We start from the raw sequence: 42,922 nt of genomic DNA on the forward strand, positions 1-42,922 counted from the left end.
CGCCCTCATATCAGGCGCATCCTCTACATGGCGTGCCTTTCCATCATAAGGGCCAAGAGCCAGCCACTGGCACGCTTCTACCAGAAACTCAGAGCCGCTGGAAAACCCTTCAAGGTTGCAATTGTGGCCATCATGCGAAAACTCATCGTCATCATCAACGCCATCATCAAAACCGACACACCATGGAGATTAGAACACCAAATCTGATCAACACCCAAACACAGTTGCTCACCATGAGGGACTTGGGTGGATGCAACGATAATTGCTAAGGTCATAGCCAAGGCTGCAGAACCGGACCCTCCGCAACCCACCTCTCTCCGTCATCCTCGGGCTTGACCCGAGGACCCATAATTTAAAATGCGCTGTGGATCCGGTCTCATTTGATCCCCCTTGGCCGTGGGTCCTCGGGTCAAGCCCGAGGATGACGGGGAGGGGTGGTTGCAAGGAGGCTGGTTCTGCAGCCTTGGCTATGACCTTAGCGACTACCGCCGCTTCCCCCTTGCCACAGGCTTCAAATTACAAATCTCTGTGCGCTCGCGAATTGTCCGGCCCTGATAGACTGAGCCCTTTTTAAAAATGCGGCAGCCATACCAGGGTGGCCGTTTATGCGTGGTCTCGATCTCGACACGCTTATAGGTGCGATGGGAAAAGTCATGGCCGAAAATGCGGACATTCTTGCCCAGACGCACCTCCGCCATGGCGGAGCTGGAAATCAACAGGCCGATGCCAAGTACACAAACAAAAACGCGCGCCAAAGGGCGCGCGCTTGAAACAGGTTTTGTGAGCGGCAAAGCCATGCGTCTTAGACGAACTGGCTGAGGCCCGGGATCGAGTTGACGACTTCGTCAACCGTTTCACTGCCAACCTTTTCACGGGCAAAGGCAATGGTTTCCTTGGAAATACCGGAGATTTCGCTCATGCCGAGGCCAGCGCCCATCAGCTTGGAGCCGAGGCCCATAACACCGGGCATCAGGCCGGATAGGAAGCCGCCGCCATCTTTTGCGTCGGCAATGGCTGCATCTGCACCCGGAATGCCGCTGATCAGCTCGGAGGCCTTGGCAGGGCCTTCCTTTTCAAGGAATGCCAGAATCAGGCCAACGGCCTTGCGTGCCGTCTCTGGATCGGTGCCAACATTGGCGGAAATGCGCGCGATAAGTTCGTCCATGAGCCTAATCTCCCGTCTATCATGAATTACGTTTACGTAATATGCGGATATTCTCGACCTTGCAAGCCACTGCGTCAATCTGGATCAATTGGACTGATCCGGATCGGGTGGCGAATGCCCGGTTGTCGCATGGGAAGATGACATGAAAACGTCAATGATTCCGGCGTCTGTTTCAATCATATTCACAACGCGACGAGTAAACCATTGTCCCTCCGGCATCGGGCCTTTATATCGGAAGGACGAGACATCGCATTGAAGAGGATCAACCCACATGGCAGCTGACGACAGAATCTTCCTTGGTGCGAGCCGCAAACCCGATGACAGCTATCAACAGGCCGAAGCCCTGCTATTGAAATACGGCAACCGGCATGGGCTGATCACCGGCGCAACGGGCACAGGCAAGACCGTGACGCTGCAGGTGTTGGCTGAAGGTTTTTCGCGCGCTGGTGTTCCGGTTTTCTGCGCTGATATCAAGGGCGATCTGTCGGGTATCGGTGCCAAGGGCGAGGCGAAGGATTTCCTCGTCAAGCGCGCCGCCGATGTGAAGCTTGATCCCTATGATCTTGATGCCTCGCCGGTTATTTTCTGGGATATTTTCGGCGAGCAGGGCCATCCGATCCGCGCCACCATTTCGGAAATGGGCCCGCTGCTGCTCTCGCGCCTGATGAACCTCACCGACGCACAGGAAGGCATCATGAATATTGCCTTCAAGATCGCCGATGAAGAGGGGCTGCTGCTGCTCGACATGAAGGATCTGCAATCCTTGCTGGTCAACATTGCCGAGCGCGCCGAGGAAATTTCCGCGCGCTACGGCAATGTGACAAAGCCATCAGTTGGTGCGATCCAGCGTTCACTGCTGGTGCTTGAACAGCAGGGCGGCACGAAATTTTTCGGCGAACCGGCCCTCAAGATTGCCGATATCATGCGCACCAATACCAATGGCCGCGGTGTGGTCAGCGTATTGGCAGCCGACAAGCTGATGATGAATCCACGGCTTTATTCAACATTCCTGCTTTGGCTTCTGTCCGAGCTTTTCGAGGAACTGCCTGAAATCGGCGATCCGGAAAAGCCGCGCCTCGTGTTCTTCTTTGACGAAGCGCATCTTCTGTTTAATGAAGCGCCTAAAGCTCTGCTCGATCGTGTCGAGCAGGTCGTTCGCCTGATCCGCTCCAAGGGCGTCGGCGTCTATTTCATCTCGCAGAATCCGCTCGATGTGCCGGAAACGGTGCTGGCGCAGCTTGGCAACCGCCTTCAGCATGCGCTGCGCGCCTATACGCCGCGTGAGCAGAATGCAGTGAAGACGGCTGCTGATACATTCCGCCCCAACCCGGATTTCAATACTTTCGCGGCCATTACCAATCTGGCGACGGGTGAAGCGCTGGTTTCGACACTGGCGGACAAGGGTGTGCCATCCGTCGTGCAGCGTACATTGATCCGCCCGCCATCGGGACGCATCGGACCGCTGACACCGGATGAGCGGCAAAAGCTCATCACCGGCAGTCCGGTTGCTGGCCAGTATGACACAATGGTCGACCGCGAGTCCGCCTATGAAATCCTGCAGAAGAAGGCGGCCCAAACTCAGACCGAGGCAGAAGCAGCAAAAGAGCAGGAAGCAGATAGCACCAGCGGCTGGAGCTTGCCGGATATTCTGGGCGGTGGCAGCAGCAAGCCGGGCCCGCGTGGTGGTCAGCCCCGTACCCGCCAGACCGTAGCGGAAGCAGCGATGAAATCCGTCGTCCGTTCCGTGGGAAGTTCGCTTGGCCGCGCGCTGGTGCGCGGCATTCTGGGAAGCCTCAGCCGCCGCTAACAGGCACAGGAATCAGCCATAGAAAAGCCGGTGCAATGGGAACATTGCCCGGCTTTTGCTTTCTCGCAGGCCTGTGCCCAAAATATGCCCGCATCCGATTGTGTTCTCGATCATTCGCAACCATTGCGCGTGGGTTGCGTTCAGCGAACGGCATATCAACATTTCGGACAAGGCAAAATGAGTACAGCAATACGATCCCATACCCTTGTGCGAAACCTCTCTCAATTCATTGCCATTGTTCTGGCTGGTCTGCTCGCTGCAACTGGTGCGGCCTTTGCCAAAGACAGCGAAGAGATGATCGGCGGCGTCAATGTCCATGTCTGGCAGCCGGACCAGCCGATGACGGCGCGTCAGCCGGTGATTTTCTTCTCCCATGGGTTTCATGGTTGCTCGACCCAATCGAAATTCCTGATGCGGGCTTTTGCTGAAGCTGGTTACATCGTCTTTGCGCCGAACCACCGCGATGCGACGTGCAACAATGGCCATCAGAATATTTGGGACAAGCCACAGGTTTCCCTGCGCAAGCCGGAGCGTTGGAAAGACACCACATTCCGCAACCGCGCCGATGATTTCAAGAAGGTCATATCAGCCCTGAAAAGCGACCGGCAATGGAACAGCAGGATCAACTGGAACGAGATGGGTCTCGTTGGCCACTCGCTTGGCGGCTACACAGTTCTGGGCATGAGCGGTGCCCGGCCAAGCTGGCGCATTCCCGGTGTCAAGGCAACGCTTGCCCTGTCGCCCTATGTCGGCCCCTATCTTGATAAAGACTCCCTGCAGCATCTGGAAGCGCCGGTTATGTATCAGGGTGGAACGCGCGATATCTTTGTAACACCCAAGGTGCGAAGGCCGGGCGGCGGGTATGATCTGTCAAAAGGGCCGAAATATTATGTCGAGTTCACTGGCGCTGGTCATCTGACATGGACGGACCTCGGTCTGTTCACACGCAAGCGGATTATCGAGACCAGTCTCGCGTTCATGGATCGCTATGTCAGAGGCAAGCCCAGCGGCGTGCCCTTGAAGGAGATTGCCGATCTGCCGGGCGTCTCTGATTTCCGTTATGATATCAAGTGAGTCGGGCAGAACGGCGAGGGCAGTATGGCCTCACAAATTGTTTATCGGCTGTTGAACGGCCAAAACAGCTTGCACATGGCGTTTCTGTTGCGGCAGCGCAACACTCGGCTCATCGCCTTGTTTATGCCCTATTGCCAACGGTTCGCTGCCACAATTTATGTGCGTTTAAGGGCGGTAAACCCGATCCACGTTATCTCGCAACCCATCTCCCACCGCTAAATTGGTTCAATGATGCAAAACACGATTTCCCGCCGCGGTTTCCTGACTGCATTGACCGCAACAGCGGCCGTCGGCCTTGCCGGATGTGCCGCAATCCCGGATATGCCGGTTATTCAGGTCGATGATAATGGCCAGCCGCTTTCGCCGCAGGCTGATGTTGATCCTGCATTTGGCTCCTACGATGCCATGTATGCGGCGCGTGAGGATGACGGCTATCAGCTGCCAGCCATTCCGATCAAAAGAATGAACAAGCGCTATCTGCGTCAGATCGTTCAGGACCCGACCGGCGAACAGCCCGGCACCATCGTCGTCGATACCAGCAACAAGTTTCTTTATCTGGTGCGCGAAGGTGGTCAGGCGATCCGCTACGGCGTCGGCATTGGCCGTGAGGGCTTTGCCTGGTCCGGCCGTGCGGTCATCCAGTGGAAGCGCCATTGGCCGACATGGACACCACCGGATGAGATGGTCGCCCGTCAGCCTGAACTGGTGCAGTACAGCGCCCGCAATGGCGGCATGCAGCCCGGCTTGACCAACCCGCTTGGCGCCCGCGCGCTCTACATCTTCCAGAACGGTCAGGATACGCTGTATCGTCTGCATGGATCGCCGGAATGGTGGTCCATCGGCAAGGCAGTCTCTTCGGGCTGCGTGCGTCTGATCAATCAGGACATTATTGATCTCTATGATCGCGTGCCAAACAAGACCCCAATTCTGGTCATGTAGGTTTTAGGCGCTGCACTCATAAAAGGCCGGAGACGTCACGTCTTCGGCCTTTTTGTTTGCCAGTGCTTTGTGAGGATAAGAAGGGCAGGCCCCGCGAACGGGGCCTGCCAGCCAACCGCGCGAGCGGGGGTGAGGGATAACTGACGCGGCGGCTTGCACAGCTTTTAACGCCGGAACTGACACCCGTATCAAAGCTGCACACCAATTTGTGATCCGCTATGTTCCCATACGCAATTCAACGAAAGTATAGGATGCGTGGTTTCAACCCTCAAAAAKCACCGATTAGGCGTTGTGTTTGTCGTAAATTGCTTCCATTCGTGCCAGAAGCATTGACCTTGCGGTTGAATAACCCTTCGATAGGGCAACAGACACACATCAGCGGAATCACTTTCATGGCAGTCAATACAGCAGCGCAATCAATCACCTGGACCTATGTCGACGGCGACTGGCATGAGGGAAACATTCCCCTGATAGGCCCGCGCAGCCATGCCATGTGGCTTGGATCGTCGGTTTTTGACGGCGGGCGCTGGTTTGAAGGTGTTTCACCGGACCTTGACCGCCATTGCGCCCGCGTCAACGCGTCGGCGACAGCTCTTGGGCTCAACCCGACCATGGGTGCCGATGAAATTGCCGGTCTCGCCCGCGATGGCCTGAAGAAATTCGACGGCAAGACCGCCGTCTATATCCGCCCAATGTATTGGGCCGAGCATGGTGGCTATATGGGCGTGCCTGCTGATCCGGAATCAACGCGCTTTTGCCTCAGCCTCTATGAATCGCCCATGCAGGAGCCGACTGGTTTCTCTCTGACTGTCTCGCCATTCCGCCGTCCGAGCTTCGAGACGATGCCGACCAATGCCAAGGCGGGCTGTCTTTATCCGAACAATGGCCGCGCTATTCTCGAAGCCAGATCGCGCGGTTTCGACAATACGCTGGTTCTCGATATGCTTGGTAATGTGGCTGAGACCGGTAGCTCCAATATTTTCATGGTCAAGGACGGGCATATTTTCACCCCGGCGCCCAATGGCACATTCCTCTCGGGCATTACCCGCGCCCGCACCATCGATGTGCTGGCTGATTATGGCTTCCGCACAACACAAGCGACATTGACGGTTCAGGATTTCCTGACCGCTGACGAGATTTTCTCCACCGGGAACCATTCCAAGGTTGTGCCCGTTACCCGTATTGAAGGTCGCGACCTTCAGCCGGGTCCGATCGCCAAGAAGGCGCGGGAGCTGTATTGGGAGTTCGCCCACTCCACGCCGAAAATTTAACGCTGAAAACGGGTTAAACTGAAATATTGATCCGTTCCGCATTGCCCCCGAGGAAATACGGACCTATGTAACGAACGCAGGTTTTGTCAGGATTGGCCACCACCCCGCAATGGGGAACATCCGGTGCCAATTCCGATCACAGATTGAATCGAAGAGGAGACTTCCATGGCTTTCGAACTGCCCGCACTGCCGTATGATTACGACGCACTCGCCCCCTTTATGTCGCGCGAGACGCTGGAATATCATCATGACAAGCACCACAAGGCTTATGTTGACAACGGCAACAAACTGGCTGCCGAAGCCGGTCTTGAAAATCTCTCGCTCGAAGAGATCGTCAAGCAGTCCTATGGCAAGAATGCCGGCCTGTTCAACAATGCCGGCCAGCATTACAACCATCTGCATTTCTGGCATTGGCTGAAAAAGAACGGCGGCGGCAAGAAGCTTCCGGGCGCTCTCGAAAAGGCCGTTGACTCGGATCTGGGCGGTTACGACAAGTTCCGCACCGATTTCATCGCTGCTGGCACCACACAGTTCGGCTCCGGCTGGGCGTGGCTTTCCGTCAAGGACGGCAAGCTTGAAATCTCCAAGACACCAAACGGCGAAAACCCGCTGGTTCATGGCGCAACGCCGATCCTCGGCGTCGATGTCTGGGAACATTCCTATTACATCGATTATCGTAATGCCCGTCCAAAGTACCTTGAAGCTTTCGTCGACAGTCTCATCAACTGGGATTACGTCCTCGAACTCTACGAAAAAGCCAAATAAGCTTTTTCGGGAGAAGCCAGACAGGCTTTTTTCGGACTGAGATTGATAAAGGGGCCTCGTCATGGACGGGGCCCTTTTTCATTCAGCGGGTGCACATTTGGTCTTGAGAAACATCCACTGCAAGCCGCGCATTCATTTGAAAACGGACCCGGACAGCCCGTGGCACCGACGGGTTCCAACCCAATCAGCACGTCAATTTTTGATATGCGATAACCCTCTGGCGGGGAGGGTAGTTTTCCAAACGTCAATTGATCAGCCGGAATATCGATCAGCAGATCCTGCGCCTCGATATAAAAATGGTGGTGATCGCTGATATTGATATCGAAATAGCTCTGTTCGCCATCAAGATTGACCTTTGAGAGCAATCCGGCATCGGCGAACTGGTTGAGCGTGTTGTAGACGGTCGCGAGCGAAAGCCGCACGCCGGATTTGATCGTCTGCCGGTGAAGCTGTTCCGCCGTTGTGTGGCCCTGATGGCCCCGAAACAGAATCTCGCCCAGCGCAATGCGCTGCTTTGTCGGCCGCAGACCCGCCGCTTTGATGCGGTCCCTTACTACTGCGGAGAAACCGGATTGCCGGTCACGTTCAGTCAGCAGGCGGCGTCGAACCTTATCTGGAATGAAGAGCATCTGGTCATCCGGTCTTTGTCATGGCTCATGAAGAATACCGGGAACAAATGAATCGTCAAGCTTTATTGCAAATGATTTGCATTAGCGTTTAGGTGGCGAGACAATATTTTATGCTGCAAGGGCATAGACCTTGTTAAATCAAGATGGAGTAGGGCGTGGGCCTAGTGCCCAACCACAACCGTATCGTCAGGCCCAAGCAGACGCCCGTCATCAGACCGCAATTCGAGTCGCCGCACGGGTCTGCCCGTTTCACGGTCAACCAGTCGGACCTGCGCCTTGTAACTGTCGGTGTAATATTCCTCACCCCATTGCCGCAGGGCGACAAGCAGCGGGAACAGTCCCCGGCCTTTTTCGGTCAGCACATATTCACTATAGGCGCTGCCATCCGCACAGGGCTCTATCGTGAAAATGTCGTGTGCAACCAGATTGCGCAGGCGTGTCGACAAAATATTCTTGGCCAGACCAAGACTTTTCTGGAATTCCCCGAAGCGGCGCGATCCCTCAAACGCGTCGCGAATTATCAGTAGTGACCACCAATCCCCAATTGCATCCAGTGGCCTTGCCACTGGGCATGGATCATCCTTGTGGCTCGTTCGCTTGACCATAGTTGTCCCCCTTTATAGTCGTCGCAGAGCAGCGCTCATCAGTGAGCATTCCGCGAAGTGTGGTTGCATAATAAAACTAGACTCGTTAAGAGGCAATAGGTTTTAATTTGCAACCACATTCGCAGGGAACACGATGAAGCTTGAACAGGACGATAATCTGCTCATTGCCGCCGGACAAGCGGTTTTGCGGGGTGAAATTGCCGAAAATGGGCCAATAAGCGCATCAAACGCTGCAGAGTTCTCCCGGCCCCTTGCGCTCTTGTTCGCGATAGCCTGCGGGCTGGCAGTGGCGAATGTTTATTTCGCTCCACCCTTGCTCGATGCCATTGCCGATAGCTTCGGCATGAGCCACGCCACGTCAGGCTTGATTGTCTCAATCTCGCAAGTTGGCTATGGAATTGGCCTGCTGCTGATTGTGCCGTTGGGGGACCTTATCGACCGTCGCCGTTTGATTGCGGGCCAATCCGTCCTGTCCGCTCTGGCACTGTTGGCGGTCTGCTTTGCCCCGACATCCTTTGCGCTGCTCGTGGCGATGGCTTCGATTGGACTGCTCGCCGTTGTGACGCAAGCACTGGTCGCCTATGCCGCCGGTCTGGCAAAGCCGCATGAGCGCGGGCAAGTAGTGGGGATCATCACCAGCGGTATTGTCCTCGGTATTCTGCTCGCCCGCACTATTGCCGGAACCATGGCCGATTTGGCGGGCTGGCGCTCGGTCTATGCGGTGTCCGCCGTGCTCACGCTGGTTATCGCTGGGCTGCTCTTCTATTTTCTGCCGCGCAATGAAGCCAAGCGCGCAAAAATTGCCTATCCGCAACTGATCAAATCGGTGTTCTTGCTGATTGTTGAAGAACCGGTTTTGCGTATCCGCGCCATCATCGCCATGTTCATCTTTGCTGATATCACCATGCTGTTGACGCCGTTGGTGCTGCCATTGGGCGCGCCGCCCTTTTCGTTGTCACACACCCAGATCGGCCTGTTCGGTCTTGCCGGGGCTGCTGGTGCGCTCGCCGCTTCAAGGGCAGGCGGATGGGCCGATCGCGGCCATGCGCAGCGCACCACAGGCATTGCACTGACAATCATGCTTTTGTCATGGGTGCCGATTGCGTTCATGCAATCGTCGCTCTGGTTTCTTATCATCGGTGTTGTGACAATTGATTTCGCCTTGCAGGCGGTGCATGTCTCCAACCAGAGCCTGATTTACCGGGTGCGCCCGGAAGCCCAAAGCCGCCTGACGGCTGGCTATATGATCTTCTATTCCATCGGCAGCGCCGCCGGATCGTTCGGTTCAACATTGATCTATGCCTATGCGGGCTGGGCAGGTGTCAGTCTGGCAGGTGCGGGCATCAGTCTGCTGGCGCTGGTTTTCTGGGCCGCAACCCGCCATCTGACACCTTCAGGCGCGGCGCTCCATCACGGATGATCAAACCATCTGCGGCACGCGGGCATTCATTGCGTCGGCGATAATCTCAAAATCCTGCACGTCGATGGCAAGAACACCAAAGCGGAACTGATAGCCCCAATTCTGCCTGCCCCTGGTGAAACTCAGCCGGTCGAGCAGGGGGCGGATTTCCGCCTCCGTTGCATCGAACCAGTCAATGTTGCGGCGCCAGGGCACAAAACCACCGCCCATGTGGTGGCGATAGGCGTCGTCTTCCCGCACCGCGCCGATGGCGGTGAATGATTGCAACCCGTCCTTGGCGCCAAATACTTCGGTCGGCGAATAGTAGATCACCTTATCCTCGGGTTTGATCCGCATGAGCGGACCTTCCTTGCCATGACAGACCTGCATGAAACCCTCCTGCAGACCACGACGCACATGCTCGGCTGAAGCCACTGCGATCCAGTGCGCGCTCATTGCTGCGCTCCCTGTGTCGAAGCGGCAAACATCCGCAGGCGATGACCATCCGGATCAAGCGCGACAAAGGTGTAGCCGAAATCCATCAGCACCGGGGCTTGTGCAATCGTCAGGCCGCGTGCCGCCCAGTCGTGATGTGCGGTTTCCACCTCATCATCTGTACCCACGCTGAAAACGAGTTCGGTGCTGGAACCGGTGATGGTGACTGGAGGCTGGACCTTGTCGCGCGCCCACAACCCAAGCAGCAGGCCGGAATCAAGGGCGAACATGGCAAAGCTTTCTGTTTCTTCCAGCGGTTCGCGCTTGAGCAGTTCCGCATAGAAAGCGCGGCTGACAGGGGCGTTGGCAACGTAAAGTATCATGAGATTGGGGTTGGCCATGGTGTGTCTCCTTCAGGTTGTGATGGAGCAACCATAGATCGGCATACTGCCAGTTTCTGGCAGTAGTGATTAACTTGGCTGGGCGATACCCTGCTTGTCGCGCCATTCCTTCAGAAGAACCTGACGGCGGCGTGGATAGCGGATGTCGGTGGGTTCAAGCCGCGACAGGCGGTCGGTGCGAAAGTGCCTGAAATCCTGCCGCAATTCGCACCAGGCAACGATAACACGCACCTTCTCGAAAAAACCCAGCGCAAACGGCCAGATCAGGCGGCTCGATTGACTGCCATTGCTATCGCGATAGGTAATATCGAGCTTGCGTTCGCTGCGGATGGCCTTGCGCACGCTGGCAAGATCGATCCCGTCGGTTGTCGAGCTTTCGCTCGGCCCAACGAGCAGTGTGGAAGCATCGACACTTTCACGCAGATCGTCAGGCAAGACAGCTGCAATCTTGTTAAGCGCGTCGCGCGCGGCGGTGGAAAGGCGGTTATCAGGCTGTTTGGCTACCCAGCGTGACCCGAGCACCAAAGCCTCTATTTCCTCCTCGCTAAACATCAGCGGCGGCAGCATGAAGCCAGGTCGCATAATATAGCCAAGTCCCGGTTCGCCCTCGATATGGGCGCCTTGCGCCTGCAAAGTCGCTATATCACGATAGAGCGTGCGTATGCTGATGCCGGTTTCTTCCGCCAGCACCTTGCCACTGACGGGACGGCGATAACGGCGCATGGTCTGGATGAGATCAAGAAGGCGCTCTGATCGGGACAAGTCTGGCTCACATGTGAGAGTGGTTTGTCAGATCATGCCATAATTTGGCAGTGGGTGTGAATTCAAATTCTGGAAAGCACCAATATTGCATTCCGTTCTTCCATATCTTAAATTTGGCGGATGGGCTGCGGAAGTGATCACTGCGCCAAGCGTAAATCTGCCGCAGACAAATAGAGGGCGGGCCGAAAGGCGCCGCCTTCGTCTATTTTAGTCGGTATAAATCTGCATATTTAAAGCCAAGACACTATACGATTTTGGTAGTAGCTACCCTACACCTTTTGCGCTTCCAGATAGGGAGCATAGAGGCTGCCATCGGTTGCCGAGCGGCGGAAATCCAGCACCTGTTTGCAGAAGGCATCAAGTTCCGGATCATCAGTGAGGGCATTCAGGATGAGCCCTGTTTCATCAGCTGTCGCCCTGCCGCCATGGTGACCGGTGCGTTCGATCCAGAAGCTCGGAAAATTCTGGCGCGGGCGGCAGGAATTCGATGAACTGACGGCGTATTGATGGAGCCAGGCATAACCCTGAATCAAGGGCTGTATCGTATGGGCTTCGATCCGGTCCCGCGCCACATTATCCGTATAGCAGGAATGAAAGATCATCTCAGCCTTTCCCGCATGCTCCTGCCACAGCTCTGGGAAAGCCCAGTCAAGGCAGATAAGGAAACCGCAGCGCACGCCTTTGATATCGACGGTCAGCGGCTTGTCACCCGGTGCAAAGGCGCGCAGATCATTGATCGAACAGCGCCGCTTGTCATAGCGCCCGGCAATGGCGCCCTTGTCATCAAAGACAAACACGGAATTGGTGGGGCGGGTATGCGCATCGTCCCAATGGACGGAGCCGGTAACGATCCAGACGTGATGGGCGCGGGCGGCTTCGGCAATCCTGTCCATGGCAGCGTTCAGGGTTGCCCATTCAAAATCATCCCATGACGGCCACGTCGCCGCGCCATAGCCGGAGAGGGCGCATTCGGGAAAATGTGCCACGTCGGCACCAGAAGAAGCAGCGCGGCCAATCAGATCAAGCATATGGCTCAGATTGGCATTGATATCGTAGGATACGGGAAACTGGCAGGTCGCAACCGTCAGCCGAGCGGCCTTGCCCCGGGCCGAGGGCGGGACGTCCCAGACGTGGTCAGCGCGTTTTTTCTTCACGGGCGTTTCCTTCGACTCAGCAGCACAATGAAGTTTACCCGAATGCCCGGCATTGAAGAACTGTCGCGTTGCCCCGGCAAATGGACATTTTTGGCTGTTTCAACAGTTAAGTAATTGCTGTACTATCACTTGCAAGGCCGGAGGTTGTCGTGTTACTTAAGCAATCACTTAATGAAATGGCTATTCAGGAGGAAGTCATGGCCGAGCGTTCTGTCAAACATGCAACCATCGTCGTGGAGCGGACCTATGAGGCCACGCCAGAACGCGTCTTTGCCGCCTGGTCCAGCGTTGAGGCTTTGCTGCGCTGGAACGCTATGGATGAGGGCTGGTATATGGCCTATGATCAGTTCGATTTTCGCGTCGGTGGTGGTGAAATCTGCCGGTTCGGCCGGACTGGCGGCGAAACCTATATCAATACCAGCACCTATCAGGACATTGTACCGAACAGGCGGATCATATCCTCTGGCACGATGAAGCGTGAGACGACATCGATTTCCAGCGGCGTTGTAACGGTTGAGCTTACGCCTGATGACAAGGGCTGCCATCTTGTTCTGACGGAGCAGGCGGCATTTCTCGATGATGAGGATAAGCCTGAATACCGTCAGGCAGGCTGGAGTTCCATGCTCGACAATCTCGGCAAGGTCTTGAAAAACGAGACCGCTTCGGCCTGATTATTGTTCGGAAACGATCCATTCGGAAAATGCCAGCATGGCTGGCGTCGGTTGACGCGATTGCAGCCGCGTCAGCCAGTAGCTGCCAAGCGAGATCGAAGTCTGAAATGGCTGTTCAATGGCACCTGCAGTGAGGAGCCGCGAGAACATCATGGGCGGTGCCAGCGCCACGCCGATGCCCTGCAAGGCAGCTTCCATCATCGCCAGAGACGAGTCGAAGACAATAGCCCTGTTCAGTTGCGGTGCCGCAGGCGCGTCAGCCGCCGCAAACCATGTGTTCCACTCGTCAGTTCGATAGCTGCGCAGAAGCGTGTGATTGGCAAGGTCAGCAGGCTCTTGCAGTGTTTGCGCCAATGCCGGGACGCATAGCGGCGAAAGCGGAGCTTCGAACAGACGGGTCGCATCGGTGCCATGCCACGCGCCGCTGCCAAACCGGATGGCAAAGTCCAACCCTTCCGCCGCCATATCAACGCGGTTGTTGTTGGTCGACAGGCGGATATCGACGAACGGAAATTGCCGCTGAAAATCCGGCAATCGTGGCAGCAGCCAGCCCACGGCAAATGTTCCGACCGCACCCAGAAACAACAGTTCGCGCACATGGCCGCCTTCGATCCGTTCAAGCGTATCCGCCATATGATCGAAGGATCCGGTGACGACAGGCAGAAGCGCTTCGCCTTCAGCGGTGATTTTCAGACCGCGCGGCAGGCGTTGAAACAATGGTACGCCCAGACGCATTTCCAGGCTTTTGACCTGTTGGCTCACCGCAGCCTGTGTCACGCATAACTCAATGGCAGCGCGGGTGAAACTTAAATGTCTTGCGGATGCTTCGAAGGCTCGCAAGCCGTTCAGCGGGAGAAAGGGGCGAACCATGGATGGCCTAGTTTTTCTTATGTCTGCCCCGAGATATCATGTTTTGACAGGCCCATACAGTGGAATAAATAGAGACCGCTCAGCAAAATTGATGCGTCAAGCGGCAGGCAGCTTATGCCTCGCTGTTCGCGCGACCAGCAAAAGGAAGCCCGATAATGATCTCCAAAGTAACCAGCTTACTGGCATGCGCCCTGCTTGTCACAGGCGCATCAATGGCTGCCAGCCATGCTGCCGAGGAACAGGAAACCGAGATCAAGGATTTGGTCGATACGGCGGTGCGTCCGATCATGGAAAAATACGGTGTTCCGGGGATGGCTGTTGGCGTCGTCGTTGAGGGAAACTCATATCTGTTCAACTACGGTATAGCTTCCCGCCAGACCAAAATGCCTGTTACCGGGGATACGATCTTCGAGATCGGATCGATCAGCAAAACATTCGTTGCAACACAGGCGAGTTGGGCGCAGGTCAATGGCCAGATTTCCCTGTCCGACAAGACGAGCAAATATCTGCCGTCCATGCAGGGGACAGAGTTCGGCGATGTCAGCCTGATGCATCTTGCCACCCATACCGCCGGGGGCTTCCCGCTGCAGGTGCCTGATGAGGTCACGAACGATGATCAGTTGATGACCTATCTGCAAAAGTGGAAGCCCGCCTACAAGGCCGGGACAGCCCGGACCTATGCCAATCCGAGCATCGGGATGCTGGGGTTCATCACCGCCAAAGCCATGAACAAGGATTTCGGCGCGTTAATGCAAGGGGAATTGTTCCCGGCTCTCGGGCTGAAAAGCACCTATGTTGAAGTACCGGCAACCAAAATGGCTGACTATGCCCAAGGGTACACGGCGAAGGATGATCCGGTGCGGGTGAAACCAGCCGTGCTTTCCGCCGAGGCTTATGGGGTGAAAACCACCGCCACCGATCTGATCCGTGTGCTTCAGGCAAACATGAAAATGGTCAAGCTGGATGGAAAGCTGCAGCAGGCAATCACCGACACGCATACGGGCTATTTCAAGGTCGGTGCGATGACACAGGACCTGATATGGGAGCAATATGCCTATCCGGTTGCTCTTAAGATGCTCCAGCAGAGCAATTCAGCTGACATGCTCAAGCAGTTACCGGTCAAGCAATTGACGCCGCCGCTGGCGCCGCGCGACGACGTGTGGATAAACAAGACAGGTTCGACCAGCGGGTTCGGCGGCTATGTGGCGTTCATCCCGAAAAAGCAAGCCGGTATCGTCATTCTGGCCAACAAGAACTATCCCAACGAGGAGCGGGTTCGCATCGCGCATCAGGTATTGACGGGGCTTGAATGAACCATAGCGCGAAACGAACCGGCCATGCGAATGCAGCTTTCACGCATTCGCACGGCCGGTTTTTATATGTGATCGGCCTTTCCCCGTATGCCTTTGCGCCGCCATATTGATTATTCATCTCTGGTTCATGGGATTAGACTTAAGTCTATTACCTAGGGACTATAAACGTCGAAATGCATGTCCACTCAGGCGCATTTCACTGGAGGCACTATGAAAAAGTTGATTTCAGCTCTTTTTGCCGTGGTGATGTCGATTGGAGCCCTCGGAGCAGCCGGACCGGTTTCCGCCGCGCCGATGACTGTCGAGAAGCCGATCACCACATCAGGGACAGTTGCTGCAAATGGCGATGTACTGAAAGTTCAGTATTACCGCGACTATGATCGCCGTTATGACCGTCGCTGGGACCGCCGTTATGATCGTCGCTGGGATCGCAGATGGGACCGGCGTTATGATCGCCGGTGGGACCGTCGTTGGGATCGGCCGCATTATCGTTATGAACGCCGTTGGGATCGCCCGCGTTGGCATCATCGCTATGATCGCAGATGGCGCCGTATTTAACGAACCGACCAGAAAAACCCCGGCCTAAAGCCGGGGTTTTTCGTATCTGCGCCAATGCTTGTCATACGAAAATGTGATCGTATGACGCGGGTGCAATCGGAGATGTTTACTCTAGAGTGCCCATGGAAACCCTTGAAGCCACATATATTTGAAGCCACGAGAGTTGGAGACATTCATGAAGAGAGTGATTGCTTTTGCTGCGGCGCCTTTGCTGGCCCTTGCGGTGTTTTCGTCTGTCGCCGGTGCCGATCCGATTGCTGACCGGCAGGCACTGATGAAAGATCAGGGCAAGGCGGTTGGCAGTCTCGCGCCTATTGCCAAAGGTGACAAGCCGTTTGACGCCGCCGCCGTGCTGGCCGCCCTTACCAAGCTGAATGAGGATGCGCAGAAGATCGATCCGGTGGCACTGTTTCCCGCTGGCTCGGAAGCCGGTGGTGACACCACCGCTTCACCGAAAATCTGGGAAGACAATGCTGGTTTTGTCGCTGCGGTGAACAAGTACAAGGCTGATGCTGCCGCAGCAGCCGGTGCCAAGCCGCAGGATCTTGCCAGCTTCAAGCTTGCCTTTGCACAGGTGTCGCAGAATTGCGGAGCCTGCCATCAGACATTCCGCATCAAGAAGAACTGATTGCGTAAACTGGGGGATACACATTGATCCGCAAGCTTCTGCTGCTCATCATTGTGGTCGTGATAACCGGAGGCGCTGTTTTCTGGCTCCTGTCTGCACCATCGCGGGTTGATCCGGCAAGGCTCGCGGCTGTGGCTCCCGGCGATGCCAAGCGCGGTGAAAGCGTTTTTTGGGCCGGGGGCTGTGCCTCCTGCCATGCGGCACCCGGTGCCAGCGGCGATGCAAGGCTGGTGCTGACTGGTGGCCATGAACTGGTCACGCCATTTGGCACGTTCGTTACCCCCAACATTTCCCCTTCGGATAAAGGCATTGGCAAATGGTCGTTTGAAGATCTTGCCAATGCCATGCTTGCCGGTGTCTCGCCGGACGGGCGGCATTATTACCCGGCCTTTCCCTACACTTCCTATGCACGCATGCAGGTGCAGGACATTGCCGATCTTTACGCCTATCTGAAAACCCTGCCGCCATCGGATAATGTAGCGGCGGATCACCGTTTGAGTTTCCCCTTCACGGTTCGCCGGGGATTGGGATTATGGAAGCGGCTTTATCTGTCGGCGGCCCCGGTTTTGACCATTGCCGGTGCGACGGATGCGATCAAACGTGGTCAGTATCTGGTGGAAGGTCCGGGTCATTGCGGTGAATGCCATACACCGCGCAATGCCATTGGCGGGCTCGACAAGACGCGCTGGCTTGCGGGTGCAAAGGCGCCCGAGGGCAAGGGCGTTGTTCCCAATATTACGGGCGGTGAGGGCGGTATCGACAACTGGTCGGAAAAAGACATCGCCTATGCGCTGGAAAGCGGCTTTACGCCGGATTTTGATTCGCTGGGCGGTTCCATGACCGACGTCGTGCTCAATATGGCGCATCTGGACGCCGCTGACCGCGACGCGATTGCAGCCTATCTCAAGGCGATTCCTGCCCATCCCAATGGTTTTCCAAAACCCTGAGACGACGTCAGTTCGATCCATTCCGGGTCAAATCATTTCACTTTGCTTGGGTTGTCGGGGAATGATTTTCCCGGTGTGATTGATTGTTCAATATTTATGACGTCGATCCTATCAGTCGTTTGCTTCATCCTTTGATCAATAGTGATACGAAAAGGATGGCATCGATGTTGACCCGCAGACAGACTCTCGCCCTGCTTGGCACTGGTGCCGTAACAGTGCTCATACCGTTGACGAGCCGTGCAAACGCCGAGCCGTTGAAAACCCTGCGCATTGGCTGGCAGAAGGGCGGCGTTCTCGCGCTGGCCAAGGGGACAGGTGCACTGGAAAAACGCTTTGAAGCGCGCGGCATAACTGTCAGTTGGGCGGAGTTCTCGTCCGGACCTCCGCTGCTGGAAGCCCTTGGCGCGGGTGCTGTTGATTTCGGGCCGACCGGCGATGTGCCGCCACTCTTCGCGCAGGCCGCCGGCGGTAATCTGGTTTATGCGGGCACCTATAAGGGTTCGCCTGATGGATCAGCCATTCTCGTGCAGAAGGATTCGCCGATCCAAAGCATTGCGGACCTGAAGGGCAAACGGGTCGCCTTCAAGCGGGGATCGAGTGCCCATAATTTCACGGTGAAGGCTTTGCGCACTGCGGGCCTGTCGGTCAATGACATCAGGGCGTCGGACCTTTCACCATCCGATGCCGCCGCCGCCTTCGCGTCTGGCCAGGTCGATGCATGGTCGATCTGGGACCCATATCTTGCCATTGCCGAAAAGCGCCCGGAAACGCGGGTTCTGGCCACGGGTCGGGGCATTGCTGACAGTTGGTCCTATTTCCTCAGCAATGGTGATTTCACCGCCGCCCATGGCGATATCTTGACCGAAGTGCTGGACGAATTGGCAAAGGTAGGCCGGACCGCGCAGGACAATCTCGACCAGACGGTGGCTGCCCTGTCGAAAATTACCGGTGTGCCAGAGGATATTCAGAGGATCACACTGACGCGCGAAGGCCTGCGGCTTGGCGATGTAACGCGCGTGACGCCTGAGGCGATTGCCTATCAGCAGGCACTGGCTGATGAGTTCTATGAGCTGAAAATCATTCCGAAGAAACTTGATATCAGCAGCATCGTCTGGAAGGGCCAGCCTTCCTGAGTGGTCTCAGACATCGCTGCGAAGATTGACTTGGATACGGTTGAGGAACGCCACGAATTGCGCCTCTTCATCAGGCGTAAAATTCGTCATGGCGAGAATATTGCCCTCGTTGAGAGCCGCATAGGCCTGCGGCAGGCGCTCGACGGCAAGCGCTGTTAATTCGATGATCTGGCTCCGCCTGTTGCCGGGATCGACCTTGCGCCGGATAAGCCCGTCACGCTCCATCCGCCCCAGCAACTGTGCCATGGAAGGCTGCTCCACCCGCAAAAGCCGGGCGAGATCGGCCTGCGTTGCCGCATCCCCGTTTTTCACCGCCACCATAATGGGAAGATAGGCTGTTCCAAGCCCGAGCGGCCGCAGCCGTTCCTCGCCCCGGCGTATCAGTTCCCGCGCCACCTGTTTGATCAGGAAGGATGGGGCTTGTCTTGTATCCGGCTCGGACATGTCGATTCTCCTTGAATAGGACCCTATGTTATATTAAATAGGACCCTATGCAATCTATCAAAGAGAATATGGAAATGTCAAAGAATTCAAATATAGCCATCATCGGCGGTGGTCCCGGCGGTCTGCTGCTCGCCCGTATGCTGCATATGAAGGGCGTTGCCTTCACGGTTTTCGAGAGCGATGAATCGCCTGTGCATCGCGGGCAGGGCGGTATGCTCGACCTGCATGCGGAAACCGGACAATACGCGATGAAACGTGCCGGGCTTTTCACGGAGTTCCAGAGTTTTGCCCGTTATGAAGATCAGGGCATACGGCTCTACGACAAGCACGGGGCACTGGTATTCAAGGACGACTCGGCTGATGGCGACAGGCCCGAAATTGATCGCAGCCAGCTTCGCACCCTGCTGTTGCGCTCGTTTCCGCAGGAGGCGATCTGTTGGGGATACCGGTTGAGTGAGGCTTTGCCGCTTGCTGATGGCACTGTCGAGCTTTGCTTCACCAATGGTGTCGTCAGGCAGTTTGATTTTGTCGTCGGTGCAGACGGCGCATGGTCAAAGGTTCGCCCGCTCATATCAACGGCAAAACCTCAGCATACCGGTCTCAGCTATTTCGAGTTGTCGATTGCTGATGTCGACCGGCGTTATCCTGACGTGGCTGCCCTTGTTGGCCGGGGCACATCCATTGCCAAGGGCGATGGCAAGTCGATTTTTGCCCAGCGCAATTCCAACGCGCTTATCCGTGTCTATGCGGCCTTGCCGCGCGGCGATGAGCCGGACGTTGCCGAGACAAAGGAGAGCATTCTCGCGCATTTCGCGGACTGGGATGCGGGCCTGCTCCAGCTGTTTCATGCGGCCGACGAGGATGTACGGCCATGGCCCGTTTATACGCTGCCTGCCGGGCACCACTGGGAGCACCGTGCCGGCATCACGCTTATCGGTGATGCGGCGCATCTCATGCCACCGGCTGGCGAAGGCGCCAACCTTGCGCTGCGCGATGCTGCTGATCTCGCCGATGCCTTGACGCAGGGTGGCGACCGGAGCCGGGCGGTTCAGGCCTATGAGGCTGTGATGTTTGCACGCGCAAAAACAGCCGCCGACGATGCGATGCACATCCTCGCCGCGGGCTCGTCAGAGGACGGTTTGGAAGTGTTCAGAAAGCTGATGAGCGGCGAGGTTTAATTCGTTCCGTCAGCGTTTGTCGCATCCGATCAATACGAAGTTTCCATCAATATATTTGCTGCGCATGGTGTAGAGCCAGCCGCGGCACTCCTCCATGGAACGGAAGCAGCGATAGGCAGAAACGCCCACGTAATCGCCGCCCATGGAGATGATCGGATTGTCTGTTGTACCGGAATAACGCCCGACAATAACACCAGAGCCGCGCGGCGGCGTATTGCAACGCTCGCCAGCATATTCGCTGACATTCTTGCGAACTGCGGCCTGTACTTCAGTCATGTCCATGAGGGAGATTACCGGCTGGGCGGCGAATGCAAGACCGAGCATCAGGGTAAGTGCGCTTCGTTTCATCATGAAAACCTCCTGCAGTGAACCAGTCTAACCTTGCTTCCCCACGAGCGCCTCATGCCTTTATAGCGGAAACAGCGATGTCTGTAACTGCGAGTCGACACAACATCAAACACATCTGCGCTACTGCCATCCGCTGGTTTTCGCGGATGGCTTGGTTGCATCCTCGTGGACGACTAAACCTCCGCCTTGCCGACCAGCTTGAGGGCGTAGGCATAGACATAGGCGACTTCTTCCAGCCGTGAGAACCGGCCAGACGCACCGGCATGCCCTGCATCCATGTTGATGCGGAAGAGCACGGGATTGTCATCGGTCTTCAGCTCCCGCAATTTCGCCACCCATTTTGCCGGTTCCCAGTAAGTCACGCGTGGATCGGTCAGCCCCGCCACTGCGAGAACAGGCGGATAGGCCTGCGCATGGACGTTGTCATAGGGCGAGTAGGAAGCCATATAGGCGTAATCGGTCGGCGAGGTGATCGGATTGCCCCATTCGGTCCATTCCGGCGGGGTGAGCGGCAAAGTATCGTCAAGCATCGTGTTGATGACATCAACGAACGGTACTTCGGCAATGATGCCGCCAAAGGCTTCCGGTGCCATGTTGGCGACGGCGCCCATCAACATGCCACCAGCCGAACCGCCCTGCGCGATGATGCGCTCATGGCTGGTGAAGCCCTCCGCAACCAGATGGCGGGCCGAGGCGATGAAATCCGTGAACGTGTTCTTCTTGTGCAGGCGTTTGCCATTGTCGTACCAGGCATAGCCCTTGTCCTTGCCCCCGCGAATATGGGCAATGGCGTAAATGAAACCCCGATCGGCCAGCGACAGGCAACTGGTGCTGAAGCTTGAGGGAATGGTCATGCCGTAGGAGCCATAGCCATAGAGCAGGCAGGGCGCCGAGCCATCCAGTTTCGTATCACGGTGATAGACGATGGAAACCGGTACGGTTTCGCCATCGGACGCAGGAGCCAGCAAACGCCGGGTGATGTAATCATCCGGGTTGTGGCCGGAAGGCACTTCCTGCGTCTTGAGCAATGTACGCTCGCGTGTGCGCATATTGTAATCATAGAGCTGCGAGGGCGTGGTCATTGATGAATAGGAAAAGCGGATAACCTCGCTGTCATATTCAGGACTGCCCTGCAGGCCGAGCGAGAAAGCCTCTTCGTCAAAGGCAATGGCATGTTCTTCACCCGAATGGCGATTGCGGATGATGATACGGGGCAGGCTGTTCTCACGCTCCAGCCAAACCAGATGGTCCTTGTAAGCACCATGGCCGAGAAGCAGGCGGCCCGCTTTGTGGGCGACCACTTCAGTCCAGTTTTCCGGCTCCGGCGTCGTGACCGGCGTGCTCATGATCTTGAAATCCTTGGCACCATCGGCATTGGTCAGGATGTAGAAAACATCGCCGCCTTCGGTCAGGCTGTATTCTACGCCTGTCTGGCGTGCAGCAACAAGTTTTGGTTCCGAAGCGGCATTTCTGGCATCAAGCAGCCAGACCTCGGAAGTCTCGTGATCATGGCAATCGATGAAGATAAAATCGTCGAGCGAACTGCCGCCGACGCCCAGGAAGAACCCCGCATCCTTCTCCTCATGGATCAGGCGGTCGGTGCTCTCAGGCTGGCCAAGTTCATGATAGAAAAGACGTGAAGGGCGATGATTGGCATCCACCCTTGTATAGTAAAAGCCGTTGGAGTGGGCATTCCATACACCGCCACCGGATGTGTCGCTGACGAGATCATCCGCATCAGCAAGCGTTGTCAGATCGCGCACTTTGAGCGTGTAGAATTCAGAACCCTTATCGTCAAAACCCCAGATCATTTTTGAATGGTCAGGGGAATGGTCGGCGGAGCCGAGACTGAAATAGGCCTTGCCATCGCCTTCCAGATCACCGTCCAGCAGCATGGTCTGCTCATCGCCATCGCGCGGTGTACGGAAAAAACGTGGATGCTGTCCGCCCGTCTTGTAGGAAGTGCCATAGGCATAAGGTCCATCTTTTGATGGAACAGAGGAATCATCCTCCTTGATGCGGCCTTTCATTTCGTCAAAAAGCTTGGCCTGCAATGCCTTGGTATCGGCCATCAATGCCGATTGATAGGCGTTCTCCGCTTCCAGATGACTGCGGATCGCAGGATCGAGCGTTGATGGGTCCTTGAAAACCTCCTGCCAGTTCTCAGCACGCATCCACGCATAGTCATCCACGCGGGTAATACCGTGGCGCGTATCGGAAACCGGATGCTTGGCGGATTGGGGAGCGGGAAGGGTGATGAAACGGGATGTGTTGGTCATAAAATGCTTTCAGGTGCAGTGGATAGGATGGGCAGGATCGGCTGACGCGGATCATGCCAGCATATCGGACTCTTGCCAAAGCATACGATGACCACATCTGCAAAGGATTCGTCAATCCTGCTTAAGAAGCAGAGTGGCGGCACAGAACTACAACCATTACGTGCAATACCGTGGCCTTGCCTTTTTCTATTCCAGATTGTTTTACCAGTGGAGAGAACATCTTCATAAATAAAATGTTGCACATAACTTCTTGCAACAATACTGCCGTTATTTAAGCGAATGCACTGATATGGGCCGGTCGAAGGGCGGTTTCGGCTGATTTGGAGAGGGCGTTTTGCCGGATCAACGTGGCTTTGTGGTTTTTTTGTTCATCTTGTGCGTAAATTGTCTATTTGGTCAAAAACAGAACTCTAACAATATTGTCATGAGTTATTCTATCGTAGGTTTCGCAACCGCACTCAGCAATATCCGTTATTATAGAATGCTTGTGAAATGAGGATTGGTTCCTCATTTTCGCCATTTTTGGTCTTAGTGGTGTTGTGTGGATGTTCACGTGTGAACATTTATGTTATCACATGTTTAATCGGATTTTGGCTTTCTTGCCTTAATCACCGTGAAGACCCAAGTAAATTCTATATCAAGGAAAAATTACAAATATTTCTTTTTTTGGTGAAGTATTGATTTGACAATTTGTGCTCTATCCTGAATACAGTGTGGCCATCAGTGTCAGGATTTCTGATATTTGCAGATTTATACTGCTTGCTTTCCCGAGTAATACCCAGTTTTCAAATTAGATGAAGGATTTGGACTTTGATGACAACATTCGACAATTCAAACACAGCTGCTGGTGATGTTCTTCTGGAGCTGACCGCTGAATTGGTTGCTGCTTATGTAAGCAATAATTCGGTGCCATCTGGCGATCTCCCAGCGCTTATTGCTGATGTCCACGCTGCTCTTGGTCGGGTCGGTAGTGGTGCAGAAGCAGTCGTCGCGATTCAGGAAAAGCCGAAACCTGCAATCAACCCAAAGAAATCCGTAGCGGACGATTACATCGTATGCCTCGAAGACGGCAAGAAATTCAAGTCTTTGAAGCGTCACCTGATGACCCATTATGGCCTTACCCCTGAACAGTATCGCGAAAAGTGGGATCTGGATGCATCCTATCCAATGGTTGCACCAAACTACGCCGCTGCTCGTTCGCGTCTGGCCAAGAACATGGGCCTCGGCCGCAAGCGTAAGAAGGCTGCTTAATAAGCGGCTCACGAATAATTTGCAAAGACGGCGCCTCTGGGCGCCGTTTTTGTTTGTGCCTCAATCCGCACGGATGGTGACCGGGATAGACTTCTGCAATGTATCCAATGCCTGTTTGAGGCCGATATGACGGTTAAGATCATAGCTCCAGTGCCCTTTGCCGCCCTTGATCCTTTCTCTCTCGATCAGTCGCTTTAACCGCCTGCAATAGTTCAACCTGTCTGCAGGGCCGAGAGCGATCATGGTGTCGAGGTTCTCGCCGCAGAGAATTTGCAATGCGAGGCGTTGCCGCGCCGTCTCCCGCTCGGCTTCTCTGGTAGCCAGAAAAGTCTCCCGTTCTTTTATCCAGTCGATATGGGCCATGGTTCCATCCTTGATGTGGGATGGGGCATTATGGGGCGTTGGAATGAATGTAGGACAAAAGTCCTAGAAAATACTGCATTAAAAAGAAAAATGATTTGTAAAACAATAATTTAACGCTTTTGCGCAGCAAAACTTATCCACGGTCTTGATGGGAATATTATAAGAAGATATTCCTATAAATGAAGTGGAGCGAGAATGTCCGAGAATTTCCCTCATTTGATCAGCTCTGTCACCGAAGCGCGGGCGATGATCGATATTCTTCGTCAGCGTCGCTCAAGGCAACGGGTAATCAAGCCATTCATTCCCGATGATAACGAGCCGCTGGATGAGCGTCTCTTTCAGGTCTGCGACAGTGTTATCGATATTCTTTCAGGCTTTTTCAATGTCAGTGGCCGCGATCTTCGCTCACACTCCCGGTGCGAGCGTTCGGTGGCGCGAGTCCGGCAAATCGGCATGTATGTGGCTCATGTGACGTTGTCGCTGAGCATGTCAGAGGTCGGGCGCGCTTTTGGGCGTGACCGCAGCACGGTCAATCATGCCTGTCATCTCATTGAGGATATGCGTGACGAGCCGGAGTTTGACCGCATCATCAACACCATCGAGAATATTCTGAGGGCCGCCTTCCTGCGCAGTGGCATGGTGCGCCGATGAGTGTTGTCAGGAACGGTCTATTGATGCGCAGACTATTGTGTTTCCTCCGCAAGGCACCGGCGGAGGTCGTTGCATCAGGCAATGCAAAGCGCACGCTTGAGAGCGCAGCAGGCGGCGCAATTTCCGTTGAGCGGTCGACGATTGATCATGCTGTTCGTGAAGAATTGGCCCATTCACGCGGCGGCAAGCTCGTAATCACCGACACGGGCAGGGCGTTCCTGCGCCGCTTGGACGGTGGAGCAGATGCCTATGCCGCCCAGCATCGCAGCGAGGCAGTCATTGTGCTTGATGACGGCAATGGTTCAGCGCATGTACGCCGTAACGAAGCGGAATCTCCCCTTGGCCTGTTGCACAAGCGCAAGGATTCATCCGGCAAGCCTTTGATCAGCGACGCAGCATTTAAGGCTGGCGAGCGGCTGCGCAGCGATTACACGTTGGGCAATCTGATGCCGTCACTGGGCGTCAACTGGAATATTGCCGGTTCAGGCGCCAGCCATCGCAGTGGCAATGGGGTGCTTGAAATCACCGATGCAGCGCTGGCAGCGCGGCTACGGGTGGAGCGGGCGCTGGAAGCCGTTGGGCCTGAATTGTCGGGCGTGTTGATTGATGTCTGCTGCTTTCTGAAAGGGCTGGAGGTTATCGAGCGCGAAAGGCAATGGCCTGTCCGCTCGGCGAAGCTCATCCTGAAGACGGCGCTGGCTGCACTGGACCGGCATTACTATCCGCCATCGCCATCACGGCGATCCCAGCGCATTATTCACTGGGGAACCGAGGATTATCGCCCGATACTCTAATGCTGCGTGGCTTGGGCTGACCCGAGGGCGGCCTGCGCTTCGCTGCGGATACGGCCAATCATGGAGCGTAATCCGTTGGAGCGCTGGGGTGTCAGGTTCTCGTTCAATCCCAGTTTCTTCAAGATGGCTTCCGGATCAACAGCCAGGATTTCCGATGCCTTCTTGCCGGAATAGAGTACCATCATAATTGCCACGAGACCGCGCACGATATGCGCATCGGAATCACCGACAAACTCGATCACCGGGTCCGTGCCTTCGCTCAATGTGCTTTTCAGCCAGACTTGACTGACACAGCCATTGACCTTGTGCGCCGCATCGCGGGCGGTGTCTGGATAAGGTTTCAGTTCGCGGCCAAGATCAATGACATAGCGGTAGCGGTCTTCCCAATCGTCAAGAAAGTCGAAATCCGCGATAATGTCGTCAATTGTCTGTGCCATAAAACAAGTCTCTGCTGTGATTAGGCACATATAGTGACGGGAAGCCTCCACGTCACCGTTTTTCCTGTCGCAGGGCTTACTTCTTTACAATGGTGCCGGTGGTCTTGTTGTCGACAGCACCCGAATGTTCGCGTTGACGAATGGCGACGTCGAGAATTTCGCGCAGGGCCATCTCGCGCAGTTTTGCTTTGATCAGATCACTCTGGCTCGTCGAAGCTGCGGTAGGTTTGGCTTCGGCATCTTCATGCGCCGCTGCAACCGCCGCGTCAGCATTGTTTGTCTTGTTGCCGAGCTGTGTGTCGAGATACTGATAGCCGACTTTGGCAACCTCGCCGGCACGAACGCCTGCATTGTTGAGCGCGGCCTTGCCCGTTTCGCAGGCATCGGGATTGCGTGTGCAGAACTGGCTGAGATCGCTGATCGTGGCGCGCGCAGCAAAGAAAGCCTCAAGCGGGCCGGGCTGGGTGGTTCCTTGCGCATTGTCTTTTGGCCCGCCGGGAATGAACAGCGAGATCAGCATCATCCAGAAGCAGAACTTGATCGCAAACCTGATCAGGAAGAACATTTCAAAATCCTCTGTCGATACCCAACTTGCTTTCGACATTGCCACACAGAAGGCAAAAACCCGTTGCGACGCGGTTTTGCATTTGAGTGATCATAGAAACCAAGGATTAAGAAATCTTGGCGACCAAAATGCCGCTTTCCCGATTCGACGGGCAAATGGGCGGCAACCCGAAACCCTTCATTTACCATGCATTGAAAAGCCCCCTCACATTTGCCCGAAACCGGTTGTGAGAGGCATCTGGTGCCCCGGTTTTATCCTTTCCTTAAAGCCTCGTCTGCGAAGGTTAACGGCGACATTGAAATGACCGTCAAGCATTTGGCCCCGGCCGGATCTTGCGGATAGCAGGAAAAAACTGGTGCCGATTCATTCCGTCACACTGCCCAAGATTGCTGATGCCTTCAGGCGCCATTGCAAGCACTGGGTGAGCACATCTGTTGCCGGCGCCGCCGAACGCGACAGGGACGCCCGCATGGCCGGTGCATTTCTGCTTATGCCTGTGCTGCTGGCGGTTGCTCTTCTCACCAGCCATACATTGTTTAGTGAAGCCGGTGGCATGCTGAGCCTTGGCGTCGGGGTTTTTGCCCTGCCGATGATTTTCTGCGGCGCGCTTTCGCTTGTCCGTAACAGCACAATACTGGGTCTGGCTGCACTTGCATCCTATGGCGCGGCGATCGGCCTGATCAGTGTCACCGGACCGTCAGCCAATCTTCTGCTCTGGATCATGGCTGCAGCGATGCCGCTTGAAGCCTGGTTTGTCTATCGCTCGCAGAAATCCCTTGTTACGTCGACAGCTATCGCCGCCACCGTGCTTGCGATTCTCTTCAGTGTGTCGATGTGGATGGGCGGCAATGTCACCCTGACGGCGGTTTCGCTGCTGGCTTCGCTTGGTTATGGCGCTTCATTGCTCGTGCGTGCTGCCAGCGCGCTGGTTGCGCGTGCCCATGCAGCCCGCCGCGATGATCGGGTGGCCGATCTTGAAAATGCCATTGAAGGTGTGGTGATCGGCCTTGGCCGCGACGGTATGATCAATTCGCTGTCCTGCAAGGCGCAGGAACATTTCGGCATGGCCCGCAGCCTGCTGATCGGCACCACGCTGCTCGACCGTGTGCATATATCTGATCGCGTGCATTTCCTTTCCTTCCTGTCGGATTTGCGCGGCGGTGTGGTCGGAGCTTCCACGGAAGTAAAGTTGCGCTGTGTGGCTGCGAGCGCAGCACATACGGTTCGCTTTGCCACCTACCGTCTGTCTGCCGTACCGCACAGTCAGGGTGATGGTTTCGTGGTCGTTGCCTCGGACATTTCAGGTGCCGTTGCTGACCGCTTCGCCCTGGATTCTGCCCGCACGCAGGTGGAAACAGCCGAGATCACCAAGGGCCGCTTCCTTGCTTCCGTCAGCCACGAATTGCGCACGCCGCTGAATTCCATCATCGGCTTCTCCGACGTGCTGCTGCAGGAGATTTGCGGCAAGCTGCCGGATGCCCGCCAGCGCGAATATGTTGAACTGGTACACCAATCAGGCACGCATCTGCTTTCCGTGGTCAATGCTATCCTCGACGTGTCGAAGATCGAGGCCGGAACCTATCCGATCATGGCCGAAAGCTTTGCCTTCAAGGATGCCGTGACCATGGTGCATGACATGATGGCGCATCAGGCCTCGCAGAAGAATGTCACCCTGTGTGATCGTGTGGGCAGGCATATCGGCGCCGTCGTTGCAGATCAGCGTGCCATTCAGCAGGTGCTGATCAATCTGGTGTCCAATGCGGTCAAGTTCACCGAAAGCGGCGGTGTGGTCACCATTGATGCGGGTATCCATGATGACATGCTGGCCTTTTCCGTTAGCGATACCGGTATTGGCATTGCCGAAGCGGATTTGCAGACGCTGGGCCAGCCATTCCGTCAGGTGCAGAACGACTATACCCGCAAGCACGAAGGCACCGGCCTTGGTCTTGCAACCGTCAAGGGCCTGATCGGCCTGCATGGCGGCCAGATGGATATTCGCAGCCGTCCCGGACAGGGCACGGTGGTCAATGTTCTCATTCCACTCGCCGGTCCGCGCATCGAGCCGGTTCCGTTTGAACCGGTCAATATTGTTGAGTTCAGAGCGGACAGCGACAGTGAGGGAGGTTCCCATGCGGAAGCCCGTAAATCGGCCTGACAGCAAAAAGCGCCGCGCCCCCAAACGCGGCCGTATGGCCGCTATTGCCATTGGGATCGGTGGGCTGATCGCCCGCAATCCGACTATCACAGGTGGTGCAACGGCCTTTCTGGTAACGCTCGGCTTCATATCAGCCAATGCGCTGTGGTATCAGCCGCAGGGTCATGACGGCGTGTTCTTCCGCACCCGCCCGGAACTGGTGTTCAAGCCGATCAAGCATGACGGCACCGTATTCGGTACGCCGCAAAAGCAGAGTTCGGTTGACGCGCCCATACGAAAAGTCAATTCGGTGCCCGTACCGCAGGCCAATCCTGATCCTGTAGCTGCGGCTATCAATGGAGACCCTGTTTTGGCACCCGGCGGTGATCCGGAAGTGGCGAAGATGCAACAGAAATTGCTGGCGCTCGGCTTCTATAGCGGTGCGGTGGATGGTTTGGCTGGCAAGGGAACCCGCGCCGCGATCGAGGCCTACCGCAAGGCGTCGGCAGAAATGGGTATTGAGACCCAGCCCGCTGTCGGCAATGCCAGCGACACCACCGCCAGCATCGCCATACCGGCGGCCAAACCTGATCATGGTCAGGAGAAAGCAACCGTTCAGACCATATCAGCCAAGTCCGACGACAAGATGCCAACAGGTGCGGGCGAGCAAACCACAGGCAGCAATCTTGCTCCGGCGGAGATCGTTCGTATTCAGGCTGGCCTGCGCGCCTTCGGCAACGACAAGGTTGAGATCAGCGGCAAGGTTGGCGCCAATACGAAGAGCGCGATCAAGGAGTTCCAGACCCTGTTCAAGCTGCCGGTTACGGGCCAGCCTGATGCGAAACTATTTGCCAAAATGCAGGAAATCGGCCTGATCAATTGATCGGGGTGGTTACTGGAGAAGTGCAATGCGTCTGACATCGGAGTTTTGGGTTTCCGCACTGGTGCGCCGTATCAATGGCACTGGTGCTTTTGCCGCGCTCAGCAATAAGGGTGCGAGCGAAGCTGGCGCGATCTTCATCAAATTCCGCAATTCTGATGGCACCTACGACCTGTTCGGTCCGGCCCCGCAAATGGTCTATGACGAGGCAAAGCCGGATGAGCGGCAGTTTACTCCGCTGAAATCATCCACTGCCGAAAGCGATGTCGACGCCGATCTGGAAAAGCAGAAGCGCTGGGATCGGGATTTGTGGATTGTCGAGATCGAAGATTATCGCGGCGAGCGTGGTGAACTTTTTCCGCTCGCCAAGGACTGATTGCCGTCAGGATACTTTGCGCGTTGACGACCCGGTGCCGCCACGTTCGAAATCCGCCGCCATTTCCCGCAATTTCTGCCGCAGCTTTTGCGAGTTTTCCTCGGTCTTCCAGCGATTGATGGTCGCCTGCGCCTTGTCCTGATCGATCTGCCGGTAGGACTGGACGAAGAGGCGCAGCGAGTGCAGATCCTTGTGCACAAGGCCGAACAGACCTGTCAGCACCAGATGTGCCGCTTCCGCCGATAGGCCGAGCGAGGCAAGCGCAATCGTCAGCTCTGCGTTCAGGCTATGGCCGATGATGCGCTCGGCGGTTTCATTGTCGAGATCAAGCGCCTTGGCGAATTCACCACGGAAGAAGTGTGTTTGGTCGAGAAGTGCAGCATCAATCAAATGGTCTGCCAGCGCCTGATCCGTGGAAAGCCCGGCATCCGTATCGCGCATCAGGGCGCGCAGTGCCTCACGGGTTTCGCGCAGGCGCGGCGATTCTGTTTCCACACGGTCCAAAGGTTCTTCCTCATGGCTGACGGGCAATCCGGTCTGCAGCGCCAGGGCGCGGTCAATGGCCGGGTCGTGAAAATGACGCAGGGTTTGCAGAAGCGCAGCGTCCTCAATCTGCCGCCGCGCGATGGCGCGGGCATGGCCGATGCCTTTTTGCTGGATAAGGCCGATGAGATCAGCCGGTTTCAAAACCGGCGAGCGCAGCAGCAATGGCGCGCAAATATCCACATCATCCGCGGCAAGCGCGAGAATCAGACGTTTCGGTGCATGGGGCATTTCGGAAAGGGCAGCGGCCGCATGACGGCGCACACGCGGCGAGGCGAGGGCGAGAAGCGGAACGGCAAGATCCTCAAGCTGACGGGCATCGCTCTTTGCCGGCCTTGCGACGCAGCAGAAGGCGGTGATGGACGCGGTCAGGAGATCGTCAGCCTTGCTGCCGCCATTGCGGTCTTCAAGTGCCCGAAACTCAGGATACTTCACGAACACACTCCACTCGAACACTCAAGGACGCTATCAAACCATGGCTAAAATTAGCCACGAAGCGTTAGCAACCCGTTAACCATCGGGGTGTCTAATGAAATTATGCGCGAAATAAACGCGCGCGAGCTGATCGGGATCGATCAGCACCCCAAAGGGGTGGCGGGGCAGCTGCGTTATCAGCGCCCTGACCAGATGGCAGCAGGCATGAAGCGTTGCGTATCAAGGAGATCAACAGAGCAGACGGATGGATGAAATGGGTTTTGTCATCAGTTTTCCAAGCAGCGCCATGCGCCAGCGCGTGGCAACCAAATCCGAACCGCGGACGACACCCGCGCAGATCATGATTTTTCCGGGCGTGCGCTATGAGCGCGTTGCGAAAGACAATCGCACCCGTGACAAGGACAAGCCGGGCAGCCGGTTTTTTGATCCGACACCACAACCAAGCTAAGTCAGCTTCGCCCGCACGATAGAGTTCGTGGGGCGAAATTCCGACCAGATTTGCTTGCGCTATCTCGCCCGGTGATGACAGATCCCGGTCATTCGATCACGTTTGAAAAGCCTCGTGAGCCATAAGAGCGCGCAGCCCTTGCGCCAATCCTTATACAAAACATTGTCCCAATAATATTTCTAACTATCTGTAATTGAACGGGAATTCCGCGCAACACTCTTGCCGTAACCACGCCAGCAGGTTGTACTAGGTAGATTCACCGATTGCGCGTCCACGGCAATTATCGTCTCATACAACTATAGTAGTACGCATAAACACCAATTGCCCTGTCGCCGTCTTTTTTGAACCGCAACGAATATTAGGGACGATATTTCAATGTATTTTCACGCCAAAACTGCGGGTGTATCCGCACGTCACAACCTTACTGCAACCTTACGCAATCAGCTGTTGAAAAGCGTCTGCGCCGCATTGATCGTAACCGCGGGTTTCAGCGCGGCAAAGGCGCAGGTGATCCCGTCATCGGACGCGGCACATCCCGGCAACGATGCGGGGCGGCAATCAATGGAAGCCGCTGAGGATAGGGGGCTCATCGGGTCTCAACGTTCTGCTGACACGGATGGCCCGTTGGCCGCCGAGGAAATGAGAATGTTTGAGAATGTCAGGTTCGGCGGAGGGCTCAAAATGTTGGACGTCCCTGGTGGCACCGTCAACGTTGATGGTTATGGCCATGTGCTCGTCCACAGTGCGGGTATGCTCGGTGAACTGACGCCGAATAATGGAGCTGCCTGGGTCGACGCCGAGACCGGCAATGTTGCGGTTGGGAGAGGCGCAATTTTGACCGTCGGCGAACATGGCGTAACGCATGATCTGGTCGTGGATGGCGGCTATGCCTTCATTCATGGATTAAGCGGCAATACGATTGTCAACACTGGCGGGAGTTTGCATGTCAGGGAAGAGGGCCGGATCGGGGTTCTCGCCATGAATGGCGGCAACGCATTTGTGGATGGAAAAGCCGGGAATGCCTTGATCGGTGGCGGGTGGTTGAATGTTGGTACCAAAGGTTCAGTTGAAAATGTGCTGATGGACAACGGAGGCGCATTCATTAATGGCGTCAGCCGCGATATTCAGGTCAATAACGGCGCGCAATTGAGTGTTCGTTCCGGCGGTGTGAGCCGCGATGTTCTTGTCAATGGTGGCACGGCCTTCATTGAGGGAAACAGCCGGGACGTTGCAGTCGGCCCCGGCGGTTCGCTTCTAGGCAATGGCACGGTGCGCGATCTGAGAGCGCTGGCCGGTGGCACCGTTGCTCCGGGAAATCCGGTCGGCACGCTGCATGTGTTGGGTGATGCAACCTTCGACAGGGGCAGTATTTTCGATGTCGAAATTGCGCCGGACAAAAGCCGTTCGGATCGTTTGACCGTTGCCGGCGATGTCACGCTTTCGGGCGGCCGCGTAAACCTGCGGTTTGCAGGTCAGGACGCGCCCATGAGTGCACAGCAGATGCATGATTTGTTTCTCGGCCACTATACGATTCTAACATCGGACAAGCGCATCAGCGGCGCTTTTGAAGCCATCACCCCGCAATATAATTATATCTCTCCCTCCCTGACCTATGCCGCCGATGGCAGTGCCGTGGCTGTTGGCTTTGATTTGATTGATCCGGGCACCGGCAAGCCTTTGCAAGGGACGACGGATGAGCAGCCGCAACCCGGCGGCCACCCGGATGGCGGTGCAAAGCCTGAGACAGACCAGTCGAAAATGCAGCGCATCGAGGCAAAGGTGAAGAATATTGTTCTCGCGGATGCAACCTCCCCCAACCAGAAGAGTGTAGGCGAAGCCATAAAGCAGCTTGATCTTGGCGATCCGCTGCTGGGCGCCGTGCTCTTCTCCAGCAGAGTTGAGGTTTTGAATTACGATGCGCCTTCGGGCGAAATTTACGCCTCGGCGCGCAACGTTCTGGCCGAAGATGGCCGCTTTATCCGCGATGCGGCCAATAGCCGGATCAGGGCAGCATTCACCGATGCCACAGGCTATAATGTTGCGCTGACGGAACGCACGGCCAAAGGCCCGGCGGTTGGGTTCAATTCAGCTGTTCCCACCACGGATTTGTGGGGCCATGCCTATGGTTCATGGGGCCATGCGCAGAGCGATGGCAATGCCGCCGCCTTTAGCCGCAACACCGGTGGCATTGTCACCGGCGTGGACGGCAGGATTGCGGAAAAATGGCGGCTGGGCGTGCTTGCTGCCTATGGCAACACATCGCTGCATGGAGCCCAGTCTTCCGCCTCCGCCGATAGCTATCAGCTGGGTGTCTATGGCGGCACGAAGATGGATGCGCTGACCTTGAGCTTCGGCGCCGGTCTTGCCCATCACACCATCGATACGAACCGCAAAGTCCGCTTTGGCCATACTGCTGAAACCGACAGCGCATCCTACGCCGCCAATTCGGTGCAGGTGTTTGGCGAGGCGGCCTATCGCATTGATACGCCTTACGTGACGTTCGAACCCTTTGCCGACGCAGCCTATACCCACCTCAAAACTGACGGGTTCAAGGAAACCGGCGGCATTGCGGCCCTGTCAGGCGCATCGGCCACCACGGATCTGACCACGACCACCCTTGGGCTGCGAACCTCCTACAGCTTCGCTTTAAGCGAAAAGACCATGCTGACTGCCCGCGGCATGGCCGGGTGGAACCATGCCTTTGGCGATGTAACACCTGACGCGTCCATGGCGTTTGCCCATGGCAGGGCCTTCTCGATCAAGGGTCTGCCCGTGGCGCGGGATACGGCGCTCGTCGAAGCTGGCCTCGACTTTGATATCGGCAGTGCCACCACTATCGGCGTCAGCTATACCGGCCAGTTTTCCAACCGCAGCCATGACAATGCCCTCAAGGCCGATCTGACTATCCGGTTTTAGGACCGATGCAGAAATACCGCCCGCCGGGGGAAACTCCGGTGGGTATGCTTCAAACAGTCGGGCATTTTTCGCGTTGCGGAATTTATTGCTGCAAGCCGGGATAGGCCCAAAGCCCCGAGACGCGCATCAGATCGCGATAGATTACCAGCCGTTCATCCGCTGAAACCTTTGCCGCGTCCTCCAGTGTCGGTGCATCAAGCGCCACGACAGGCGTAACATTGGCGCCAATATCATATTGCTTCAGCGCATCTTCGAGCAGCGTGCGGGCACGGCGCATATGGCTGGAACTCGTCACCAGAATAACGCTGTCCGCCGTATGACGCTTCAGGAGATTGGCGACGTTGAGCACATTGCCGACCGTATCCTTGGATTTGTCCTCAATGAGGATGCGATCGCGGTCAACACCCTTTTCCACCAGCCATTTGGTCATAAGATCACCCTCGGTGACACCGGCCTGCGGCTGGCCGCCGGTGACCATGATGCGCGCCGTAGGGTTCGCCTGCGCGGCTTTCAGCGTTACATCCAATCGGTCGAGCAGCGGCTTTTCCATTGTGCCGTCCTTGGCCAGCGCATAGCCAAGCGCCACGATCATAACCTTGCCCTTGAGTGCCGGAATATCGGCATTGGGTTTTTCCGCAATGATCTGTTCGGCGCGCACAAAACGCTGGCGGTAGGCTTCTGCCTTGTCACGGTCGAGCCCTGAAAGCGCCTGATGGGCAAGGGTCGAGCCCGTCTCGTCATTGCCAATACGGGCGAGTGCCTCGATCCAAGCCTGCGCATCGAAGGAGGTCGGGTCCTTTGCCAGAATGTCTTCATAGGTGGCGCGGGCTTCGGTGACTTTCTTTTGCAGGATTTGCGAAGAGGCCACGGCAAAACGGAAATTCATCTGTTCGGGCGCAAGTTTCGAGGCTTCGGCAAAGGATTGCTCCACCACATCATAGCGGCCATGCAGGGTGATACCCTTGAAAATCTCCGCTTCCGCCTTTTTGACGTCGCCGCCACTCCAGTAATACTGCATGCCAGTATCGACCAAAGTCTTGATACGCTCGGCATTTTGCGGGTCAAAGGCGAGGGCAGGCAGCGAAACCCCAAGGGCGAGAAGGGCGGCAGTTCCGGCAATGATCAGGCGTTTCATGGGAGCTTTCTTTGCGGCGTTGGATGTTTTTTCTAAGGATAGGTTAACCGGCGAAATGGTTTTTGCAATCGGCGAAAATCGGATGTTTTTTGAAATTGTGCTGTTCTGTTCATCCTCTAGCACCCCTATATGAAATCCGTACTACAATCCCCCCGGAGTCCTCCCCATGTACGTTGTCTCGCTGAATTACGTCGCCCCGCTTGAAGAGCTTGATGCGGTTATCGATGGGCATATCGCCTTTCTCGACCATCACTATGCATCCGGGACATTTCTGGCGTCGGGCCGCAAAGTGCCGCGCACCGGCGGTGTGATCCTCGCCAGAAGCGAGAGCGAAGAAGCCTTGCGCACAATTCTGGCCGAAGATCCGTTCTGGCAGAAGAAACTGGCGACCTATGATATCCAGCAATTTGTGGCGACCAAGGCGCAAAAGGGGCTGGAAGCGCTGCTCGACTGATCAGAGCAGCGGCGAACAGTTGGCGCTTTTGAGAAAAGCGTCAACCTGCGCTTTCCACGACTGATCAGGCACAAAGCCGCGCACCACAACAAAGCCCTCATCCATATCCGCTTCGATCAGCACCGAATTGGCCGCTGAAACGGGCTTGGTCTTGTTAAGCTCGATCATCTGCAAGGGCCGTGCGACCACAAGATCGAGCTGATCTGCAATGGCGGTGCGGTCGTTGATCGAATAAATATTCTCGCCCTGCCGGTTATAGACCGAAATCGACCAGTAAGGCGCCGTGCCAAGACCGGTAATGTGGGCTGGAAGGTCTGTGATATCGAAGCGGCAGGCCACCGCCTCAAACAGCGGATCAAGCGCCAGCGGCACTGTTTCCTGTGTGGCTTGCCGTACCACCGGGTGAAACGCCCAGTCCTCGCCATAATCAGAGATGCGCGACCACGCATTCCGATCGGAATAATAGGGCACGAGCAGCACCACGGCGACATGGACAAGACCGGCGCCAATCAGACCAAACAGCAGGGCGCGGAGGAATTTACCCATCGCAGCTCACCTTTTTGACCGTGGGGAAGGTCATATCGACCAGACCGGAATTGCTGCCGACGGGGGTGTCGTAAAGCGTCATAACCAGCACCATGCGGCCATCGCCTGTGGTGGCAAGCCAATTGCCTGTTTGTGCCTTCGGCGAGACATTGACGACGAACTTGCCGCTTTCGCTGCGGAAAATCTGGCGCGAATGCAGAGCTGGCAGCCGGTCCGCACCCGGGTCAAGCGGTATAAGCGCCAGATCAGCAGGATAGAGCGTCCAGAAGCGGGAATTGGGGCTGTTGCCGTCAATAGTGTAGGTGCATCGGCGGTTGAGAGCTTGGCCTTGATCATCACGATAGGCATAAAAGGCAAGACCTTCCGCACTGCCCAGCGGAAACGCCCCCTCGCGCGCTGCCCGCGCCTTGGCGTAGGGGTCAGACTGCGGGGTGCCCGCATCGGGATAGCCGGTCCATTGGCCAACGGTCAGCGTGCCGAAGCCGTCGAAGCGGTTGACGGCATACCACGCGCTCAGCGTTCCGCCGCCAACGGCGATCACAAGGGCAATGAGGACGAGGAGCACATTTCGAAGCATAGCGTCAGGACTACACGGGAGCGCTGGTCATAAGCAAGCACTGCGCGATCAAAGCGCAGAGACTTTCGCTGGCAGAACGGGCAGTTTCAGTTCCGGTGCTTCCTTCAGGGCCTGACCAATCTCACGTAAGGAGGTAACGGTCGCATTGGACAAAACGCGCGGACGCTCTTGCGCCTTGAGGGCATCAATATCGTCACCCGTTGCCGGTTTGGCTGCTGCAACCTTCTCCTGTTTCGGCATGGTGGGATCAATGCCCGGAATGGCCTTCAGATCGATATTCTGATGGGCATAATTCATGAAGCGCTGCCATGTCATGGCGGGCAGGATGCCGCCGGTCAATTCCTTGGTCGGGGTGAAATTATCATTCCCGAACCAGACGGCGGCGGTGTAATTGCCGGTAAAACCGACAAACCATGCATCGCGATAGCTCTGCGTGGTGCCGGTCTTGCCCGCCACGCGCGTCATTGGCAGGGCCGCGCGCCGTCCGGTGCCCCATTCGGGCACCTGCGACAGCATGATGTTCATATTGAATGCAGCCTTTTCCGTAAGGGCGCGATGCGGCTTATCCCCGTCGGCCTTCCAATCCCAGAGAACCTTGCCGTTCTGGTCGCTCATCTGCGTGACGGCATGGCGTATACCGGCAATGCCGCCGGTGGCAAAGACATTATAGCCCGTTGCCTGATCCATGACGGTCATGCCTGATGTGCCGAGCACCATGGTCTTGTGCGAACTGATCACCGATTCCACGCCCATGGCCTTGGCCAGCGCTACGATAGGCGCGGTTGTCAGATAGTCCTTGGCGAGGCGTACAGGAACCGTGTTGATCGATTTGACCAGCGCGGTCGTCAGGTCGATCTGACCGAGATATTGACGGGAATAGTTCTGCGGCGACCAGTTGCCCCACGAAACAGCACCGCCCGAGATCATCGTCTTGGGTGTCATGCCCTTTTCCATGGCAGCAGCATAGACATAGGGTTTGAACGAGGAACCCGCCTGACGCAGCGCTGCGGTGGCGCGGTTGAACTGGCTTTCGCCATAGTCGCGGCCACCGACGATTGCCCGTACGGCACCATTGTTTTCGAGCACTACGACGGCAGCCTGCGTGACTTTATATTCCTTGCCGAACTGGCGCAGATGATATTCAGCCGATTCTTCGGCGGCTTTCTGGATGCCCGTATCAAGCGTCGTGCGCACCACCAAAGTGTGGGAGGGCAGTTTCTGGCCAACGCGGCGCACCTCGTCAAACGCCCAGTCGAGGAAATAATCAGGGCTTTCGGACCGGCCGCGATCCACAACCGTTGCGGGATTTCGCCGGGCACCAACAACCTGACCTTCAGTCATCAAACCGCCCTGCACGAGATTGCTGAGCACAACATTGGCGCGCGCACGGGCAGCAGGCAGATTGACATGCGGTGCATATTTGGCCGGAGCCTTGAACAGGCCTGCGAGCATGGCGGCCTCAGCCAGATTGACATCCTTGATGCTCTTGCCGAAATAGAATTCGGAGGCTGCCGCAATGCCGAATGTACCGCCCCCCATATAGGCGCGGTCGAGATAGGTCTGCAGGATTTCCTTTTTAGAAAGATTGGATTCCAGCCACAGCGCCAGAAAGGCTTCCTTGATCTTGCGATCAAGGCTGCGCTCATTGGTCAGGAACAGGTTTTTCGCCAGCTGCTGCGTGATGGTGGAACCACCCTGAACCACGGAATTGGCACGCAGATTTTCCGTCATGGCGCGGGAAAGGCCAAGAAAATCAATACCAAAATGGTCGAAGAAGCGGCGATCTTCCGTCGCAAGAACAGCCTTGATCACATGGTCAGGCAATTCATCGATGGGAACGGCGCTACGATGCAGAATACCCCGTTGGCCGATCTCGTTGCCGTAGCGATCAAGAAAGGTAACGGCAAAATCGTCGCGCGTGCGCCAGTTCTTTTCGGTATCATGGAAGGCAGGAATGGCAAGCGTCAGCATCACGACGGAACCGGCGGTGCCCCAGGTAAAACCTTCACTGAGCACCTCCACAACCGCGCGCCGCCAGCCTGATACGTGGAAGCGGCGGAAGAAAATGGTTGTATCTTCCCAGAATTCGGCAAGGCGGAAACGCAACTCGTAGAGTGACGAATCAATCCACGCATCAAGTCCGAGCAGGGGCGAGACCTTGAATCGCTTGGGTTTGTTCTTGGCCAGAGTGTCTTTGGCCCGAGGCTCGTTCATCATGCCAATCTCTTGTCTGCCTGTCGTCAGCCAACGTCTTCTCGCGAAGATATGGTGTAGCCGATTACGCTTAACAGCTTCTTATGATGGCCGTTATAAGGCTTGGGCAGTCCGTTTCATCCCTTCCTATCTTGAGGAAAAATCTAACTCTTTTTATTGGCATGCCACAAGGGGTAGGGGGATTCGCACCAAGATTTGATGGGTTTTGGGCTTTTAAAAATTCCGCCGAAAATTCCACTTGCAATTGTTTTGCGGCGATGGATTGCTGTGTTTTTGGGTTGGGAGAAAACAAGCATGTCTATTGAACATTGGCTGGCATTCGTCGCGGCATCGGCAATCCTTCTGGCGATTCCCGGACCAACCATTCTGCTTGTTATTTCCTATGCGCTTGGCCATGGCCGTCGCTTTGCCGCTGCAACCGTTGCGGGTGTGGCGCTGGGTGATTTTACCGCTATGACCGCCTCGATGCTCGGCCTTGGTGCGCTGCTTGCGGCCTCTGCTGCCATCTTCACTGTGCTCAAATGGATCGGTGCAGCCTATTTGATTTATCTCGGTATCAAACTCTGGCGCGCTCCAGTTGCCGATACCGCTGCGAGTGATACTCCCGAGACGAATGAAAGTGCGCTGCGTATTTTTCTGCATACCTATGTGGTGACGGCGCTGAACCCGAAAAGCATCATTTTCTTCGTGGCCTTCCTGCCGCAGTTTCTCGACACAACACGTCCGGTTTTTACCCAGATGGTGATCTTTGAAACGACATTCCTTGTGCTTGCGACACTCAACGCTGGCACCTACGCGCTGATGGCATCCATGGCGCGCCAGACTATCCGCAAGCCAAAAGTCCAACGCATCGTCAATCGCACCGGTGGATCGTTGATGATTGGGGCGGGCCTGCTGGCACTAGGCTGGAAGAAAGCCGCCTGACTATTCAAAGGTTTAAAAGAAAATAATCATATTTAGGAAAATAGTCCTTGACTGCGTAACGGAACTCCTGTAGGTTCTGGTTATCGTCAGAAATGTGTCCGGAGAATTCCACCGGCGAACGAACTGACCTTCCCAAGGATTATCCATGACAATGATGACGCGCGGCGAGCAATCGCTCTGTCGACGGCATTCCTATGATCTCTGTCGGCATTACGGAATTTCAACGGATGAAATGGCGCCGGTATTTGGGGTCAGCACAGCGGAATTTGAGCTGCTTGTCATCGATGACGGGCGGACGCTGCAATATCTCGAATGTCAAAATAGTGAACTTACCCTTATTCGCGATCTCATGGAGCTTCTGCGCAAGGAGCTGGGTCAGTTGCAACTAGGCGATGAAACGGCGTCGGCCAAGACGCGGCTGGATGCCTTGGCGCAACTGGCACGGACCATGGACCGGCTCAGTGAAATGCAGCAGAAGCGGACCGAACAGCAACGCTCCATCGTGATGTTGGGTCCGGATGAACTGCGTGAAGTGCTGGTTCGCATTGATGGAAGAATCCATGAACTTGCCCTATGCCGAGCTGATCAACTGGTGCGCCAACAATCTCAGCCCCATGCAGATACAGGCTTTGACCAATGAATGGATATTTCAGGGACGGGCCAGTCAACAGCCGCCATATCATGACTGGCGCACGTGGCTGATCCTTGGYGGGCGCGGTTCCGGCAAAACCCGCGCCGGAGCCGAGTGGGTCAACAGCATTGTGCATGGATTTCCGCCATTCAAATCGCCAGCCGCGCTCAACATCGCACTGGTTGGTGAAACCCTTGCGGATGTGCGCGAAGTTATGATTGACGGGCCGTCCGGCATCATGGCGGTGTCGCGGACTGAACGCCCGCGCTTTGAGGCAACGCGCCGACGGCTCATCTGGGCCAATGGCGCGACGGCGGCGATGTTTTCATCCGAAGATCCGGATAGTTTGCGCGGACCGCAATTTGGCGCGGCCTGGTGTGACGAGTTGGGGAAATGGAAACATGCGCAGGAAACCTGGGACATGCTGCAATTTGGTTTGCGGCTTGGCGACAATCCGAAGCAGGTTGTAACAACAACACCAAAGCCGACCGCCTCGCTGAAGGCTTTGATGAACGACAGAACTGTTTTGGTGAGCCGGATGCGCACCGCCGAGAATAATGCCAATCTGGCCCAGAGCTTTCTTGCGCATATGGAAAAGCTTTACGGTGGAACGCGGCTGGGACGACAGGAGCTAGATGGCGAACTGATTGAGGAGCGCCGCGATGCCCTGTGGTCGCGGACGATGATGGAAGAGATTTATCGTGCCGACATCCCGGAAATGCAAAGGATTGTTGTCGCAATCGATCCGCCAGCCAGCGCAACGCGAAAGTCCGACGCTTGCGGGATCGTTGCTGCAGGGGTCGATGCGGACGGTATGGGGTGGATACTCGCCGATGAGAGTTTTGGTCCGGCCAAACCTATTCAATGGGCCAAACGTTCCATCCAGCTGTTCTACAGGCTAGAGGCCGATCTGATCGTGGCTGAGATAAACCAGGGCGGCGATATGGTTGCCGCTGTTATCGCTGCTGAGGATAACACTGTGCCAGTTCGCGGCGTGCGGGCCAATCGCGGCAAAGCGCTGCGGGCTGAGCCCATCGCCGCATTATATGAACAGGGCAAGGTGCGGCACGCGGGCCGCTTTCCGGCGCTGGAGGATGAAATGTGTGATTTCACCCATGCAGGATTATCGAGCGGGCGTTCACCAGACCGTGTTGATGCGTTGGTCTGGGCTCTGAGCGAACTGATGCTGAAAAAAGAATCAAGCCCACGCATTCGCGTTGTGGGCTAAACCTCGGGTTGCTTGGAAAAGTGGAGAGATTATTGTAAGGTCTTGGAGTGGAGACGCGAGCTTTTGCCCGCGCCTCCTTTTCCTAGTGTATGAAATTGACCCGGATTACGAGGTACCAGCTCGTCCGGGTCTTTTTCATTTCCAGGGTGATRCTAAGTGGTAGATACCACATCATTCACCTCCAAGTTTGAGAGCAAGGCCATTGCTGTGGTCGGGAGGCCTATCGTCCCGATACACCGGCTGGMTCGRTGTTTMCTGCTTCGCYCTCAAAACTYGTTCYSGYTCAACACMWTGCCGGGTTTYTYGAACAGGTCCACGAATGCAGAGTTGTAATTGCGTTCGCTCTSGCGGAACYGGGTTGTCTTGAGACCGGGGAACTCAATTCCCGAATGGAGTGTCCACTCTGGGTTGCTTGGAAAGACCGGGAAATTATAGTAAGGTCTTGGAGTGGGACGCGAGCTTTCGCCCGCGCCCCTTTTCTTAGAACCTGAAATTGACCCGGATTACGAGGGACCAGCTCGTCCGGGTCTTTTTCATTTCTAAGGTGATGCTAAGTGGCGGATACCACATCATTCACCTCCAAGTTTGAGAGCAAGGCCATTGCTGTGGTCGGGAGGCCTATCGTCCCGATACACCGGCTGGCTC

Annotated in this window: 46 protein-coding genes and 1 pseudogene; 27 read left to right on the forward strand and 20 right to left on the reverse strand. The window is 56.0% G+C overall.

Annotation, left to right across the window (positions count from 1 at the left end):
• Together AB4Y96_RS22990 and AB4Y96_RS22995 are read left to right on the forward strand one after the other, a co-directional pair.
• A pseudogene (locus AB4Y96_RS22990) lies at nt 1-207 on the forward strand (hypothetical protein); the annotation flags it as partial.
• Between the two features lie 398 nt (nt 208-605).
• A complete protein-coding gene (locus AB4Y96_RS22995; protein ID WP_441920153.1) occupies nt 606-770 on the forward strand; it encodes a hypothetical protein in 165 nt (54 codons plus the stop codon).
• A gap of 32 nt (nt 771-802) precedes the next feature.
• Here the strand turns inward: AB4Y96_RS22995 and AB4Y96_RS23000 are convergent, their stop codons facing one another.
• Entirely contained in the window at nt 803-1,165 is a 363-nt protein-coding gene (locus AB4Y96_RS23000; protein ID WP_091880638.1) for a hypothetical protein, read from the reverse strand.
• A 271-nt stretch (nt 1,166-1,436) separates the two neighbouring features.
• Here AB4Y96_RS23000 and AB4Y96_RS23005 point away from each other — a divergent pair, with 271 nt between their 5' ends.
• The 5 genes from AB4Y96_RS23005 to AB4Y96_RS23025 all read left to right on the forward strand — a co-directional run bounded on the left by AB4Y96_RS23005 (nt 1,437) and on the right by AB4Y96_RS23025 (nt 7,021).
• Nucleotides 1,437-2,972, forward strand: a complete 1,536-nt coding sequence (locus AB4Y96_RS23005; protein WP_441920155.1) for a helicase HerA-like C-terminal domain-containing protein — start codon at nt 1,437-1,439, stop codon at nt 2,970-2,972.
• Between the two features lie 177 nt (nt 2,973-3,149).
• Nucleotides 3,150-4,046 carry an alpha/beta hydrolase family protein gene (locus tag AB4Y96_RS23010; protein WP_441920156.1) on the forward strand — a complete coding sequence of 299 codons (897 nt, stop codon included), beginning with the start codon at nt 3,150-3,152 and terminating at the stop codon, nt 4,044-4,046.
• Between the two features lie 231 nt (nt 4,047-4,277).
• Nucleotides 4,278-4,985 carry a L,D-transpeptidase family protein gene (locus AB4Y96_RS23015; RefSeq protein WP_091881157.1) on the forward strand — a complete coding sequence of 236 codons (708 nt, stop codon included), beginning with the start codon at nt 4,278-4,280 and terminating at the stop codon, nt 4,983-4,985.
• Between the two features lie 392 nt (nt 4,986-5,377).
• A complete protein-coding gene (locus AB4Y96_RS23020) occupies nt 5,378-6,256 on the forward strand; it encodes a branched-chain amino acid aminotransferase (RefSeq protein ID WP_441920157.1) in 879 nt (292 codons plus the stop codon).
• A gap of 165 nt (nt 6,257-6,421) precedes the next feature.
• Nucleotides 6,422-7,021, forward strand: coding sequence for a superoxide dismutase (locus AB4Y96_RS23025; RefSeq protein WP_441920159.1), 600 nt, complete (start codon nt 6,422-6,424; stop codon nt 7,019-7,021).
• A 59-nt stretch (nt 7,022-7,080) separates the two neighbouring features.
• Here the strand turns inward: AB4Y96_RS23025 and irrA are convergent, their stop codons facing one another.
• Both irrA and AB4Y96_RS23035 read right to left on the reverse strand, forming a co-directional pair.
• Nucleotides 7,081-7,650, reverse strand: a complete 570-nt coding sequence (irrA, locus tag AB4Y96_RS23030; RefSeq protein WP_441920160.1) for an iron response transcriptional regulator IrrA — start codon at nt 7,648-7,650, stop codon at nt 7,081-7,083.
• Between the two features lie 161 nt (nt 7,651-7,811).
• Nucleotides 7,812-8,255 (reverse strand): winged helix-turn-helix transcriptional regulator, encoded by a 444-nt coding sequence (locus tag AB4Y96_RS23035; protein WP_091880627.1) that lies wholly within the window; start codon nt 8,253-8,255, stop codon nt 7,812-7,814.
• Nucleotides 8,256-8,388: 133 nt separating this feature from the next.
• On the opposite strand from AB4Y96_RS23035, the gene AB4Y96_RS23040 reads away from it, so the two are divergent.
• The gene (locus AB4Y96_RS23040) at nt 8,389-9,675 is read left to right on the forward strand and encodes an MFS transporter (protein ID WP_441920162.1); all 1,287 of its coding nucleotides are present in this window, start codon (nt 8,389-8,391) and stop codon (nt 9,673-9,675) included.
• Here the strand turns inward: AB4Y96_RS23040 and AB4Y96_RS23045 are convergent, their stop codons facing one another.
• From AB4Y96_RS23045 to AB4Y96_RS23060, 4 genes are all read right to left on the reverse strand, one after another.
• Complete coding sequence (locus tag AB4Y96_RS23045; protein ID WP_441920164.1) at nt 9,676-10,110, reverse strand: EVE domain-containing protein; 435 nt, start codon at nt 10,108-10,110, stop codon at nt 9,676-9,678. It lies immediately after the preceding gene.
• Nucleotides 10,107-10,490 carry a VOC family protein gene (locus AB4Y96_RS23050; RefSeq protein WP_441920165.1) on the reverse strand — a complete coding sequence of 128 codons (384 nt, stop codon included), beginning with the start codon at nt 10,488-10,490 and terminating at the stop codon, nt 10,107-10,109. Before AB4Y96_RS23050 ends, AB4Y96_RS23045 begins: the two co-directional genes overlap by 4 nt.
• Nucleotides 10,491-10,559: 69 nt before the next feature.
• Complete coding sequence (locus AB4Y96_RS23055; protein WP_441920167.1) at nt 10,560-11,252, reverse strand: helix-turn-helix transcriptional regulator; 693 nt, start codon at nt 11,250-11,252, stop codon at nt 10,560-10,562.
• A 269-nt stretch (nt 11,253-11,521) separates the two neighbouring features.
• Entirely contained in the window at nt 11,522-12,406 is an 885-nt protein-coding gene (locus AB4Y96_RS23060) for a carbon-nitrogen hydrolase family protein (RefSeq protein ID WP_441920169.1), read from the reverse strand.
• 197 nt (nt 12,407-12,603) lie between these two features.
• On the opposite strand from AB4Y96_RS23060, the gene AB4Y96_RS23065 reads away from it, so the two are divergent.
• Nucleotides 12,604-13,077, forward strand: a complete 474-nt coding sequence (locus AB4Y96_RS23065) for an SRPBCC family protein (RefSeq protein WP_441920171.1) — start codon at nt 12,604-12,606, stop codon at nt 13,075-13,077.
• On the opposite strand, the gene AB4Y96_RS23070 is transcribed toward AB4Y96_RS23065, so the two are convergent.
• Nucleotides 13,078-13,947, reverse strand: a complete 870-nt coding sequence (locus AB4Y96_RS23070) for a LysR family transcriptional regulator (protein WP_091880616.1) — start codon at nt 13,945-13,947, stop codon at nt 13,078-13,080.
• A gap of 155 nt (nt 13,948-14,102) precedes the next feature.
• Between AB4Y96_RS23070 and ampC the strand changes: the two genes are divergently transcribed.
• From ampC to AB4Y96_RS23095, 5 genes are all read left to right on the forward strand, one after another.
• On the forward strand, nt 14,103-15,260 hold the full coding sequence (ampC, locus tag AB4Y96_RS23075) for a class C beta-lactamase (protein ID WP_441920173.1): 1,158 nt from the start codon (nt 14,103-14,105) through the stop codon (nt 15,258-15,260).
• Between the two features lie 210 nt (nt 15,261-15,470).
• A complete protein-coding gene (locus AB4Y96_RS23080) occupies nt 15,471-15,818 on the forward strand; it encodes a hypothetical protein (RefSeq protein WP_139210442.1) in 348 nt (115 codons plus the stop codon).
• A gap of 175 nt (nt 15,819-15,993) precedes the next feature.
• Nucleotides 15,994-16,446, forward strand: coding sequence for a c-type cytochrome (locus AB4Y96_RS23085; RefSeq protein ID WP_441920175.1), 453 nt, complete (start codon nt 15,994-15,996; stop codon nt 16,444-16,446).
• Nucleotides 16,447-16,469: 23 nt separating this feature from the next.
• The gene (locus tag AB4Y96_RS23090) at nt 16,470-17,393 is read left to right on the forward strand and encodes a c-type cytochrome (protein WP_441920176.1); all 924 of its coding nucleotides are present in this window, start codon (nt 16,470-16,472) and stop codon (nt 17,391-17,393) included.
• A 164-nt stretch (nt 17,394-17,557) separates the two neighbouring features.
• On the forward strand, nt 17,558-18,526 hold the full coding sequence (locus AB4Y96_RS23095; RefSeq protein ID WP_441920178.1) for an aliphatic sulfonate ABC transporter substrate-binding protein: 969 nt from the start codon (nt 17,558-17,560) through the stop codon (nt 18,524-18,526).
• 6 nt (nt 18,527-18,532) lie between these two features.
• On the opposite strand, the gene AB4Y96_RS23100 is transcribed toward AB4Y96_RS23095, so the two are convergent.
• On the reverse strand, nt 18,533-18,970 hold the full coding sequence (locus AB4Y96_RS23100) for a MarR family winged helix-turn-helix transcriptional regulator (protein WP_091880609.1): 438 nt from the start codon (nt 18,968-18,970) through the stop codon (nt 18,533-18,535).
• Between the two features lie 74 nt (nt 18,971-19,044).
• On the opposite strand from AB4Y96_RS23100, the gene AB4Y96_RS23105 reads away from it, so the two are divergent.
• Nucleotides 19,045-20,148 (forward strand): FAD-dependent oxidoreductase, encoded by a 1,104-nt coding sequence (locus tag AB4Y96_RS23105; protein WP_441920180.1) that lies wholly within the window; start codon nt 19,045-19,047, stop codon nt 20,146-20,148.
• A gap of 9 nt (nt 20,149-20,157) precedes the next feature.
• On the opposite strand, the gene AB4Y96_RS23110 is transcribed toward AB4Y96_RS23105, so the two are convergent.
• Both AB4Y96_RS23110 and AB4Y96_RS23115 read right to left on the reverse strand, forming a co-directional pair.
• Nucleotides 20,158-20,496, reverse strand: coding sequence for a metallophosphoesterase (locus AB4Y96_RS23110; RefSeq protein WP_441920209.1), 339 nt, complete (start codon nt 20,494-20,496; stop codon nt 20,158-20,160).
• Between the two features lie 173 nt (nt 20,497-20,669).
• Nucleotides 20,670-22,775 carry a S9 family peptidase gene (locus AB4Y96_RS23115; RefSeq protein WP_441920182.1) on the reverse strand — a complete coding sequence of 702 codons (2,106 nt, stop codon included), beginning with the start codon at nt 22,773-22,775 and terminating at the stop codon, nt 20,670-20,672.
• 813 nt (nt 22,776-23,588) lie between these two features.
• On the opposite strand from AB4Y96_RS23115, the gene AB4Y96_RS23120 reads away from it, so the two are divergent.
• A complete protein-coding gene (locus AB4Y96_RS23120; RefSeq protein ID WP_091880604.1) occupies nt 23,589-24,026 on the forward strand; it encodes a MucR family transcriptional regulator in 438 nt (145 codons plus the stop codon).
• A 60-nt stretch (nt 24,027-24,086) separates the two neighbouring features.
• On the opposite strand, the gene AB4Y96_RS23125 is transcribed toward AB4Y96_RS23120, so the two are convergent.
• Nucleotides 24,087-24,389: a cytoplasmic protein gene (locus tag AB4Y96_RS23125; protein ID WP_441920183.1), complete on the reverse strand. Its 303-nt coding sequence runs from the start codon at nt 24,387-24,389 to the stop codon at nt 24,087-24,089.
• A 195-nt stretch (nt 24,390-24,584) separates the two neighbouring features.
• On the opposite strand from AB4Y96_RS23125, the gene AB4Y96_RS23130 reads away from it, so the two are divergent.
• Nucleotides 24,585-25,040: a helix-turn-helix domain-containing protein gene (locus AB4Y96_RS23130; RefSeq protein ID WP_441920184.1), complete on the forward strand. Its 456-nt coding sequence runs from the start codon at nt 24,585-24,587 to the stop codon at nt 25,038-25,040.
• Between the two features lie 23 nt (nt 25,041-25,063).
• Nucleotides 25,064-25,834: a DUF6456 domain-containing protein gene (locus tag AB4Y96_RS23135; RefSeq protein ID WP_441920186.1), complete on the forward strand. Its 771-nt coding sequence runs from the start codon at nt 25,064-25,066 to the stop codon at nt 25,832-25,834.
• On the opposite strand, the gene AB4Y96_RS23140 is transcribed toward AB4Y96_RS23135, so the two are convergent.
• Together AB4Y96_RS23140 and AB4Y96_RS23145 are read right to left on the reverse strand one after the other, a co-directional pair.
• Nucleotides 25,831-26,271, reverse strand: a complete 441-nt coding sequence (locus AB4Y96_RS23140) for a SufE family protein (RefSeq protein WP_441920187.1) — start codon at nt 26,269-26,271, stop codon at nt 25,831-25,833. The two genes, AB4Y96_RS23135 and AB4Y96_RS23140, sit on opposite strands and share 4 nt — an antisense overlap.
• Before the next feature lie 76 nt (nt 26,272-26,347).
• Complete coding sequence (locus AB4Y96_RS23145) at nt 26,348-26,875, reverse strand: DUF5330 domain-containing protein (protein ID WP_441920189.1); 528 nt, start codon at nt 26,873-26,875, stop codon at nt 26,348-26,350.
• 316 nt (nt 26,876-27,191) lie between these two features.
• Here AB4Y96_RS23145 and AB4Y96_RS23150 point away from each other — a divergent pair, with 316 nt between their 5' ends.
• From AB4Y96_RS23150 to AB4Y96_RS23160, 3 genes are read left to right on the forward strand one after another with little or no spacing between them, the layout of a single operon-like run.
• A complete protein-coding gene (locus tag AB4Y96_RS23150) occupies nt 27,192-28,991 on the forward strand; it encodes a sensor histidine kinase (RefSeq protein ID WP_441920191.1) in 1,800 nt (599 codons plus the stop codon).
• The gene (locus AB4Y96_RS23155) at nt 28,966-29,853 is read left to right on the forward strand and encodes a peptidoglycan-binding domain-containing protein (RefSeq protein ID WP_441920192.1); all 888 of its coding nucleotides are present in this window, start codon (nt 28,966-28,968) and stop codon (nt 29,851-29,853) included. Before AB4Y96_RS23150 ends, AB4Y96_RS23155 begins: the two co-directional genes overlap by 26 nt.
• A gap of 25 nt (nt 29,854-29,878) precedes the next feature.
• Nucleotides 29,879-30,226, forward strand: a complete 348-nt coding sequence (locus AB4Y96_RS23160; protein ID WP_441920195.1) for a DUF1491 family protein — start codon at nt 29,879-29,881, stop codon at nt 30,224-30,226.
• A gap of 6 nt (nt 30,227-30,232) precedes the next feature.
• Here AB4Y96_RS23160 and AB4Y96_RS23165 read toward each other — a convergent pair whose 3' ends face one another.
• Nucleotides 30,233-31,204: a DUF2336 domain-containing protein gene (locus tag AB4Y96_RS23165; RefSeq protein ID WP_091880592.1), complete on the reverse strand. Its 972-nt coding sequence runs from the start codon at nt 31,202-31,204 to the stop codon at nt 30,233-30,235.
• 253 nt (nt 31,205-31,457) lie between these two features.
• On the opposite strand from AB4Y96_RS23165, the gene AB4Y96_RS23170 reads away from it, so the two are divergent.
• Nucleotides 31,458-31,652, forward strand: coding sequence for a hypothetical protein (locus AB4Y96_RS23170; protein ID WP_441920199.1), 195 nt, complete (start codon nt 31,458-31,460; stop codon nt 31,650-31,652).
• A gap of 440 nt (nt 31,653-32,092) precedes the next feature.
• Here AB4Y96_RS23170 and AB4Y96_RS23175 read toward each other — a convergent pair whose 3' ends face one another.
• A complete protein-coding gene (locus AB4Y96_RS23175; RefSeq protein ID WP_175540593.1) occupies nt 32,093-32,242 on the reverse strand; it encodes a hypothetical protein in 150 nt (49 codons plus the stop codon).
• Nucleotides 32,243-32,333: 91 nt separating this feature from the next.
• Here AB4Y96_RS23175 and AB4Y96_RS23180 point away from each other — a divergent pair, with 91 nt between their 5' ends.
• Entirely contained in the window at nt 32,334-34,568 is a 2,235-nt protein-coding gene (locus tag AB4Y96_RS23180) for an autotransporter outer membrane beta-barrel domain-containing protein (RefSeq protein WP_441920201.1), read from the forward strand.
• A gap of 82 nt (nt 34,569-34,650) precedes the next feature.
• Here AB4Y96_RS23180 and AB4Y96_RS23185 read toward each other — a convergent pair whose 3' ends face one another.
• Nucleotides 34,651-35,703: an ElyC/SanA/YdcF family protein gene (locus tag AB4Y96_RS23185; RefSeq protein ID WP_441920202.1), complete on the reverse strand. Its 1,053-nt coding sequence runs from the start codon at nt 35,701-35,703 to the stop codon at nt 34,651-34,653.
• Nucleotides 35,704-35,869: 166 nt separating this feature from the next.
• Here AB4Y96_RS23185 and AB4Y96_RS23190 point away from each other — a divergent pair, with 166 nt between their 5' ends.
• A complete protein-coding gene (locus tag AB4Y96_RS23190) occupies nt 35,870-36,157 on the forward strand; it encodes a YciI family protein (RefSeq protein WP_441920204.1) in 288 nt (95 codons plus the stop codon).
• Here the strand turns inward: AB4Y96_RS23190 and AB4Y96_RS23195 are convergent, their stop codons facing one another.
• From AB4Y96_RS23195 to AB4Y96_RS23205, 3 genes are read right to left on the reverse strand one after another with little or no spacing between them, the layout of a single operon-like run.
• Nucleotides 36,158-36,703, reverse strand: a complete 546-nt coding sequence (locus AB4Y96_RS23195) for a DUF1254 domain-containing protein (protein WP_091880585.1) — start codon at nt 36,701-36,703, stop codon at nt 36,158-36,160.
• Nucleotides 36,696-37,280 (reverse strand): DUF1214 domain-containing protein, encoded by a 585-nt coding sequence (locus tag AB4Y96_RS23200; protein ID WP_091880584.1) that lies wholly within the window; start codon nt 37,278-37,280, stop codon nt 36,696-36,698. Before AB4Y96_RS23200 ends, AB4Y96_RS23195 begins: the two co-directional genes overlap by 8 nt.
• 48 nt (nt 37,281-37,328) lie before the next feature.
• On the reverse strand, nt 37,329-39,494 hold the full coding sequence (locus tag AB4Y96_RS23205; protein WP_441920210.1) for a transglycosylase domain-containing protein: 2,166 nt from the start codon (nt 39,492-39,494) through the stop codon (nt 37,329-37,331).
• A gap of 294 nt (nt 39,495-39,788) precedes the next feature.
• Between AB4Y96_RS23205 and AB4Y96_RS23210 the strand changes: the two genes are divergently transcribed.
• From AB4Y96_RS23210 to AB4Y96_RS23220, 3 genes are all read left to right on the forward strand, one after another.
• Nucleotides 39,789-40,418, forward strand: a complete 630-nt coding sequence (locus tag AB4Y96_RS23210; protein WP_091881147.1) for a LysE family translocator — start codon at nt 39,789-39,791, stop codon at nt 40,416-40,418.
• A 151-nt stretch (nt 40,419-40,569) separates the two neighbouring features.
• Nucleotides 40,570-41,058, forward strand: a complete 489-nt coding sequence (locus tag AB4Y96_RS23215; RefSeq protein WP_441920206.1) for a hypothetical protein — start codon at nt 40,570-40,572, stop codon at nt 41,056-41,058.
• Complete coding sequence (locus tag AB4Y96_RS23220) at nt 40,979-42,277, forward strand: DNA-packaging protein (RefSeq protein WP_441920208.1); 1,299 nt, start codon at nt 40,979-40,981, stop codon at nt 42,275-42,277. Before AB4Y96_RS23215 ends, AB4Y96_RS23220 begins: the two co-directional genes overlap by 80 nt.
• Nucleotides 42,278-42,922 lie beyond the last annotated feature (645 nt).

Origin of the sequence: Phyllobacterium sp. TAF24 (assembly GCF_052113785.1) — a bacterium.
Lineage (GTDB): Bacteria > Pseudomonadota > Alphaproteobacteria > Rhizobiales > Rhizobiaceae > Phyllobacterium.

Excerpts from the sequence above, each read along its gene's own strand:
- AB4Y96_RS22995 (WP_441920153.1), top strand. The coding sequence starts at position 606 with ATGCGTGGTCTCGATCTCGACACGCTTATAGGTGCGATGGGAAAAGTC.
- AB4Y96_RS23190 (WP_441920204.1), top strand. The coding sequence starts at position 35,870 with ATGTACGTTGTCTCGCTGAATTACGTCGCCCCGCTTGAAGAGCTTGAT.
- AB4Y96_RS23125 (WP_441920183.1), bottom strand. The coding sequence starts at position 24,389 with ATGGCCCATATCGACTGGATAAAAGAACGGGAGACTTTTCTGGCTACC.
- AB4Y96_RS23065 (WP_441920171.1), top strand. The coding sequence starts at position 12,604 with ATGGCCGAGCGTTCTGTCAAACATGCAACCATCGTCGTGGAGCGGACC.
- AB4Y96_RS23185 (WP_441920202.1), bottom strand. The coding sequence starts at position 35,703 with ATGAAACGCCTGATCATTGCCGGAACTGCCGCCCTTCTCGCCCTTGGG.
- AB4Y96_RS23135 (WP_441920186.1), top strand. The coding sequence starts at position 25,064 with ATGCGCAGACTATTGTGTTTCCTCCGCAAGGCACCGGCGGAGGTCGTT.
- AB4Y96_RS23100 (WP_091880609.1), bottom strand. The coding sequence starts at position 18,970 with ATGTCCGAGCCGGATACAAGACAAGCCCCATCCTTCCTGATCAAACAG.
- AB4Y96_RS23195 (WP_091880585.1), bottom strand. The coding sequence starts at position 36,703 with ATGGGTAAATTCCTCCGCGCCCTGCTGTTTGGTCTGATTGGCGCCGGT.
- AB4Y96_RS23160 (WP_441920195.1), top strand. The coding sequence starts at position 29,879 with ATGCGTCTGACATCGGAGTTTTGGGTTTCCGCACTGGTGCGCCGTATC.
- AB4Y96_RS23110 (WP_441920209.1), bottom strand. The coding sequence starts at position 20,496 with ATGAAACGAAGCGCACTTACCCTGATGCTCGGTCTTGCATTCGCCGCC.
- AB4Y96_RS23095 (WP_441920178.1), top strand. The coding sequence starts at position 17,558 with ATGTTGACCCGCAGACAGACTCTCGCCCTGCTTGGCACTGGTGCCGTA.
- AB4Y96_RS23180 (WP_441920201.1), top strand. The coding sequence starts at position 32,334 with ATGTTGGACGTCCCTGGTGGCACCGTCAACGTTGATGGTTATGGCCAT.
- AB4Y96_RS23080 (WP_139210442.1), top strand. The coding sequence starts at position 15,471 with ATGAAAAAGTTGATTTCAGCTCTTTTTGCCGTGGTGATGTCGATTGGA.
- AB4Y96_RS23210 (WP_091881147.1), top strand. The coding sequence starts at position 39,789 with ATGTCTATTGAACATTGGCTGGCATTCGTCGCGGCATCGGCAATCCTT.
- AB4Y96_RS23145 (WP_441920189.1), bottom strand. The coding sequence starts at position 26,875 with ATGTCGAAAGCAAGTTGGGTATCGACAGAGGATTTTGAAATGTTCTTC.
- AB4Y96_RS23085 (WP_441920175.1), top strand. The coding sequence starts at position 15,994 with ATGAAGAGAGTGATTGCTTTTGCTGCGGCGCCTTTGCTGGCCCTTGCG.
- AB4Y96_RS23045 (WP_441920164.1), bottom strand. The coding sequence starts at position 10,110 with ATGAGCGCGCACTGGATCGCAGTGGCTTCAGCCGAGCATGTGCGTCGT.
- AB4Y96_RS23070 (WP_091880616.1), bottom strand. The coding sequence starts at position 13,947 with ATGGTTCGCCCCTTTCTCCCGCTGAACGGCTTGCGAGCCTTCGAAGCA.
- AB4Y96_RS23050 (WP_441920165.1), bottom strand. The coding sequence starts at position 10,490 with ATGGCCAACCCCAATCTCATGATACTTTACGTTGCCAACGCCCCTGTC.
- AB4Y96_RS23015 (WP_091881157.1), top strand. The coding sequence starts at position 4,278 with ATGCAAAACACGATTTCCCGCCGCGGTTTCCTGACTGCATTGACCGCA.
- AB4Y96_RS23130 (WP_441920184.1), top strand. The coding sequence starts at position 24,585 with ATGTCCGAGAATTTCCCTCATTTGATCAGCTCTGTCACCGAAGCGCGG.
- AB4Y96_RS23115 (WP_441920182.1), bottom strand. The coding sequence starts at position 22,775 with ATGACCAACACATCCCGTTTCATCACCCTTCCCGCTCCCCAATCCGCC.
- AB4Y96_RS23025 (WP_441920159.1), top strand. The coding sequence starts at position 6,422 with ATGGCTTTCGAACTGCCCGCACTGCCGTATGATTACGACGCACTCGCC.
- AB4Y96_RS23020 (WP_441920157.1), top strand. The coding sequence starts at position 5,378 with ATGGCAGTCAATACAGCAGCGCAATCAATCACCTGGACCTATGTCGAC.
- AB4Y96_RS23005 (WP_441920155.1), top strand. The coding sequence starts at position 1,437 with ATGGCAGCTGACGACAGAATCTTCCTTGGTGCGAGCCGCAAACCCGAT.
- AB4Y96_RS23200 (WP_091880584.1), bottom strand. The coding sequence starts at position 37,280 with ATGCTTCGAAATGTGCTCCTCGTCCTCATTGCCCTTGTGATCGCCGTT.
- AB4Y96_RS23215 (WP_441920206.1), top strand. The coding sequence starts at position 40,570 with ATGATGACGCGCGGCGAGCAATCGCTCTGTCGACGGCATTCCTATGAT.
- AB4Y96_RS23040 (WP_441920162.1), top strand. The coding sequence starts at position 8,389 with ATGAAGCTTGAACAGGACGATAATCTGCTCATTGCCGCCGGACAAGCG.
- ampC (WP_441920173.1), top strand. The coding sequence starts at position 14,103 with ATGATCTCCAAAGTAACCAGCTTACTGGCATGCGCCCTGCTTGTCACA.
- irrA (WP_441920160.1), bottom strand. The coding sequence starts at position 7,650 with ATGCTCTTCATTCCAGATAAGGTTCGACGCCGCCTGCTGACTGAACGT.
- AB4Y96_RS23105 (WP_441920180.1), top strand. The coding sequence starts at position 19,045 with ATGTCAAAGAATTCAAATATAGCCATCATCGGCGGTGGTCCCGGCGGT.
- AB4Y96_RS23010 (WP_441920156.1), top strand. The coding sequence starts at position 3,150 with ATGAGTACAGCAATACGATCCCATACCCTTGTGCGAAACCTCTCTCAA.
- AB4Y96_RS23205 (WP_441920210.1), bottom strand. The coding sequence starts at position 39,494 with ATGAACGAGCCTCGGGCCAAAGACACTCTGGCCAAGAACAAACCCAAG.
- AB4Y96_RS23120 (WP_091880604.1), top strand. The coding sequence starts at position 23,589 with ATGACAACATTCGACAATTCAAACACAGCTGCTGGTGATGTTCTTCTG.
- AB4Y96_RS23140 (WP_441920187.1), bottom strand. The coding sequence starts at position 26,271 with ATGGCACAGACAATTGACGACATTATCGCGGATTTCGACTTTCTTGAC.
- AB4Y96_RS23170 (WP_441920199.1), top strand. The coding sequence starts at position 31,458 with ATGGGTTTTGTCATCAGTTTTCCAAGCAGCGCCATGCGCCAGCGCGTG.
- AB4Y96_RS23155 (WP_441920192.1), top strand. The coding sequence starts at position 28,966 with ATGCGGAAGCCCGTAAATCGGCCTGACAGCAAAAAGCGCCGCGCCCCC.
- AB4Y96_RS23175 (WP_175540593.1), bottom strand. The coding sequence starts at position 32,242 with ATGAGCCCCCTATCCTCAGCGGCTTCCATTGATTGCCGCCCCGCATCG.
- AB4Y96_RS23000 (WP_091880638.1), bottom strand. The coding sequence starts at position 1,165 with ATGGACGAACTTATCGCGCGCATTTCCGCCAATGTTGGCACCGATCCA.
- AB4Y96_RS23035 (WP_091880627.1), bottom strand. The coding sequence starts at position 8,255 with ATGGTCAAGCGAACGAGCCACAAGGATGATCCATGCCCAGTGGCAAGG.